Annotated in this window: 51 protein-coding genes (1 of these 51 cut by a window edge); 25 read left to right on the top strand and 26 right to left on the bottom strand. The window is 64.1% G+C overall.

The window, feature by feature from the left end; all coding sequences use genetic code 11:
- The 10 genes from J4D28_RS01970 to J4D28_RS01925 all read left to right on the top strand — a co-directional run.
- Window positions 1-221, top strand: the 3' end of a protein-coding gene (locus tag J4D28_RS01970) for an IucA/IucC family siderophore biosynthesis protein (RefSeq protein ID WP_103330703.1). It extends 1,678 nt beyond the left edge of the window; the window shows 221 of its 1,899 coding nt (coding positions 1,679-1,899); its start codon lies beyond the left edge, outside the window; its stop codon occupies window positions 219-221.
- Window positions 214-1,104 carry an ABC transporter substrate-binding protein gene (locus J4D28_RS01965; RefSeq protein WP_038632592.1) on the top strand — a complete coding sequence of 297 codons (891 nt, stop codon included), beginning with the start codon at window positions 214-216 and terminating at the stop codon, window positions 1,102-1,104. Before J4D28_RS01970 ends, J4D28_RS01965 begins: the two co-directional genes overlap by 8 nt.
- A complete protein-coding gene (locus tag J4D28_RS01960) occupies window positions 1,101-2,090 on the top strand; it encodes an iron ABC transporter permease (protein ID WP_103330704.1) in 990 nt (329 codons plus the stop codon). The genes J4D28_RS01965 and J4D28_RS01960 overlap by 4 nt, the downstream gene beginning before the upstream one ends.
- The gene (locus J4D28_RS01955; protein WP_053269117.1) at window positions 2,083-3,114 is read left to right on the top strand and encodes an iron chelate uptake ABC transporter family permease subunit; all 1,032 of its coding nucleotides are present in this window, start codon (window positions 2,083-2,085) and stop codon (window positions 3,112-3,114) included. Before J4D28_RS01960 ends, J4D28_RS01955 begins: the two co-directional genes overlap by 8 nt.
- Before the next feature lie 10 nt (window positions 3,115-3,124).
- Window positions 3,125-3,916: an ABC transporter ATP-binding protein gene (locus J4D28_RS01950; protein ID WP_009043984.1), complete on the top strand. Its 792-nt coding sequence runs from the start codon at window positions 3,125-3,127 to the stop codon at window positions 3,914-3,916.
- Entirely contained in the window at window positions 3,913-4,692 is a 780-nt protein-coding gene (locus J4D28_RS01945; protein ID WP_103330705.1) for an IucA/IucC family C-terminal-domain containing protein, read from the top strand. Before J4D28_RS01950 ends, J4D28_RS01945 begins: the two co-directional genes overlap by 4 nt.
- Entirely contained in the window at window positions 4,689-5,303 is a 615-nt protein-coding gene (locus J4D28_RS01940) for an RraA family protein (RefSeq protein WP_038632584.1), read from the top strand. Before J4D28_RS01945 ends, J4D28_RS01940 begins: the two co-directional genes overlap by 4 nt.
- 391 nt (window positions 5,304-5,694) lie before the next feature.
- Window positions 5,695-8,256 carry a nitrite reductase large subunit NirB gene (nirB, locus tag J4D28_RS01935; RefSeq protein WP_103330706.1) on the top strand — a complete coding sequence of 854 codons (2,562 nt, stop codon included), beginning with the start codon at window positions 5,695-5,697 and terminating at the stop codon, window positions 8,254-8,256.
- A complete protein-coding gene (gene nirD, locus J4D28_RS01930) occupies window positions 8,256-8,645 on the top strand; it encodes a nitrite reductase small subunit NirD (protein ID WP_103330707.1) in 390 nt (129 codons plus the stop codon). The genes nirB and nirD overlap by 1 nt, the downstream gene beginning before the upstream one ends.
- Window positions 8,646-8,737: 92 nt before the next feature.
- Window positions 8,738-9,178, top strand: a complete 441-nt coding sequence (locus J4D28_RS01925; protein ID WP_103330708.1) for a CBS domain-containing protein — start codon at window positions 8,738-8,740, stop codon at window positions 9,176-9,178.
- Between the two features lie 75 nt (window positions 9,179-9,253).
- On the opposite strand, the gene J4D28_RS01920 is transcribed toward J4D28_RS01925, so the two are convergent.
- From J4D28_RS01920 to J4D28_RS01900, 5 genes are all read right to left on the bottom strand, one after another.
- Window positions 9,254-9,676, bottom strand: coding sequence for an NUDIX domain-containing protein (locus J4D28_RS01920; RefSeq protein WP_028684050.1), 423 nt, complete (start codon window positions 9,674-9,676; stop codon window positions 9,254-9,256).
- A 103-nt stretch (window positions 9,677-9,779) separates the two neighbouring features.
- A complete protein-coding gene (locus J4D28_RS01915) occupies window positions 9,780-10,253 on the bottom strand; it encodes a DUF6392 family protein (RefSeq protein WP_028684049.1) in 474 nt (157 codons plus the stop codon).
- Window positions 10,254-10,281: 28 nt separating this feature from the next.
- Entirely contained in the window at window positions 10,282-10,743 is a 462-nt protein-coding gene (locus tag J4D28_RS01910; protein WP_051423573.1) for a DUF6392 family protein, read from the bottom strand.
- 39 nt (window positions 10,744-10,782) lie between these two features.
- Window positions 10,783-11,244 (bottom strand): DUF6392 family protein, encoded by a 462-nt coding sequence (locus tag J4D28_RS01905; protein WP_236643548.1) that lies wholly within the window; start codon window positions 11,242-11,244, stop codon window positions 10,783-10,785.
- A 13-nt stretch (window positions 11,245-11,257) separates the two neighbouring features.
- On the bottom strand, window positions 11,258-12,691 hold the full coding sequence (locus J4D28_RS01900; RefSeq protein ID WP_236643547.1) for an S-type pyocin domain-containing protein: 1,434 nt from the start codon (window positions 12,689-12,691) through the stop codon (window positions 11,258-11,260).
- A gap of 230 nt (window positions 12,692-12,921) precedes the next feature.
- Between J4D28_RS01900 and J4D28_RS01895 the strand changes: the two genes are divergently transcribed.
- The gene (locus J4D28_RS01895) at window positions 12,922-13,152 is read left to right on the top strand and encodes a hypothetical protein (protein ID WP_016705200.1); all 231 of its coding nucleotides are present in this window, start codon (window positions 12,922-12,924) and stop codon (window positions 13,150-13,152) included.
- Between the two features lie 5 nt (window positions 13,153-13,157).
- Complete coding sequence (locus tag J4D28_RS01890; protein WP_028684045.1) at window positions 13,158-13,928, top strand: phytanoyl-CoA dioxygenase family protein; 771 nt, start codon at window positions 13,158-13,160, stop codon at window positions 13,926-13,928.
- Window positions 13,929-13,940: 12 nt separating this feature from the next.
- On the opposite strand, the gene J4D28_RS01885 is transcribed toward J4D28_RS01890, so the two are convergent.
- Entirely contained in the window at window positions 13,941-14,843 is a 903-nt protein-coding gene (locus tag J4D28_RS01885; protein WP_028684044.1) for a LysR substrate-binding domain-containing protein, read from the bottom strand.
- A gap of 160 nt (window positions 14,844-15,003) precedes the next feature.
- Between J4D28_RS01885 and J4D28_RS01880 the strand changes: the two genes are divergently transcribed.
- A complete protein-coding gene (locus J4D28_RS01880) occupies window positions 15,004-18,072 on the top strand; it encodes an FAD-binding and (Fe-S)-binding domain-containing protein (RefSeq protein WP_028684043.1) in 3,069 nt (1,022 codons plus the stop codon).
- A 186-nt stretch (window positions 18,073-18,258) separates the two neighbouring features.
- On the opposite strand, the gene J4D28_RS01875 is transcribed toward J4D28_RS01880, so the two are convergent.
- From J4D28_RS01875 to J4D28_RS01855, 5 genes are all read right to left on the bottom strand, one after another.
- The gene (locus J4D28_RS01875; RefSeq protein WP_028684042.1) at window positions 18,259-18,483 is read right to left on the bottom strand and encodes a hypothetical protein; all 225 of its coding nucleotides are present in this window, start codon (window positions 18,481-18,483) and stop codon (window positions 18,259-18,261) included.
- A gap of 196 nt (window positions 18,484-18,679) precedes the next feature.
- A complete protein-coding gene (locus tag J4D28_RS01870; protein WP_103330709.1) occupies window positions 18,680-20,215 on the bottom strand; it encodes an FAD-dependent oxidoreductase in 1,536 nt (511 codons plus the stop codon).
- Between the two features lie 236 nt (window positions 20,216-20,451).
- Window positions 20,452-20,910: a metallophosphoesterase family protein gene (locus J4D28_RS01865; protein WP_016705206.1), complete on the bottom strand. Its 459-nt coding sequence runs from the start codon at window positions 20,908-20,910 to the stop codon at window positions 20,452-20,454.
- A gap of 152 nt (window positions 20,911-21,062) precedes the next feature.
- Window positions 21,063-21,245: a hypothetical protein gene (locus tag J4D28_RS01860; RefSeq protein WP_028684040.1), complete on the bottom strand. Its 183-nt coding sequence runs from the start codon at window positions 21,243-21,245 to the stop codon at window positions 21,063-21,065.
- 160 nt (window positions 21,246-21,405) lie between these two features.
- A complete protein-coding gene (locus J4D28_RS01855) occupies window positions 21,406-22,755 on the bottom strand; it encodes a sodium:proton antiporter (protein WP_053269106.1) in 1,350 nt (449 codons plus the stop codon).
- Between the two features lie 311 nt (window positions 22,756-23,066).
- Here J4D28_RS01855 and J4D28_RS01850 point away from each other — a divergent pair, with 311 nt between their 5' ends.
- Window positions 23,067-23,297 carry a hypothetical protein gene (locus tag J4D28_RS01850; RefSeq protein WP_103330710.1) on the top strand — a complete coding sequence of 77 codons (231 nt, stop codon included), beginning with the start codon at window positions 23,067-23,069 and terminating at the stop codon, window positions 23,295-23,297.
- Window positions 23,298-23,348: 51 nt separating this feature from the next.
- Here J4D28_RS01850 and J4D28_RS01845 read toward each other — a convergent pair whose 3' ends face one another.
- The gene (locus J4D28_RS01845) at window positions 23,349-23,906 is read right to left on the bottom strand and encodes an ATP-dependent Clp protease proteolytic subunit (RefSeq protein WP_028684037.1); all 558 of its coding nucleotides are present in this window, start codon (window positions 23,904-23,906) and stop codon (window positions 23,349-23,351) included.
- Window positions 23,907-24,102: 196 nt separating this feature from the next.
- On the opposite strand from J4D28_RS01845, the gene J4D28_RS01840 reads away from it, so the two are divergent.
- Entirely contained in the window at window positions 24,103-24,312 is a 210-nt protein-coding gene (locus J4D28_RS01840; protein WP_009049112.1) for a hypothetical protein, read from the top strand.
- 152 nt (window positions 24,313-24,464) lie between these two features.
- Here the strand turns inward: J4D28_RS01840 and J4D28_RS01835 are convergent, their stop codons facing one another.
- Window positions 24,465-25,856 carry an aldehyde dehydrogenase family protein gene (locus J4D28_RS01835; protein ID WP_103330711.1) on the bottom strand — a complete coding sequence of 464 codons (1,392 nt, stop codon included), beginning with the start codon at window positions 25,854-25,856 and terminating at the stop codon, window positions 24,465-24,467.
- Between the two features lie 101 nt (window positions 25,857-25,957).
- Here J4D28_RS01835 and J4D28_RS01830 point away from each other — a divergent pair, with 101 nt between their 5' ends.
- Entirely contained in the window at window positions 25,958-26,821 is an 864-nt protein-coding gene (locus J4D28_RS01830; protein ID WP_009049110.1) for a putrescine utilization regulator PtrR, read from the top strand.
- A gap of 43 nt (window positions 26,822-26,864) precedes the next feature.
- Here J4D28_RS01830 and J4D28_RS01825 read toward each other — a convergent pair whose 3' ends face one another.
- Window positions 26,865-28,388 carry a sensor domain-containing diguanylate cyclase gene (locus J4D28_RS01825; protein ID WP_103330712.1) on the bottom strand — a complete coding sequence of 508 codons (1,524 nt, stop codon included), beginning with the start codon at window positions 28,386-28,388 and terminating at the stop codon, window positions 26,865-26,867.
- A 111-nt stretch (window positions 28,389-28,499) separates the two neighbouring features.
- Entirely contained in the window at window positions 28,500-30,914 is a 2,415-nt protein-coding gene (locus J4D28_RS01820; protein ID WP_103330713.1) for a DUF3772 domain-containing protein, read from the bottom strand.
- A 494-nt stretch (window positions 30,915-31,408) separates the two neighbouring features.
- Between J4D28_RS01820 and J4D28_RS01815 the strand changes: the two genes are divergently transcribed.
- The 5 genes from J4D28_RS01815 to J4D28_RS01795 all read left to right on the top strand — a co-directional run bounded on the left by J4D28_RS01815 (window position 31,409) and on the right by J4D28_RS01795 (window position 38,176).
- Complete coding sequence (locus J4D28_RS01815; RefSeq protein ID WP_103330714.1) at window positions 31,409-33,484, top strand: type VI secretion system tip protein VgrG; 2,076 nt, start codon at window positions 31,409-31,411, stop codon at window positions 33,482-33,484.
- A complete protein-coding gene (locus J4D28_RS01810) occupies window positions 33,481-34,332 on the top strand; it encodes a DUF4123 domain-containing protein (protein WP_103330715.1) in 852 nt (283 codons plus the stop codon). Before J4D28_RS01815 ends, J4D28_RS01810 begins: the two co-directional genes overlap by 4 nt.
- Window positions 34,332-35,108, top strand: coding sequence for a hypothetical protein (locus tag J4D28_RS01805; protein ID WP_103330716.1), 777 nt, complete (start codon window positions 34,332-34,334; stop codon window positions 35,106-35,108). Before J4D28_RS01810 ends, J4D28_RS01805 begins: the two co-directional genes overlap by 1 nt.
- A 92-nt stretch (window positions 35,109-35,200) precedes the next feature.
- Window positions 35,201-35,977 (top strand): hypothetical protein, encoded by a 777-nt coding sequence (locus tag J4D28_RS01800; RefSeq protein WP_103330717.1) that lies wholly within the window; start codon window positions 35,201-35,203, stop codon window positions 35,975-35,977.
- Between the two features lie 12 nt (window positions 35,978-35,989).
- Window positions 35,990-38,176, top strand: a complete 2,187-nt coding sequence (locus tag J4D28_RS01795) for a lipase family protein (protein ID WP_103330718.1) — start codon at window positions 35,990-35,992, stop codon at window positions 38,174-38,176.
- Between the two features lie 170 nt (window positions 38,177-38,346).
- Here the strand turns inward: J4D28_RS01795 and J4D28_RS01790 are convergent, their stop codons facing one another.
- Window positions 38,347-39,366, bottom strand: a complete 1,020-nt coding sequence (locus J4D28_RS01790; RefSeq protein ID WP_009049107.1) for an AraC family transcriptional regulator — start codon at window positions 39,364-39,366, stop codon at window positions 38,347-38,349.
- Window positions 39,367-39,444: 78 nt separating this feature from the next.
- On the opposite strand from J4D28_RS01790, the gene J4D28_RS01785 reads away from it, so the two are divergent.
- Window positions 39,445-40,311, top strand: a complete 867-nt coding sequence (locus J4D28_RS01785; RefSeq protein WP_103330719.1) for a phytanoyl-CoA dioxygenase family protein — start codon at window positions 39,445-39,447, stop codon at window positions 40,309-40,311.
- Window positions 40,312-40,401: 90 nt separating this feature from the next.
- Here the strand turns inward: J4D28_RS01785 and J4D28_RS01780 are convergent, their stop codons facing one another.
- Entirely contained in the window at window positions 40,402-40,902 is a 501-nt protein-coding gene (locus tag J4D28_RS01780; RefSeq protein ID WP_103330720.1) for an erythromycin esterase family protein, read from the bottom strand.
- A gap of 139 nt (window positions 40,903-41,041) precedes the next feature.
- Window positions 41,042-41,455 carry a CBS domain-containing protein gene (locus J4D28_RS01775; protein WP_009049104.1) on the bottom strand — a complete coding sequence of 138 codons (414 nt, stop codon included), beginning with the start codon at window positions 41,453-41,455 and terminating at the stop codon, window positions 41,042-41,044.
- Window positions 41,456-41,830: 375 nt separating this feature from the next.
- On the opposite strand from J4D28_RS01775, the gene J4D28_RS01770 reads away from it, so the two are divergent.
- The gene (locus tag J4D28_RS01770) at window positions 41,831-42,580 is read left to right on the top strand and encodes an SDR family NAD(P)-dependent oxidoreductase (RefSeq protein WP_016705224.1); all 750 of its coding nucleotides are present in this window, start codon (window positions 41,831-41,833) and stop codon (window positions 42,578-42,580) included.
- A gap of 44 nt (window positions 42,581-42,624) precedes the next feature.
- Here the strand turns inward: J4D28_RS01770 and J4D28_RS01765 are convergent, their stop codons facing one another.
- Window positions 42,625-43,566: an AraC family transcriptional regulator gene (locus tag J4D28_RS01765; protein WP_041983722.1), complete on the bottom strand. Its 942-nt coding sequence runs from the start codon at window positions 43,564-43,566 to the stop codon at window positions 42,625-42,627.
- 110 nt (window positions 43,567-43,676) lie between these two features.
- The gene (locus tag J4D28_RS01760; RefSeq protein WP_103330721.1) at window positions 43,677-44,570 is read right to left on the bottom strand and encodes a LysR family transcriptional regulator; all 894 of its coding nucleotides are present in this window, start codon (window positions 44,568-44,570) and stop codon (window positions 43,677-43,679) included.
- Window positions 44,571-44,720: 150 nt separating this feature from the next.
- Between J4D28_RS01760 and J4D28_RS01755 the strand changes: the two genes are divergently transcribed.
- Both J4D28_RS01755 and J4D28_RS01750 read left to right on the top strand, forming a co-directional pair.
- The gene (locus J4D28_RS01755) at window positions 44,721-45,494 is read left to right on the top strand and encodes an SDR family NAD(P)-dependent oxidoreductase (protein WP_009049100.1); all 774 of its coding nucleotides are present in this window, start codon (window positions 44,721-44,723) and stop codon (window positions 45,492-45,494) included.
- 45 nt (window positions 45,495-45,539) lie between these two features.
- On the top strand, window positions 45,540-46,847 hold the full coding sequence (locus J4D28_RS01750) for an MFS transporter (RefSeq protein ID WP_103330722.1): 1,308 nt from the start codon (window positions 45,540-45,542) through the stop codon (window positions 46,845-46,847).
- A gap of 53 nt (window positions 46,848-46,900) precedes the next feature.
- Here J4D28_RS01750 and J4D28_RS01745 read toward each other — a convergent pair whose 3' ends face one another.
- The 6 genes from J4D28_RS01745 to J4D28_RS01720 form a co-directional block, all read right to left on the bottom strand.
- On the bottom strand, window positions 46,901-48,049 hold the full coding sequence (locus J4D28_RS01745; protein WP_258537340.1) for an MFS transporter: 1,149 nt from the start codon (window positions 48,047-48,049) through the stop codon (window positions 46,901-46,903).
- Window positions 48,050-48,294: 245 nt separating this feature from the next.
- Window positions 48,295-49,008, bottom strand: a complete 714-nt coding sequence (locus J4D28_RS01740; RefSeq protein ID WP_103330724.1) for an SGNH/GDSL hydrolase family protein — start codon at window positions 49,006-49,008, stop codon at window positions 48,295-48,297.
- Window positions 49,009-49,108: 100 nt separating this feature from the next.
- Window positions 49,109-51,601, bottom strand: coding sequence for a TonB-dependent siderophore receptor (locus J4D28_RS01735; RefSeq protein ID WP_103330725.1), 2,493 nt, complete (start codon window positions 51,599-51,601; stop codon window positions 49,109-49,111).
- Between the two features lie 34 nt (window positions 51,602-51,635).
- Window positions 51,636-52,139 carry a RidA family protein gene (locus tag J4D28_RS01730; RefSeq protein WP_023965312.1) on the bottom strand — a complete coding sequence of 168 codons (504 nt, stop codon included), beginning with the start codon at window positions 52,137-52,139 and terminating at the stop codon, window positions 51,636-51,638.
- A gap of 37 nt (window positions 52,140-52,176) precedes the next feature.
- Window positions 52,177-53,751 carry an FAD-dependent oxidoreductase gene (locus J4D28_RS01725; RefSeq protein WP_103330726.1) on the bottom strand — a complete coding sequence of 525 codons (1,575 nt, stop codon included), beginning with the start codon at window positions 53,749-53,751 and terminating at the stop codon, window positions 52,177-52,179.
- A 33-nt stretch (window positions 53,752-53,784) separates the two neighbouring features.
- A complete protein-coding gene (locus tag J4D28_RS01720; protein ID WP_103330727.1) occupies window positions 53,785-55,932 on the bottom strand; it encodes a TonB-dependent receptor in 2,148 nt (715 codons plus the stop codon).
- Between the last annotated feature and the right edge of the window lie 166 nt (window positions 55,933-56,098).

Genomic DNA, 56,098 nt, shown 5'->3' with positions numbered 1-56,098 from the left:
TGTGGAGCACCTTGCGCCAGGTACTGGACGGGCTGCTGCAGAGCATCGACTTCGACGACGAGGCGCGGGCGATGATCAGGCACCAGCTGTTCGAAGCGCCGCGCTGGCCGCAGAAGCTGCTGCTGACGCCGATGATCGAACGCGCCGGCGGCCCGGGCAGCATGCCGTTCGGCAAGGGCGAAGTGGTCAACCCGTTCCAGCGGCTGGCCGCCGATGCCTGATCCGCTGCTCCATCCTTGCAGGCGCACGCTGTTGCGCCTGTCCCTGGGGCTGCTGGCATTGCCCCGGATCGCCCGCGCCGAGCCGTTGCGCCTGGTCACCCTGTTCCAGGGCGCCACCGACAGCGCCGTGGCGTTGGGCGTGACGCCTTGCGGCGTGGTGGAGTCGTCGAGCGAGAAACCGACCTTCCGCTACCTGCGCCCGGCGCTGGCGAATGTTCCTCATGTCGGCCTGGAAACCCAGCCCAGCCTGGAGGACATCGTGCTGCTGGAGCCGGACGTGATCGTCGCCTCGCGCTTTCGCCACCAGCGCATCGCGCCGCTGCTGGAACGCATGGGCACGGTGCTGATGCTCGAGGAAGTCTTCGAGTTCAAGCGCACCCTGGCGCTGATGGGCGCGGCCCTGAACCGCCAGCAACAGGCCAGCAGCCTGCTGGGGCAATGGCAGCAGCGGGTGGCGCGCTTGCGCGAGCAGTTGCAGGCAAATTTCGCCGGGCGCTGGCCGCCCACGGTGTCGGTGCTGGATGTGCGCGAAGACCATATCCGCAGCTACCTGCCGAGCAGTTTCGCCGGCTCGGTGCTCACTGAGCTGGGCTTCGCCTGGAACCCGGTCGCCCGCGAGTCCCGCGGCACCTATATCAAACTCACCAGCAAAGAGAACTTGCCCGTGGTCGATGCCGACCTGTTTTTTGTATTCCAGCGAGACAGCCAGGCGGTGCAACACAACTATGAACGGCTGGTGCATTACCCGTTCTGGCAACAGCTGCGCGCCGTGCAACAGCAGCAGGTGTGGCGGGTGGATGGTATCGCCTGGAGTTTCTCCGGGGGGATCCTCGGCGCCAACCTGATGCTCGACGACATTGCCCGCCTGGTGGCGTCTTCATGAGCCGTGGCCTGAAACTCGGCCTGGCGTGTGCCGTCCTGCTGCTGTGCGCAGGCCTGAGCCTGGCGGCCGGGGCGACCTGGATCGAGCCGTCGCAACTGCTCAAGGGCCTGCTGCAACCGGACAGCCTGAGCGCCGGCCAGCAGTTGATCTTCAGCAGTCGCTTGGCGCGCACCCTGATGGCCGTCGCCGTGGGCGCGAGCCTGGCGGTGGCGGGGGCGCTGATGCAGGCGCTGACCCGCAACCCGCTGGCATCGCCGGGGCTGTTCGGGGTGAACGCCGGGGCGACCTTTGCGATCATCCTCTGCTCGTCGCTGTTTGCCTTGTCGTCCATGAGCCAGTGGTTGTGGTGCGCCTTTATCGGCGCCGCGCTGGCCGGCAGCCTGGTGTGGCTGATCGGCAATCGCGGGCAGGGCAGCCTCAATCCGCTGCGCATTGTCCTGGCCGGGGCAGCGATCACCGCGTTGTTTTCCGCCTTCAGCCAGGCGTTGCTGGTGGTCAACGAGGAGGGGCTGGACACCGTGCTGTTCTGGCTCGCCGGGTCGTTGTCCGAGCGCGACCTGGCGCTGGCCGCGCCGCTGCTGCTGGGCGTGTTGCTGGCCTTGTTGGGGGCGTTGCTGCTGGCCGGGCAGGTCAATGTGCTCAACGCCGGCGAAGCCATCGCCATCGGCCTCGGGCAGCGCACCGGGTTGATCCGCTGGCTGATGAGCGTGCTGATCATCGGCCTGGCGGGCAGTGCGGTGGCGCTGGCGGGCAGCATCGGTTTCATCGGCCTGCTGGTGCCGCACATGGTGCGCAAGGGCCTGTCCATCGACCACCGCTGGTTGCTGCCGGGGTGCGCGGTGCTGGGAGCGATCCTCCTGCTGCTGGCCGACACCCTGGGGCGCCTGGTGATCCTGCCGCAGGAGGTGCCGGTGGGGGTGATGACCGCGTTGTTCGGCGCACCGTTCTTTATTTTCCTGGCGCGCCGTGGAGGTCGTTATGAGTAAGACCCTGACCCTGCGCACCGCCGGTTTCTCGCGGCGCATCGACCTGGCGACCCTGTGGCGGCTGTCGCTGGCGCTGCTGGCGACGGCGCTGGTGATGCTCGGCGCCTTGTCCCTGGGCAAACTCAAGCTGTCGCCGCTGACCGTGCTGGAGCTGCTGTGGCACGGCGGCGATGAGCGCCTGCTGTTTATCGTCGAGCAACTGCGCCTGCCGCGCCTGCTGCTGGCGGCCCTGGTCGGCGCGGCGCTGGCGGTGTCCGGCCTGATTTTGCAGAGCATCATCCGCAACCCGCTGGCGTCCCCCGATCTGTTGGGCATCACCAGCGGCGCCAGTGCCGCGGCGGTGCTGTACCTGTCGTTCTTTTCCCTGCTGCTGGGCCCGCAGTTCTTGCCATTGGCGGCGATGCTCGGCGCCGGGCTGGCGGCCCTGGCCATTTACCTGCTGGCCTGGAAGCAGGGCACCTCGCCGCTGCGCCTGGTGCTGATCGGCGTCGGCGTGTCGGCGCTGCTGGCGGCGGTGACCACCTTTGTCCTGGTGTTCAGCCCGCTGACCACCACCTTGTCGGCCTATGTCTGGCTGACCGGCAGCGTCTACGGCGCCAGCTGGCCGGAGCCGCGGGCCCTGGGCGGCTGGCTGCTGGCGATCCTGCCGTTGCTGGTGTGGCTGGCGCGCCAGGTGCGGGTGCAACAACTGGACGACGCCTTGGCCCAGGGCATCGGCGTGCGGGTACAGTGGCTGCGCGCCGGCCTGCTGCTGGTGAGCGTGGCCCTGGCCGGGGCGGCGGTGGCCTGGGGCGGGGCGATTGCCTTTGTCGGGCTGATTGCGCCGCATATCGCCAAGCGCCTGGTGGCCCCGGGTTTCGCCGGGCAAGCGGTGATGGCGGCGCTGGTCGGCGCCAACCTGGTGATGCTCGCCGACCTGATCGGGCGCACCCTGTTCCTGCCCCTGGACCTGCCGGCGGGGATCTTCGTCGCGGTGCTGGGCACGCCGTTCTTTCTTTATCTTTTGATCAACCAGCGGCACTAAGGAATTCCCGATGTCCTCGATGGCAACCCAGCAACTGACCCTGGGCTATCAGCGCCAGGTGATTATCGACGGGCTGGACCTGCAACTGCCGGCGGGCCAGGTGTCGGTGCTGATCGGCAGCAACGGCTGCGGCAAGAGCACCCTGCTCAAATCCCTGGCGCGGCTGCTCAAGCCGCAGCAGGGCTCGGTGATCCTCAATGGCGAGGATATCCAGCGCAAATCCACCGCGGCGGTGGCGCGGGAGCTGGCGATCCTGCCGCAGATGCCCAGCGCCCCCGAAGGCATCACCGTGCGCCAGCTGGTGGCCCTGGGGCGTTATCCCTACCAGAACTGGATGCAGCAATGGTCGGCCCAGGATGAAGCCATGGTCGAGCGCGCCCTGTTGCAGACCGGCGTGCAGGCCCTGGCGGAGCGGCCGGTGGACGCCTTGTCCGGCGGCCAGCGCCAGCGGGTGTGGATCGCCATGACCCTGGCCCAGGACACCGAGATCGTGCTGCTCGACGAGCCCACCACCTTTCTCGACCTGGCGCACCAGATCGAGGTGCTGGACCTGCTGCGCGAGCTCAATCGCCAGGAGAACAAGACCATCGTCATGGTCCTGCATGACCTCAACCTGGCCTGCCGCTACGCCGACCATATGGTGGCGGTGCACCAGCGCACCGCGTTCGCCCAGGGCCGGCCGGCAGAGATCCTGACCGAGGAACTGGTCAAGCAGGTGTTCGACCTCAATTGCCGGATCATCCCCGATCCGTTTTTCGGCACGCCGCTGTGCATTCCCTTTGGCCGGGAACTGCCGCAATGAGCCTGCAAGCCGCCTTCAACGCGCAAGACTGGAGCGTGCTATCCGGGCCGCTGCGCCTGAAACCCATGGCGCAATGTGACCGGCAGCGCTCCCTGAGCGCCCGGGCCTTGCTTGACGATGAAACCTGTATCGCGCTGTTCGACCAGCTGGGGCCGGTGATCGGTTCGCCGACCCGGGCGATCACCGCTTCGTTGCTGGCCAAGCGTTTTTCCTTCCTCGCCACCGGCGCCTGCCTGTACGCCATGTCGGTGTGCGACCAGGGCCTGCTGCTGTCCCTGGACGATTGCGTGATCGAGTACGGCCACGACGACGGGCTCTGGACTTCGTCGATGCCGCTGCCGGACCGGGCTCCCCAGGTTTATGCCGCGGGCGAACGCGAAGCCTGGCGCGCGTCCATTGTCGAGTCGTTGTTCGCCGGAGTGCTGGCGCCGCTGTGGCAGACCTTCAACCGGGTCAGCGGCATTTCCCGGCGCATCCTCTGGGAAAACACCGCGGTGCGGGTCTATTCGCTGTACGAAAAACGCATGAGCAAGGTCGAGGACCCGCTGATCCGCCTGCGTCATGAGGCGGACTTCGACTGGCTGCTGCACGAGGCCGCACCGCCGCTGTTCGGCCTGGACTACAACCCACTGCGGCACTTCCGCCGCCCGCCGACGCAGTTGGAGGAGGGCAAGAGCATCCGCTTTCGCCGCACCTGCTGCTTCTATTACGAGGCCACTGAGCCCGCCGAATACTGCTCCACCTGCCCGCTGCTGCGCCCGAGGAAATGCCGATGATCGCTCCGCGCCAACCACCCGCCAGCGCTGCCTTGCTCGAGCATTACCGCGGCATCGCGCCTTCGACCCTTGGCCACTTTGGCGACGAGGGTTACCTGCGCGGTATCCGCCCGCTGTTCGACGGCCTGCGCATGCTCGGCAATGTGGTCACGGTCAAGGTCTTCGCCCCGGATGGCGCCATCCTGCGCGACGCGCTGCTGCTCAGCGAGCCGGGGGATGTGCTGGTGATCCAGTGCGTGGGCGACCAGGAGTGCGCCTGCTGGGGCGAACTGCGGACCCTGGCTGGATTGATCAAGGGCCTTTCCGGGGTGGTAGTGGAGGGCGCGGTCACCGATGTTGCCGCCTTGCGCGAGCATCGCCTGCCGGTGTTCAGCCGTGGCGTCAGCGCCTACACCACCCGGGGGATCGGCCAGCAAGGGGAGGTCAACCTGCCCATCGAGGTGGCCGGGGTGCGGGTCAACCCGGGGGATATCGCCATCGGCGACGACGACGGGGTGTTTATCCTCGACGGGCAACGGGCCGAGGCGCTGTTGCCGCAGTTGTTGGCCAAGGAGGCGCTGGACCGCGAGCGGCGCGCGGCGTTCTTGCAGCGTCTGGCTTCTATTGGCTGAGTTGGGGCGCGGCGGTGGATTTGCACTTTTATAAGGCGTCGCCGACCCGACCTTGCACCAGGCTAAGGCGATTCCTGGCCCAGGGCAGGCTATCCGGGAGCCTTGCAGAATGGCCGCGCAAGCCCGCCAGCATGGCGTTTCAAGGCGTGCGGCGCAGCCTGGCACAAAGGCTGCAAGACAGCCGATAACGCCCCACCGCGCATGTCGCGGGCGGGCCGCCCCATCGGTCAACGCGGATCGATCGGCCAACAGGCCATGGGCACTCGGTGAATCAGGCACAGCAGCCCGATCGCACACCGCAAATAACAGGCAAAGGCGCCTGAAACCGTGAGGTTTCAGGCGCTTTTTTTTGCTTTAAAAAACCGTGATTGGCTTGGGTCGGGTGCTATTTATGAATGCCATTGTTGCCCCTTTGAACACACACAAAACCCTGATCGTGATCGGCAACGGCATGGTCGGGCATCATTGCGTCGAACAGCTGGTGGCGCGCGGCGCCCTCGAGCAGTACCGCCTGCATGTCTTCAGCGAAGAGCCGATGCGCGCCTACGACCGGGTGCACCTGTCCGAGTATTTCACCGGTCGCGACGCCGAATCCCTGGCCCTGGGCGACGCTGCGCTGTACCAGACCCCGGGCCTGACCCTGCACCTGGGGGTGGCGGTGCTGCGCATCGACCGCGCCAATCGCCAGGTACTCACCGCCGCCGGCCCGGTGCACTACGACAAGCTGGTGCTGGCTACCGGTTCCTATCCTTTCGTGCCGCCGATCGAGGGCGCCGAGGGCGACTCGCGCCTGGTCTATCGCACTCTGGAAGACCTCGACGGCATCCGCGCCGCGGCTGCCAATGCCCGGCGCGGCGTGGTGGTGGGCGGCGGGCTGCTCGGCCTGGAGGCGGCCAACGCCTTGAAGAGCCTGGGCCTGGAAGCCCATGTGGTGGAGTTCGCGCCGCGGCTGATGCCGGTGCAGCTGGACGAGCAGGGCGGCCGTGCGTTGAAGGCGCGGATCGAAGCCCTGGGCGTCGGCGTGCATCTGGGCAAGGGCACCCAGTCGATCAGCGCCGGCGAGCAGTACCGCTACCGGATGAACTTCGCTGGCGACGACTTCCTCGAAACCGACCTGATCGTGTTCTCCGCGGGCATTCGCGCCCAGGACGCCCTGGCCCGCGATTGCGCCCTGGAGATCGGCCCGCGCGGCGGCGTGGTGGTGGATAACCAGTGCCTGAGCGGCGACCCGCATATCTACGCGATCGGCGAGTGCGCCAGCTGGAACGGCAGCATCTTCGGCCTGGTGGCCCCGGGTTACCAGATGGCCCGCAGCGTCGCCGCCCAACTGTGCGGCGAGCCTGGCGAGCCTTTCATGGGCGCGGACATGTCGACCAAGCTCAAGCTGCTGGGGGTCGATGTCGGTTCCATCGGCGACGCCCAGGGCCTGACCCCGGGCGCGCGCAGCTACCAGTTCATCGACGAAGCCGCGGCCAGCTACCGGCGCCTGGTGGTGGATGCCAGCGGCAAGCAGGTGCTCGGCGCGGTGCTGGTGGGCGACAACAGCTACTACGACACCTTGCTGCAATACATGCAGAACGGCATCGCCTTGCCCGCCGAACCGGCCGGCCTGATCCTGCCGTCCAGCGCCGGCGCGCCGACCCTCGGCCCGGGCGCCTTGCCCGAGTCGGCCACGGTCTGCTCCTGCCATAACGTGACCAAGGGCGCGATCTGCTCGGCCATCGACGGTGGCTGTTCCGAGCTCGGCCAGCTCAAGGCGCAGACCAAGGCCTGCACCGGTTGCGGCGGTTGCGCCGGCCTGCTCAAGCAGGTGTTCGAGCACGAGCTGATCGCCCGTGGCGTCAGCGTCGACAAGAGCCTGTGCGAACACTTCGCCTACACCCGCCAGGAGCTGTACGCGCTGGTGCGGGTCGAGGGCATCCTCAGTTTCGACGAGATGCTCGCCAAGCACGGCCGTGGCCACGTCGGTTGCGATATCTGCAAGCCGGCGGTGGGCTCGATCCTCGCCTCGTGCTGGAACCAGCCGATCATGGACCGCTCCCTGGTGCCGCTGCAGGACACCAACGACACCTTCATGGCCAACATGCAGAAGAACGGCACCTACTCGGTGGTGCCGCGGATCGCCGGGGGTGAAATCACCGCCGACAAGCTGATCGTGATCGGCCAGGTGGCGAAGAAATATGACCTCTACACCAAGATCACCGGCGGCCAGCGCATCGACCTGTTCGGCGCCCAGCTGCACCAGTTGCCGGATATCTGGGCCGAGCTGATCGCCGCCGGTTTCGAGACCGGGCATGCCTACGGCAAGTCGACCCGCACCGTGAAGTCCTGCGTGGGCAGTACCTGGTGCCGCTACGGTGTGCAGGACAGCGTGCGCATGGCCCTGGAGATCGAGGACCGCTACAAGGGCCTGCGTTCGCCGCACAAGCTGAAGTTCGCGGTGTCCGGCTGCACCCGCGAATGCGCCGAGGCGCAGAGCAAGGACGTCGGCGTGATCGCCACCGAGAAGGGCTGGAACCTGTACGTCTGCGGCAACGGCGGCATGCGTCCGCGCCATGCCGAGCTGTTCGCCACCGATCTCGACGACCAGACCCTGATTCGCTACATCGACCGCTTCCTGATGTTCTACATCCGCACCGCCGACCGCCTGCAACGCACCTCGGTGTGGCGCGAGAGCCTGGAGGGCGGCCTGGATTACCTCAAGGCGGTGGTGATCGACGACAGCCTGGGGCTGGGCGCCGAGCTGGAGGCGCAGATGCAACTGGTGGTGGACCGCTACGAATGCGAATGGGCCAACGCCCTCAAGGACCCGGAAAAGCTCAAGCGCTTCCGCACCTTCGTCAACGACCAGCGCCCCGACCCGGACATTCACTTTGTCCAGGAGCGCGGCCAGCGCCGGCCGATCATGGCCGCCGAACTCAACCTGATCCCTGTCACCGAGGAGGTGCTCTGATGAGCCTGTCGCCAAGCCTGCAACCTATCGAAAGCGGATTCGCCGAGCAGCCCAACGTGCAGTGGCAGGCGGTGTGCAGCCGTCAGGACCTGGTCAGCCACAGCGGCGTGGTGGTCTGGCACGACGGCGCCCAGGTGGCGCTGATCTACCTGCCGGACGCCGCGCAGCAGACCCTCTACGCCATCGACAACCATGACCCGCAGTCCGGTGCCAACGTGATCGGCCGCGGCCTGGTGGGCTGCATCAAGGATGAGCTGGTGATTGCTTCGCCCTTGTACAAACAGCACTTCCGCCTGGCCGACGGCACCTGCCTGGAATACCCGGAGCAGCGCCTGCGGACATGGCCGGCGCGACTGCGCGGCGACGTAGTGGAAATCGGCGTGCGCTAAGCCGCACGCCTTAGCCAATCCAGATCCATGCCTGACTCCGCGCCACCCGGCGCGGGGCCGGACCCCCTGTTGCCCAAGTATCGGAGACGCCCATGAAAACCGCTGCTCAGTTGCTCAAGTTGAAGGCCGTGGAAAACCGCCAGGTGCACAGCATCGGCCCAGACCAGATGGTGCTCGAAGCACTGCAAATGATGGCGCAGAAAAACGTCGGCGCGCTGCCGGTGATAGAAGGCGGCCAGGTGGTCGGTGTCATCAGCGAACGCGACTACGCACGCAAGGTGGTGCTGCAAGGCCGCTCATCGGTAGGCACCCCGGTCCGCGCCATCATGAGCGCCCCGGTGGTTACCGCCGACAGCCAGCACAGCATCGAACGCTGCATGGCCGTGATGACCGACAGCCACCTGCGCCACCTGCCGGTGCTGGAAGGCGAGCAACTGATCGGCTTGCTGTCGATTGGCGATCTGGTGAAGGAAGCGATTGTCGAGCAGGCGGATCTGATTCGGCAGTTGGAGCACTATATTCGCGGGGATTGAGGGGAGGGGGCGAGTGAGTGAGATTGCCGGGTTGTTGCCGCATAAATGGGCGCGCCGTAAAGAGGCAATTGGCTGTCAATTCTCCATGGGGGCTTTTGCGAGACTACGTCTTATAAACCCCAAAGCATCTTTGTAGATTTGATGCCAGGCTTCAGAGGGCTCACTCATTAATGGATGCCAGAAAAACCTGAACTCATGCCCGCCGTCATCCTCAGTGTGATGAACCCAGGTATCAGGGAGGTCCTGCGCGACATGACACTCATGGAATGCCCACATCTGTCCGGTTATAGGCGAGTGCCACGCCCCCAAATCTCGTACCACCTTGCCTTGAATCCCGGCTTCTTCGAACAGCTCTCGGGCAGCGGCCGTCTCGGTCGACTCTCCGGGTTCCACGCTACCCTTGACCAGTTGCACACCTGCCAACGGATGCTCAAACGCCAGAATTTCTAGGGTTTCACTGCTCCGTAGCACCACCGGACAGGCTTTATCTACTGTCATGCCATCTTCCTATTGGTTTGTAATTTCGCATCCTGATCAACTGGAAAACCTTCCCGAAGGCGATGCGGCGTTCATACCAAATACCAGCATTGCCCCAGCAGAACTAAGAGCGTGATCTTTCGTTCAGTTCGAACACTACATCTTCAACCTCCATTTCGGCGTTGTATTTGAAAACCACCTGGGTCTCTTTAGGCATGCTCGAAATACGATAGGTATCAGACCCACCTGTCATACCTATAATGGGCATTTTGAAGGGGGCTCGTGATGCAAAAGGCTCTCCGAAACGGGATCGTACCCACTGTTGGCTCATTCGAGTTTCAAGTTTGTAGGGCAGTCCTCCCGCGTAGGTGGATGCTCCCTCGAAGCTTTCGAGCAAGCTGATAAAGAAAATTTCAAACCGTAAATTACTGGCCCAGAACCCCATTTCAAGACCCGATTCAGGGGCCATCGATAAGGTATCGCTATCCTCGAAAATACCTGTTGGCGGACCTCCAGGAAGATACATCCCGGAGGCAATCATTTCGGGGTAGGTGCGGCCAAGGTTCTTAACCAGCTTATCGATCATGACGGCGTTCATTTCCTCGTTCACGGTACCTCCTGCAAAACTACGCATGTGATCTCTCGTTCAGCCTGAAAACGATGCCTTCCACTTCCATTTCAACGGTGTACTTGAACAACACATGGATGCTCTTGGACATGCCTGGTAAACGATAGCTATCCCAGCCGCCTGTCATGCCGGAGATAGGCACTCTATAAGGCGCTCCTGACTCCAGCGGCTCGCCATATTGAGATTTAATCCATGCCTGATTCATCTTCGTTTTGAGCTGGTAGGGAAGACTCCCTCGGTATATGGGCTCTCCTTCAAAACCCTCAAGAAAGGTAATGAACAGGTTTTCAAAACGTTGAGTGCTGGCCCAGAAACCCAATTCGATCCCTGGCTCCGGCGACACTGTCACCCTGTCGCTGTCATCAAAGATGCCCTTTGGTGGTCCTCCTGGGAGATACATTCCTGAGGCAATCATTTCGGGGCAAGTACGTCCAAGATTTTTAACCAGTTCATCAATCATGGCGGCGTTCATATCTATAGCCGTGCTGTTCGAGTAGAACTAAGCGCGTGATTTTTCGTTCAACTCGAACACCACCATCTCCACGTCCATCTCAACGTTGTACTTGAACGCTACTTGAGTACTTTTCGGAACGCCGGGGAGGCGATAAACATCCCAGCCACCTGTCATGCCTAGTACCGGGATTCTATAAGGTGCGCCTGATTCCAATGGCGAACCAAACCGGGATCTAACCCAAGCTTGGCTCATCCTCGGCATGAGTTGGTAGGGCAGGCTTCCTTTGTAGATTGACTCCTCGGGGAAGCTCTTCTGCAGGGAGATATACAAAGCCTCAAAGCGCTGAGTGCTGGCCCAGAACTCAAGCTCAATACCTGCCTCAGGCCACATGGCCATGGTATCGACATCCTCGAACATACCTTTTGGAGGTTCGCCGAGAAGATACATCCCGGAGGCAATCATTTGGGGATAGGTGCGGCCAAGGCTTTTAACCAGGTCATCAATCATTGCGGCGTTCATTTCAATACCAGCCTTGTTCCTGATGGAGGTTATGCAGGTCGGTTCGCGCCTTTTCGATCTGCTCGTCGGTGAGGCCTTCTTCTAGCAAGAAGGGCTTGAGGGTATCTAGATTAGTGTCCACCGCCTCACGCAGGTCGGCGGCATCCTTGGACTGCTGGAGCTTTGTGTTTCTGCCGCCATATGTCTCGCTGTACTTTTGGTGCACTTTGCGTGGAATTGCAATGCTTGGAGCCTTTCGCAGGGCGGCGTTTAGCTGTCCCTCGGTTATACGAGGATTATTTGCTTTCAAGAAAACTCTCAACGCCGCTTGCGACGGTATGTGATCAATATCCAACCCATCCTTCGCACTTCTACTGCTCAGATCATTCGCCGGTCCAACCTCCAACGGGTTGACCATGGGCTTGGCGAAGACCAGGTACAACGAGCGAATGCCGCTGTCTGCCGGGAAGGTGATGATGCAGTCTTCGACCTTGAACTCGTCGAGGGGCGCGCCCTGGAGTTGGCTGTCGCCGCCTTCGGCGATGGGGTGGACCATGAGGCGGGCCAGTTCGTCGGTCACGCCCGGGTAGGCTGTCGGGGCGGTGATGATCGGGCCGTTGTGCGGTGTCCAGGTGATGGTGAGCGTGCCGAGGTGGGCCTGCATGGCGTTTTTGTCGGCGTTCCAGTGGGCCTTGATCACCGGGACGCTGTCCTGGCCCGATTGGGCGCTGGTGTGGATGCCGTGGATTTGCAGCGTACCCCGGCTGTCGCGGCGGAACTGGAAGCGCACCCGGGTGGTGGCGGCGCGCAGCTCGCGCAGTTGTTCTTCGCTGTAGAAGGCATCGTCGCCGAGCCGGGTCGGGGTCATGGCCAGGAGCAGTACCTGGCCCGCCGGGCCGCCGACGGTCCTGGCCGCGGTGCCGGCCATCTGCAGTGACCAGGCGAAACTCCTGAAGAGCAGCTCGCCGGCGACCCTGCCGAGCCCGACCTCGGTCGCCGAGGATGCCATGAGCATGGTCTTGCCGAAATTGCCCGCGGGCTCGCTGGCGGTGCCGGCTTGGGTGGTGCCCCAAGGGACGCTGCTGATGGACTTGGCGAAGACCAGGTCGGTGCGGGGAGTCGGATCGGGCCACGGGTCCGGCCGAAGGTAGACCGGGTCCGGTTCCGGGGCGGGGCAGAGCAGGCTGCCGCTGGTTGTCGCGGCGGAACTGTCGGTGACCAGCACCCAGTCGCCGTTTCTGACGGCGGCAAGAATGTCCCGGTCGCTGTTGATCGTGTAGTGCTCGCGCAACAGCTCGTCCAATCCTTCGATGCTCGACCTGTTGCGTTGCAGCGCCATGCGCACCCGGGTTTCGGCGTCATGGCCACTTTGCGCATGCCGTGCCTCGGGGGCGGAGCTTTTCAGTAAACGCATGTCGGTAAACGCATCGGCGGCTTCGCTGTCTGGATCAGCCATCCATGCTAGGGGGCCGCCCCGGCGCGACGCTTTAGGCCCTTTCTGAAACGCTTGAAAGAAAACTCGCTTGTGGGCCGCGGATAAAACCGGCCGTCCGGAATTGGCGATAAAGCCTGCCGTTCGTCACGGCGCGCCGAGCTGAATTCGACTTTTGCCGAGAATGGATTAATAGCTGTTGTGAGGGCCTTGCCAGGCCCGGCTGGGTTGCCATCCGCCGGAGGTTGCGCCAGATGAACGACTACTTTCTCGACGAAACCCTCGAGGAGCGCCGCCAGCGCCGGGTGGCGCAGGCGCTGAGCTTGAACCCCGACGAAGTGGCGCGCTGGGTCGTGGCCATGGAGGAGGACGGCAGTGGCATGGGGTATGTGATCGAGTTTTCCGCCGCGACGCCGGTCGGGGTGCTGGCCAGGGTGCCGGGGCTGGGCAGCGATCGGCTGATCAATATCGGCCCCATCGACTAGCCGCCATGACCCACGTCCAGCCCCCGCCAGCACTGACCGCCGAGCGTCTGCGGGCATTGCACAGCGAGGGGTTCGTGCTGCTGCCCGGCGTGCTCGACGGGTTGCAGATCCAGCAGCTGCGCTACGCCATCGACGGCCTCAAGCCCCAGCATTGGGACTACAGCGGCTTGCTCGAACACTACAAATGCGTGTTCAACCGCGATCCGCTGTGGCTGCCGTTTCTCGATCTGCCGGGGGTGATCGAGCTGGCCGAGGCGGCGTTGGGCGACGATTGCCATGTCATCGGCCAGACCGCCTGGCGCTGTCATCCGGGCTTTCAAGGGATGGGGCTGCACCTGGATTACCTGGCAATGCAGCTACCGCGCAGCCTGCTCAGCGATCCGGCATTCGAGCTGCCGATGCAGATCTGTACCTGCCACCTGTACCTTGACGATATCGACCAGGACCTGTGCCCGACCCGCGTGGTGCCGGGCAGTCATCGCGCCGGGCGGCCGCCACGGGCCGGCGAGGAACATTGGCATGGCCGAACGGCCCAGGCCGTGCTGTGCCAGGCCGGCGACGCGCTGATGTTTCGCAGCGAGCTGTGGCATGCCGGCAGCGAGAACAGCAGCGCCGAACGCATCCGTTACCTGCTGCAGGTGCACTATGGCCGGCGCATGGTGGCGCAGAAGTTTTCGCCCTATCTGCACTGGTGTTTCAACCCCGAGGTGCTGGCGGCGGCCTCGGCGCGCCAGCGGCGCCTGCTCGGCGAGCATGAGGAGGCCGAGTACGACTGAGCGAGGCGACTGTCAGCTGTCGGGAAAGGGGATCGACAGCAGCCAGCGGCTGAACGCCTGCAACGATGGCAGGTGCTGATAGCGGCTGGGGTAGGCCAGGTAATAGCTGCGACCGCTGTCCACCGGCTCGAACAGCGCCACCAGCTCGCCGCTCTGGATCTCGTCCTGCACCAGGATGCGCGGCACCAGGCCGATGCCGATGCCGGCGACCACCGCCTGGATCAGGTGCGCGGTCAGCTCGAACCCCGGGCCCATGCGCATCGCCCGCGGATGCAGGCCGTTCTGCTCGAACCACTCGGGCCAGGCGTCGGGACGCGACACCACGTTCAGCAGCAACTGGTGCGCCACGTCGCCGACGGACATCGAGGCGTGCTCGGGCAGGGCCTTGGGGCTGGCCACCACCGTGAGTTTTTCCGACAGCAGCCGATGGGCCTCGTAGCCGGGCCAGTGGCCGGTGCCGGCGCAGATGATCGCGTGCATGTCGGCGGTGTCTTTCGACAGGTCGCTGGTGACGATCCGCGAATGGATATGCACCAGGGTGCCCGGATGGCTGGCGTAAAAGTCATGCATGCGCGGCAGCAGCCATTTCGAGCCGAAGGTCGGCAGCACCGCCAGGTGCAGCGGGCCGCCGCCAGCCTTGTGGGCGATGGTCTGCAAGGTGGCGTTGCGGATCCGCGCCAGGGCCGCTGCCAGTTCGTGGTGATACAGGGCGCCGGCGGCGGTCAGCTCGATATGCCGGCCGTCACGGCTGAACAGCGGCACTTCCAGCAGCGACTCCAGGGCCTGGACCTGGCGGCTGACGGCGCTCTGGGTCAGCGCCAGTTCTTCGGCGGCCTTGGTGAAGCTGCCATGCCGCGCCGCGGCCTCGAAGGCCACCAGCACCGACATCGACGGAGTGAGACGTCTGGGGTTCATTCATAAAACTCATGAAAAAAGCACATGAAATACATTTGCTCGCGGGGCAAGGCTTCAGGAAAATAGGCGTTTTCGGCTGGCCGCCGCCCCTCGGGCTGCGTGCAAGCATACGTGTTTTGCATGCACCGCTGCGCCTTTTCTCTGCCTGGAAGCCTTTTTGATGATTGCTCTGCTTGCCCCCGAACGCGACCCGTTGGCCCACTACCAGGCTTTCCTCGACGCCCTGGCCGCCGACGGTTTTCGTGGCGAGATCGCCCGTGACCTGGGCCTGCGCACGGTGCTGGCCACCGACAACTCGATCTACCAGCGGCTGCCGCAAGCCGCGGTCTTTCCCCGGGATGTCGCGGATGTCGAGCGGCTGGCCCGGCTGGCGGCGAGCCCGGAACACCGCGCGGTGGTGCTGACCCCTCGTGGCGGCGGCACCGGCACCAACGGCCAGTCGCTGACCGACGGCATCGTGGTCGACCTGTCGCGGCACATGAACCAGATCCTCGAGATCAACGTCGAGGAGCGCTGGGTGCGGGTGCAGAGCGGGGTGGTCAAGGACCAGCTGAACGCCGCCCTCAAGCCCCATGGCCTGTTCTTCGCCCCGGAGCTGTCGACCTCCAACCGCGCCACCGTCGGCGGCATGATCAACACCGACGCCAGCGGGCAGGGCAGCTGCACCTATGGCAAGACCCGCGACCACGTACTGGCGCTGAGCACCGTGCTACTGGGCGGCAGCCGCCTGGACAGCGCGCCCATCGACAACCGGCAATTGACCGACGAGGCGGCGCGGACCGACCGCATCGGCGAGGTCTACCGCTGCGCCCAGGACATCGCCGACCACCAGGCCGAGCTGATCGAGGCGATCTTTCCCAAGCTCAATCGCTGCCTGACCGGTTATGACCTGGCGCACCTGCGCGAGAGTCCGGAGCACTTCAACCTCAACAGCGTGCTCTGCGGTTCCGAAGGCTCCCTGGGCTTTATCGTCGAGGCGCGGCTGAATGTGCTGCCGATTCCCCGGCACTCGATCCTGGTCAACGTGCGCTACGCCGGCTTCATGGATGCGCTGCGCGACGCCAAGGCCTTGATGGCGCTGAAACCGCTGTCGATCGAGACGGTGGACTCCAAGGTGTTGATGCTGGCCATGCAGGACATTGTCTGGCACGGCGTGGCGCGGTATTTCCCCGAGCAGGCGGACACCCCGACCCTGGGCATCAACCTGATCGAGTTCAGCGGCGACGACCAGGAAGAGCTGGAGCAGCGGGTCGACGCCTTTGTCCGGCACCTGCAGCAGGACAGCTCGGTGGTGCGCCTCGGCCATACCCTGGCCATCGGCGCCCAGGCGGTGAACCAGGTGTACGCCATGCGCAAGCGCGCGGTCGGCCTGTTGGGTAACGTCCAGGGCGAAGCGCGGCCGCAGCCCTTTGTCGAAGACACCGCGGTGCCGCCGGAGAACCTGGCGGACTACATCCTCGAATTCCGCGCGCTGCTCGATGATTATGGCCTGCAATACGGCATGTTCGGCCATGTCGACGCTGGCGTGCTGCACGTGCGGCCGATCCTCGACATGAAGGACCCGGAACAGGCGGCGTTGATCCGGCCGATCTCCGATGCGGTGGCGGCGCTGACCCACAAGCACGGTGGCCTGCTGTGGGGCGAGCACGGCAAGGGCCTGCGCTCGCAGTACGTGCCGGACTATTTCGGCGAGCTCTATCCGTCGCTGCAGGCGCTGAAGGCCGCGTTCGACCCGTTCAACCAGCTCAACCCCGGCAAGATCGCCACCCCGGCCTCGGTGCCGGAGGCGCGCCTGACCCGGGTCGACGAAGTGGTACTGCGCGGCGAACTTGATCGCACCATCGACGAGCGCGTCTGGCAGAGCTACGACAGCGCCCTGCATTGCAACGGCAACGGCGCCTGCTACAACTTCGACCCGGACGACGCCATGTGCCCGTCGTGGAAGGCCACTCGCAACCGCATTCATTCGCCCAAGGGCCGCGCCTCGCTGATCCGCGAGTGGCTGCGGCTGCAGGGCGAGCAGGGGGTGGATGTGCTGAACGGCGGTGGCGCGCGGCTTTCCAACCTGGCCCGGCGCATCTACAACAGCGCGGCACGGCTGGGCGGGCGCGAGGACTTCTCCCATGAGGTGTACGACGCCATGGCCGGTTGCCTGGCGTGCAAGTCCTGCGCGGGGCAGTGCCCGGTCAAGGTCAATGTGCCGGAGTTCCGCTCGCGCTTCCTCGAGCTGTACCACGGCCGTTACCTGCGCCCGCTGAAGGATTACCTGATCGGCTCCCTGGAGTTCAGCGTGCCTTATCTGGCGCGCCTGCCACGGCTGTACAACGCGCTGATCGGCGCGGCGCCGGTCAGCCGTGCCCTCAAGCACCTGGCGGGCATGGTCGACAGCCCGTTGCTCAGCACCCTGGATTTCCAGGCGGTGTGCCGCCGGCGCAATGTGCGCATGGCCAACGCCGCAGAACTGGCGACGCTGTCCGAAGAGCAGCGCCAGCGCAGCGTGATCCTGGTGCAGGACGCCTTTACCCGGTTCTTCGAGACGCCGCTGGCGGCCGAGTGGCTGGAGCTGATCGAGCGCCTGGGCGTGCAGATCTACCTCGCGCCTTTCGCTGCCAATGGCAAGCCCTTGCAGGTCCAGGGTTTCCTCGGCGCCTTTGCCCGGGCCGCGCGCTACAACGCGCAGTCGCTGCTGAAACTGCAGGCCAGCGGCGTGCCCCTGGTCGGCCTCGACCCGGCGATGACCCTGGTCTACCGCCAGGAATACCGCAAGACCCTGGGTGCGGCTCAGGCGCCCGAGGTGCTGTTGCCGCAGGAATGGCTGGCCCGGGTGCTGCCTGCAGTACCTGGTGAGGCATCGGCTGAAGCGAGCCCGAACACCGAGGCCGAGCCCTATCAGTTCCTTGCGCACTGCACCGAGAAGACCAACGAGCCGGGCAGCATCGGCCTGTGGCAACAGGTGTTCGCGCGCATGGGGTTGAAGTTGCAGGTGCTGGCCAGCGGTTGCTGCGGCATGTCCGGGACCTACGGCCACGAGACCCGCAACCTGGCGACTTCGCAGGTGATCTACCAGCAGTCCTGGCAGCCGCTGGTGGCGCGCCACGGCCAGGGCGGGCGGCTGCTGGCCGACGGTTATTCCTGCCGCAGCCAGGTCAAGCGCCAGGAAGGGCAGGGCCTGCAGCACCCACTCCAGGTCCTGCTGGAACAACTGCGCAAGCGTCCGCTCGAGGCCTGATCAGCTCCACCGTGGCGCGGTTTGCGAGCGCTACGTCGGAATGCCGCCCAGCGCGATCGCAGCCTGCGGCAGCGGCTACAGCAACCGCGTTGTCTGTGTAGCCGCTGCCGAGCCTGCGAGGCTGCGATCGGTTGCGCAGCAACCGCAAACCCTGAATCCCGGATCTCCCTGCCGGCGCCGGTGGCTTCAGTCGCCGCTGTCCATCAACTGCTTGATGCGCAGCCAGTCGTTGCGCGCTTCCAGGTATTTTTCGTTCGCCAACTGCTTGGCTTGGCTGAACAGGGCCAGGCGGTCGTCGTCGACATGATCGGTGTTAAGCAGCTCATAGGCCTGGACATCCAGGCGGTCGGCTTCGGCAAACAGCCGGGCGTTATTCGCCAGCTCCCGGTTGAATCGTTCTGTCCTGCTCATGGATGCATCGTCCTCCTTAATCCTGCATAGGGCCGGCCACGGCAAAGCACCCGAGCACATGGATATTCATCGCTGTTGCTGTCCTGGCCCTGGGTGCCTCGGCCGCTGGCCGAGACATCGAGACCTTGCCTGGATTTGGAAAGTCGCCTTTTACCCAGGGTTCCATGGGGCTGCCAAGCGGTTGTCGCCAGCCACTTCATTCCGGGGTGCCATGGATCAGCTCCAGGGCCTCGCTGCGCGACAGCGGCCGTTGCATGCGCTGCGACAGCAGCGCCATGGCCCGCGGGTACTCGCAGGCGACCACCGACTCCACCTGTTCGTTGAAGCACAGCAGGGCGATGAAGCGGTACTGCTCCGGCTCGCCCTCGAAGACGATCTGGTTCCAGCGGCGGGCGTGGCCGAGCACCTCGAAGGTCTGGTCGTAGAAGTAGGTCCAGAAGAACGGCACCACGCTGAAACTCAGCTGTTCGCCGAGCATGTTGCACGCCGCGAGCTGGCCCTGTTGCTGGGCCACGCGCCAGTGTTCGATGCGCTGCGTGCGGCCGTCGCAGGGGAAGCTCACGATGTCGCCGGCGGCCCACAGGCCATCGGCCACCGCCAGGCCAGCATCGGCCTTGAGCGAGCCGTCCTCGGCGCGTTCGAGGCCGGCGACGAAGGTCGTGGCAGGGCTGACGCCGGTGCCGAACAGCACCAGGTCGATGGCAATGCGCTGGTCGTTGTCGAGGACCACCTGTTGCACCTGGCCTTCGCCGACCAGGGCCCGGGCTTCGCAAGCGGCGTAGTAGATCACCCCGTGCTGTTCATGCAGGGCCCGTATGGCGCTGCCGATGCGTTCTCCCAGCTGGCGCTGCAGCGGTACCTGGTGGCGGCCGATCAGGTGCACCATCAGCCCGCGTTTGCGCAGCGCCGAGGCGGCTTCCAGGCCGATGAAGCCGTCGCCGATGATCGCCACGCGCTTACCGGGCCGGGCCTGTTCCAAGAGGCGCGCGGCGTCCTCGCGCGAGCGCAGCATGAACACCCCTGGCAGGTCTGCCCCTTCGATGGCCGGCAGGCGCGGTTCGGCGCCAGTGGCCAGGAGCGCCGCGTCGTAGTCCAGGCGCAGGCCGTCGGCCAACAGGATCTGCCGCCGCCCTGGGTCGAGGCGCAGGACCTCGGCCTTGAGCACCCGTATATCGGCCTTGCGATAGAACTCCGGCTCGAGCAGGGCGGGAACCTCTTCCGGCGGCATCTCGCCGGCCAGCACGTATTTGCTCAGGGCCGTGCGGTCATAGGCGGGCCGCGCTTCCTTGTCGATCCAGGTCAGGTTCCTGCCGAAGCCCTTGGCCCGCAGGGTCGCCACCGCGGCGGCCCCGGCGGCGCCAGCGCCGATCACCAGCAGCCGGCGCGAGTCGGCCTGCCGTGGCGGGGCGGACTCGGTCATGGGCTGGTCGGCAACCCAGACCCGGTTGTCATGGCGGATGTCGACTTTGTAGCGCTTGAGGCTCGCCAGGGGCGGCGGCTCGCAGACTTGCCCGCTGGCGCAGGCAAAGGCGCCCTTGTGCCAGGGGCAGACCAGTTGCCCCTGATACACCACGCCCTGTTCCAGCGGCGCCCCGGCATGGGGGCAGTCGGCCTGGTAGGCCTGGACCTGATCGCCGGTGCGAATCAGCAGCACGGCCTCGGCGCCGACCTGGACCCGGGTGCCGCGGTCTTCGGGCAGCTGGTCGAGGCGAGCCACGACATAAAAGGTCATCGCTTTTCTCCTGCGCATTGCGCGCCCTTGGCCATCCTTGCGCGTCACCTTCTCGGGTGCGCGGGGCCGGGTACGGAATCTTCTGCTCGAGGGCGCAACGCGGCCCGGCCTAGTGGCTTCGCACGGCTTTCGTCATGAACGCCGCCAATCGCTGGATTAAGTGTGGACCCTGCAAAGCCCGGCCGATGGGCATGCTCCGATAGCCGGTCATGCTCGGGCCGGCAGGCGCCGGGGTGCTAGACCGTCAGTTCGATCAGGTGGCCTTCGACCCGACCGGCCTCGATGGTCAGATACCCCAGGCTGACCGGCAGCTTGAAGCGCCTCGGCCCGGCGCTGCCCGGGTTGATGTACAGCACTTCGTCCTGCCAGAACAGCCGCGGCTGATGGGAGTGGCCGCTGACCACCACCCGCACGCCCGGCGGCAGGGGCTTCGGCACGTCGGCCAGGACATGGCAGAGCAGCAGCTCGACGCCATCGAGCTGCACGGTGAGGTGATGGGGCAGGGCGTGGGCCCAGGCATGGGGTTGGTCGACATTGCCGAACACCGCGGTCACCGGCGCCAGGTGTCCGAGGGTGGCGAGTATCTGCGGGTCGCCGATATCGCCGGCGTGCAGGATATGCGCGCAGCCCTGCAGCGCCGTCAGCGCGCCGGGACGGAGCAAACCGTGGGTGTCGGAGATCAGGCCTATTTTCATCCGCTGTTGTTCATCCAAGGCTTTTTAACGGGGTTCTGCCGTGGCAAGCATAGCGTGTCGCGCGTGACGATCAGCGGGCCGGACAGGCCGGTGAGAGGGATTGTTCGTGCAAAAGCCGGAGCGTGTCAGGGACAACGCTCCGGCCATGGGCATCAGGCTTTGCGGGTGCCGCCGCCGGAGCCTTGGGCGCCACCTTTCTTGCCGGCGTCAGGGGCTTTTTGCCGATCGGCGGGGACGTTGCCGCCCGAGCCCTGGCCACCGGATTTCTTGCCGGCGGGGGAGGGTTTTTGAGTGTCCTTGTTGCCCATGAGTGGGTTTTTTCCGCTGGTAGCCATTTTTTCAATCCTCGGTAGTGAGCGATTTGACACCTCGCAAGATTGGGAAACGAAGCGCAAACGAAAGTTTGAAAAAGTTTCCTGCGGGACGACGAATGGATAGGTCGCGAGGGGACGCATTCATTCCTGCCCCGGCCAGCGCATTCATGCCCATGGCCCGTCAGCTTCGCCGGCGTTTTTTATGGTGCTCGTAGCGGGCGAGCATCGGTTGGGTGCTGAGGCCGTGGGCCAGGATGCTCAGGGCCACCACCGACAGGGTGAGGTTGGCGCTGGCATCGGCCAGCGCCGGGTCGAGGTCGTGGTTGAGGGCATAGAACAGGTAATAGAGGCTACCGATGCCGCGGATGCCGAACCAGCCCAGCAGCAGGCGCTGGCGACCGTCGAGCAGGCGGCCCCAGGGGATCAGCAATACGCTCAGCGGGCGGATCAGCAGGAACAGCAGGGCGCCGACGGTCAGCGCATGCCAGTCCCAATGGGCGATCAGCACCACGCCGAGCAGGGTCACCAGGAACACTTCCATGGCCCGTTCCACCAGGCCGCCGAAGGCCAGCATGTCGCCGAGCATGATGCCCGCCGCGACCTGGCTTTCCTGCAGGGCCTCGACGTCGCCATGCACCGCCTGCGCCGGATCGACATGCTGGTGGCCGACCACCGGCTGTACCAGGTGTTCGGCCGGCGCCCGGGCATGGTCGCTGGAATGCACCTCGGCCTGGCGCAAACCCAGGGCGGCGGCGAACACCGCGAGAAAGCCGTAGCCCTGGATCAGTTCCGCCACCACGTAGGCCAGGGCGATCAGGGCGAAGGTCAGGTAGTCATTCGGCGAGACCGTGCTGTCGGCGTACTTGATCCGCTGGTGCAGGGTCAGGTGGCCGAGGCCGCGGCCCATCCAGTAGCCGCTGAGCAGCCCCGCGGGCACCGCCCAGAGCAGGCTGACCACCACCCAGTCGCCGAGCCAGGCGCCGGGGTCGTCGCCCTGGCGGGTCAGCAGCAGGCCGAGGATCACGAAGGGAAACGCCACGCCGTCGTTCAGCCCGGCCTCGCCGGACAGGCCGAAGCGCACCCGGTCGTAGTCCTTGGCGTCGCTGACCTGGACCAGGGTCGCCAGCACCGGGTCGGTCGGGGCGAGGATCGCGCCGATCAGCAGCGACGGCCCCCAGGGCATGTGCAACCCGTAGTGCAGCAGCAGGCCGACCCCGGCGATCGACAGCAGCATCACCGGCCCGGCCAGGCCGAAAGCGATGCGCCAGCTGCGGCTGCTGAGCGGCAACCTGAGCTTGAGGCCGCTGACGAACAGCGAGAACAGCACCGCCACTTCGGTCAGGTGTTCCATCCAGCCCGCGGCCTGGTGGATGTCCAGTTGCAGCAGGCCGAGGCCGGCGGGACCGATGGCGATCCCCAGCGCCAGGCAGACCACCGAGGTGGTCACGGGCATCCAGCGCAGGTAGGAGGAGGTCAGCGCGAGGATCAGCAGCACCGCGCCCAGGACCGCGACCCAGGCAATGAAAGTCATGCTCGCCTCGGGGCGCGCGCAGCGAGGCTGCCTCGAGCGTGGGCAGGCCCGGCCAGTGGCGCGGCGATCATGAACGGGCTCGGGACGACAGGCATGGACAGATCCTCATGAGCGCGGACGTACAAGGCAGGAACGCTCGCCAGCTCGCAGCAGCGGGCCTTCAAACTGAAGACGCCCGCCAGGCCCGGACGTTCCGTCGGGGAGCCGTACGGCAGGTGCCGTGGCCATTCGTCCATTGCTTCGCACCCGCGGCCCGCGGCGCTATCGAACAAGGACAGGGCAATATCGCCCGGAGCGATACGGAGGTGCTTATGACTCGCCAGCCCGTTGATTCGCGCGACGATCCGCAGAACGATCGCACGCGCGCGCCCGAACCGCTGGAACCGCAGGACGCCCACGGGTTGCCCGGCTACCCCGGGCGGGCCGCGGCCGCGGATGAGAAAAAGCCCGCCAAGGGCCCGGCCAATCGCCCCGAGCCCGAACCGGGCGCCACCGAACCGGGCAACGAAACCCCGGAACAGGGCAACGAAAAGACCGCTTGAGGCCGTGGTTCGCGCCGTGACGGCGCGGCCTTGGCGCCCGGGGCAACCGGGTCAGCCGCCCGAGACTTTCCAGTGCTTGACGTCGTCGGCGAACACCACCTGGCGCACCTCGTGGGCGATGCCGTAGGCCAGCGACTCATGGGCGGCAATGACCTTTTCCTCGGCCGACAGGCATTTGAAGATGTCCAGCTGGGTCGCCGCGTCGGCGGTTTCCAGCTCGTAGATTTTCACGTAGCGCGCCAGGTCGTTGTCCAGGCTGGAGAGGTATTCGCGCAGGCGCTGGTGATCCACCGAACTCTGGCTGAAGTACCAGTTCATCGGGTGGATCAGAAAGCGCGAATGCGGCGTGGTGATGCGTCGGTTGGCGGCGAGAAACATGATGATGCCCATCGACTCGATGTTGCCCGCGTTGATCGCGCACAGCGGCACCGGCAGCGATTTGAGAAAGGTGTAGAGGGTGAAGCCGAAGTTGGTGCTGCCGCCGGTGGTGGACAGATTCAGCAGCAGCGAGGTGGCGCCTTGCTCGATGGCTTCCAGGCAACTGTCGCGAAAGCGTTCGGTGGTGCCTTGGTCGATCTGGCAGTGAAAATGCACGATGTGCTCGGTCATCGGACGGCCTCCCAGTCTTGGCCACGGTGCGTGACCTGGCTCTACGATTGAGCCCGGGCGGCGGCGAAAGTTTCGCCGAGCGCATGCCTGGCCAGGAGGCCGGGCGACCGCTCATCCATTGCCTCGCACCCGATGGTCCGGTCCAGTGCCTAACGGAGTAAGGCCCGGATTCACCGGGCCTGCCGTGAGGTGCACCATGAACCCGTCGATGCATGACCCCAGCGAGCCCCGTACGCCTGAACCCGACCCACTGCAACCCGCCCGCCGGCACGACCCGGTGATCGACCCCAACGTCAACGGCGGTGCCGAACGCGATAAGCGGCGTGACGATGACAGGGAGCGGCCGATGGACCCCGACCTGCCGGCACCGAACGAGCCGACGCCACTGTCCGATGACCGCCGCTGAGACGTTGCGCAGACCGAGGCAGAACAGGAGATCGACTGTAGGAGCGAGCTTGCTCGCGATGGTCGTGAACGATTCCGCGTGTTGCCTGGATAAACGCGGCGTTCTTACGTCCATCGCGAGCAAGCTCGCTCCTACAGTGGGAAGGGGGAGGATCAGTTGCGATCCAGCCACACCGTCTGCGCGTTGCAGAATTCGCGGACGCCGAAGTGCGACAGCTCGCGGCCGAAACCACTCTTCTTCACGCCGCCGAAGGTCACCCGTGGATCGCTGGCGCAATAGCCGTTGATGAACACGCCGCCGGTTTCCAGCTCGGCGGTCAGGCGCTCGGCCAGGGCCAGGTCCTGGGTATAGATGGTCGAGGCCAGGCCGAACTCGCTGTCGTTGGCCAGTTCCAGGGCGTGTTGCGCATCCCGCGCCGTAATGATCGAGGCCACCGGGCCGAACAGCTCCTGCGTGAACGAGGTCATCCGGTCGGTGACGCCGGCCAGCACCGTAGGCTGATAGAAGTTGCCCGGGCCCTCGGCCTTGGCGCCGCCCAGCAGCAGGGTCGCGCCTTCGCTCAAGGTGGCCTGCACCTGCTCGTCCAGCTCGTCGCGCAGGTCGAAACGCGCCATCGGGCCGATATAGGTGTCATTGGCCAGCGGATCGCCCACCTGCAACTGGCGAGTGGCGGCGACGAACTTCTCGGTAAAGGCTTCGACCACCCCTTGCTCGACGATCAGGCGCTTGGCGGCGGCGCAGACCTGCCCGGTGTTCTGGTAGCGGCCAATGACCGCGGCTTGCACGGCGGCATCCAGGTCGGCGTCGTTGAGCACGATAAAGGGGTCGGAACCGCCCAGCTCGAGCACGCACTTCTTCAGGGCCGCGCCGGCCTGGGCGCCGATGGCGATGCCGGCGCGCACGCTGCCGGTAAGGGTCACGGCGGCGATCCGTGGGTCGGCGATGGTCCGGGAGACGCCGTCCGGGGTGACGTTGATCACCTCGAACACGCCTTGCGGGAAACCGGCGCGCTGGAAGGCTTCCAGCAGCAGGTAGGCGCTGCCCATGACGTTCGGCGCATGCTTGAGCACATAGGTGTTGCCGGCGATCAGCGCCGGCACCGCGCCGCGCAGCACCTGCCAGATCGGGAAGTTCCACGGCATCACCGCGAGGATCGGGCCCAGCGGCCGGTATTCGATGCGCGCCTTGCCGCTCGGCACCGGGGCCGGCTCGGGGGCGAGCATCGCCGGACCTTCGGCGGCGTACCACTCGCAGAGCTGCGCGCACTTCTCGATCTCGCCGCGGGCCTGGGCAATCGGCTTGCCCATTTCCAGGGTGATGCTGCGGGCCAGGTTCTCGCCGTTGTCGCGCAGGGCCTTGGCCAGGGCGAGCAGCAGGGTCGAGCGCTGTTCCAGGCTGCTGCGGCGCCATTGGGCGGCGGCAGTGGCGGCGCGGGCGAGGGCGGCGTCCAGCGCCTCGGCGGATTCATAGCGGTAATGAGCGATCTGCTCGCCCGTGGCGGGGTTGATCGAAAGGGCGTGGGTCTGGCTGGAAACCGTGGTCATGGCAGCGTCCTGTGGGCTGAGGAATGGCTGCAGGTTAGGCTGGTACAGGGCTTATGAAAACTGAATAATAAAGAGCATATCTTTCACGCTTGGAGAATGAAATGGATCTGGTGCAGCTGGAAATCTTCAAGGCGGTGGCCGAGCAAGGCAGCATCAGTGCGGCGGCGCAACTCATCCACCGGGTGCCTTCCAACCTGACCACGCGGATCAAGCAGCTGGAGCAGGACCTGGGCGTGGAGCTGTTTATCCGCGAGAAAAGCCGCCTGCGCCTGTCGCCGGCCGGCTGGAGTTTCCTCGACTACGCCCGGCGGATTCTCGACCTGGTGCAGGAAGCGCGGCTGACGGTGGCCGGGGAAGAACCCCAGGGACCGTTTTCCCTGGGCTCCCTGGAGAGCACGGCGGCGGTGCGGATTCCGGCATTGCTGGCGGCCTACAACCAGAAGCACGTCAAGGTCGAGCTGGACCTGTCCACCGGCCCCTCCGGGACCATGATCGATGGCGTGCTGTCCGGGCGCCTGACGGCGGCCTTCGTCGATGGCCCGGTGCTGCACCCGAGCCTGGAAGGGGTGCCGGTGTTCGACGAGGAAATGGTCATCATCGCGCCGCTGGGGCATGCGCCCATCACCCGCGGGCGCGACGTCAACGGCGAGAGCATCTACGCCTTTCGCGCCAATTGCTCGTACCGCCATCACTTCGAGCGCTGGTTCAGCGAGGATGCCGCGGTACCCGGCAAGATCCACGAGATGGAGTCCTACCACGGCATGCTGGCCTGCGTCAGTGCCGGCGCCGGCCTGGCGCTGATGCCGCGCAGCATGCTCGAAAGCATGCCGGGCTGCGGCACGGTGAGCATCTGGCAGCTGGCGCAGCCGTTCCGTTTCCTGCAGACCTGGCTGATCTGGCGCCGCGGCACGGTCTCGCGCAGCCTGACCCACTTCGTGCGTTTGCTGGAGGAGAGGCAGCTGTAAGCTACAAGCTACAAGCGGCTTGCAGCTTAGAGCTTGCAGCTGCTTAAGAAGTCGGCACGGTCTGGTTGCGTCCTGCGCGCTTGGCCATGTACAGCGCCGAGTCGGCCTGCATCAACAGGCTCTTGAAGTCGGAGGAGGCGGGCACGCAGGTGTAGACGCCGAGGCTGATGGTGACGACGCCGCCAGGGTTGTCGACATGTTCGATCGCCAGTTCCTGCACCGCCAGGCGGATGCTCTCGGCCAGTACGTAGGCACCGCCAGGTTCGGTGTCCGGCAGCAGGATCGCGAACTCTTCGCCGCCGTAGCGCACCGCCAGGTCCGAGGGCCGGCGCACGTGTTGGCTGATGGCCCGGCTGACGGCGCAGATGCAATGGTCGCCCGCCACATGGCCATAGCGGTCGTTGAAGCTCTTGAAATGGTCGATGTCGAGCATGATCAGGCTGATCGACGAGCGCTGCCGGGCCGCCCGCCGCCACTCCAGTTCCAGGTTGCGCTCCAGGTGGCGGCGGTTGGCCAGGCTGGTCAGGCCGTCCTGCAACACCAGGGTCTCCAGCACCGAGCGGGCTTTTTTCAAGTGCTTTTCCACCAACAGGCCCTTGCGCACCTGCTTGAACAGCAGGATGCCGATCAGCAGGTTGATCGCCAGCACCACGGCGATCATGGCGGTCAGCTTGTAGGTGTCGGCGCGCCAGCTGCTGAGAATGGACTCCTGGGAATTGGCCGCCGCCACCACCAGCGGGTACTTGTACAGCACCCGGTAGCCGAACAGGCGGTCGACGCCGTCGATGATCGACTTGACCATCACCGTGTCGGCGGGGGCACGGGGTATATGCACGGAGAAGATTTCGCCCCGGGCCAGGGACGCACCGATGAGCTTCTCGTCGAACGGCCGCCTGGCGATGATCGTGCCCTGGGGCAGGGCGAGAAAGATCGCGCCCTTGTCGTCGATGTTGAAACGATCGAAGAAGGTGTCGAAGTAGTCCATCTTGATGGTCGCCAGCACCACGCCCTTGAAGTTGCCCTGGGCGTCGTTGACCCGGCGCGAGAACGGGATCACCCAGTCGCCCGTGGTCTTGCTGCGCACGGCCGCTCCGACCCTGGGGGACAGGGTTACATTCTCGCGGTGGAACTTGAAGTAGTCGCGGTCCGAGTTGTTCGCCTTTGGCGGCCTGTAGTCGAACGAGGTGAGCACCCAGTTGCCTTCCCGGTCATAGAAGAACAGGCCGTGCAACTGCTCGGTGGTGAACACGCGCTTTTTCATCAGCTTCTGGGTTTTTTCCAGGGCCTGGGGCGACAGGTCGTCGATGCGCTCGATCAGCTCTTCGAGGATCAGGTTGGCTTCATCGAAGGTATCGGTCGCCTGTTGGGCCATGGACAAGGCCAGGTTGCCGGAGACCAGCCGGGCTTGCGCCAGTTCATGGGCCTTGCTGTTGATGACCTGGATGCCATAGATGCCGAGGATCGAAACCGCGACCACCATCAGGAAGGCGATGGTGACCGCCAGTATGGGAAGTCGTTTCGACTCCAGGGCAATGTCCTCGGTGCTGCTGTCGGGGTGTGCGTCCACGATGTTCCTTGTCTTGCCTGGAATGAAACAGGGCTGTCGTCAGGATCCTCGATGACAGCGGCCGTTCGGGTTGAAAAAAGTCGCCAGAATCCAGTCACGATAGCCCAGGACTCAAGGGTTCGCGGCCGGTGGTTCGCCCGCCGCCTTGTCCTGGCTGTCGCTGATCAGCATCAGGTTCTGTGGCGACGACAGGGCGATGCCCACTTCGCGCAAGCGCCCGAGGATGGTGAACAGCAGGTCGCTGCGGGCGCCGGACACCGAGCGCGGGCTGCCGACGTAGCCGCTGACGCTGATGATCAGGCCGTTGCTGGTCAGGTCCTTGAACGACACCGAGGTCGCCGGCGCCTTGAGGATCGCCTCGTGTTCGGCATAGGCCTGCAACAACAGCTCGCGCACCTGCAGCACATCGGTTTCCAGGGGCAGGGTCAGGGTGATGCCGACCACGCCCAGGGCGTTGTCCATGGTCACGTTGCGCACGTTCTGCGAGATGAACTGTGAGTTCGGCACGATCACCGTGGAGCGGTCGGACATCTGGATCTCGGTGGCGCGCACGTTGATCCGCCGGATATCGCCCTCGACACCCGCCAGGCTGACCCAGTCGCCGACCTTGACCGGCCGCTCGGTGAGCAGGATCAACCCGGAAATGAAGTTCTGCACGATGGCCTGCAGGCCGAAACCGATACCCACCGACAGGGCGCTGACCACCCAGGTCAGGTTGGTCAGGTTGATCCGCAGGGTCGACATCACCACGATCGCCAGCAGGACAAAACCGATGTAGCCGACCAGGGTCACCAGCGAGGCGCGCATGCCGGCGTCCATGTTGGTTTCCGGCAGCAGCCGTTCGCTCAGCCAGCGCTTGAGCACCCGCACGGCGAACATGCCGCCAATCAGGAACGCCGCCGCCAGCAGCAGGTCCTGGGGCACGATGTTGAGGTTGCCCAGGGACTTGCCGCTGACATCCAGCTGGGTGAAGCCTTCCAGCAGTTCTCCCGGGCTCGACCCGGACGGCATGAAGGCCAGCAGCGCCGCGGTGAACAGCAGCAGGGTCCGGCCGATGCCGGCCAGCACGGTGGTGGCCTGGGCCTGGTGGCGCGGCGACAGGCCCAGGGCCGCCGCCAGCGCCAGGCCGCCGGGCTGCTTGGGCGACAGCAGGGTTTCGCAGAGGTCGCCAAAGCAGGCGATCAGCAGGTAGGCGCTGGTGGTCACCACGCTGATCCACAGCAGCTTGACGGTGAGGAAGTACGCCAGGCTCAGGTAGCCGCTGAGCAGCGACAGCAGGATCACCGCCACCCACACCGCCACCACGAAGGGCAGCAGCCCGGCGATGCCGTCGGGGCGCTCCAGCTCGAAGCGCCGGCGGGTGCGGCGATGGCGCAGCAGGGCGAAGAAAAAGATCAGCGCGGTAACCAGCGCCGTCAGGCCGTTGACCGCCACGGTCAGGGCCAGGCTGCTGGCGATCACGCTGTTGATCCGTTCCTCGCCGGCGGTGAGCAGCAGGGCCAGCGCCAGGATCAGCGGGAACGGCCCCAGGGCTGTGGCGATCTGGTCGGGAATCGGCGGCAGGCGCCAGGACGGGCGCGACAGCATCAACATGGCCCGGCCAAGGCCGACGATAAAGGAGCAGAAAATCAGCAGGGTCAGCCACTGGCCGATCAGGTTGAGCACATCGGCGCTTAGCGTCGCGCTGTTGACCAGGCCCCAGCGCAACAGCGAGGCGGCGGCGTTGATGGTGACGATGGTCGCCAGCCCGATGGTCAGCGCCAGGGCGCTGCGGCGCAGGCGGCCTTCGGGCAGCCAGCGGATCATTGACCAGATCGCCAGGCGTTCCAGCAGGCGCCGGCCGACCACCCAGATCAGCGCCGCGATGACCAGCGTGGTGAGGAACAGCCCGCGATTGCCGGGGGCCAGCGCGGTCTCGAATGCGGTCCAGACTTCATCGGAAAGACGGTTCAGGCGCCCGAGGTCATCCTCGGTCGGGCGGATCAGCGTGGACCAGAAGGCCGGGCTGAGCGGGCTCGCCGAGCGGGTGCTGATCTGCGAATTGAACAGGCTGCGTCGCAGGTTGATGATCTGCGCGGCAAGGTCGCGGCCGGACTGGCTGAGCAGATTGGCCTGGCGTTCTTCGTCGAGCAGGGTGTCTTTCTGCGCGCTCAGCACCTGGCGCTGGCTGGTCAGGCTGGGCGCTTCGTCGGGCAGCGGCGGACCCAGGACCTTGAGCTGGTCGTCCAGGCGCTCGATATCGGTGGCGCGCAGGGCGATCAGGCTGTCGGCCTGCTTCTGCACCTGCAGCGCGGCCTGGCGCAGGTCCGACAGCAGGTCGTCGTTGCCGCTCGCCGACACGCTCTGGCGGATCAGTTCGAGCCGGTCGTTGAGCTGCTCGAGATCTGCGCCCTCGGCCAGCAACGGCAGCTGGTTGCGGGCGACACTCTGCGGCCCGGGCGCCGGGGCCGCGAAGGCCGGCAGCGCAATACACAGCAACAGGGCCAACAGCCCCATCCCCCAGCGGTTCTGTCTCACTCGCCGCATCTGTCATGTCCTCTTTTGCTGTTCACCAGCCCTGACGAGCATAGACCGCGCCATCCCGGCATAAATTCCCCGGTGGGCGGCCTGCTGCCCTGGCGATCAGGGTGGCGCAGCATGCCGGTTTACGCGGCGTTGGAGAACGGGGTGGCGGTGAAAAAAGCAGTGAGAGGTGCCTGAACGTGGCGGATCGGACCAGTGCAGCCAGAACCCGTGGCATTCCAAGTGTTGTTGGCTGCCCAGGCCGAGAAAGAACTTAACGTCGTAAATCGCCCCAGCTAAACGGCACCTCCGCTTGAAACGCTCCATAACCGGATCGACCTGGCGATGCCTTATCCAACTCATTCTGAATAGCGACAATTCAACCGGTATTTTGGGAAAGCTCCCAACTATTTTCTTTTCCTCGCTTGTTAGCGTGAAGGCGTTTTTGCTTCCTGCATACCCACAGAAGCCTTTGCCCTCTGTGGGGCCACGCAACATGATTGGAAAAGGGACATTGGATGTTCAATGCAAGTCCACAGACGCATCTCAGCCTGACCGTCAATGACTTCAAGCACGACCTTCAGGTCCTTTCGTTCACTGGCCAGGAGTCCATCAGCGCCCCCTTTTCCTTTGATCTGGAGCTGGTCAGCGAACGGCCCGATCTGGACATCGAAAGCCTCTTGCACAAGCAAGCCTTTCTGGCTTTCAACGACCAGGGCGCTGGTATTCATGGACAGGTCTACCGCATCTCGCAAGGTGACTCAGGTAAGCGATTGACCCGCTACAGCCTTACCCTGGTCCCGCAGTTAGCCTATCTGGCGCACCGTACCAACCAACGAATATTCCAGCAGCAAACCGTCCCGCAGATCATCGCGCAGATTCTTGAAGAACACGGTATCCAAAGCGACGCTTACCAGTTTCAGTTGGGGTCGATCTATCCAGCCCGTGACTACTGCGTCCAGTACAACGAATCAGACCTCTACTTCATTCAGCGCCTGTGCTGGGAAGAAGGCATCCATTATCACTTTCAACATTCAAAACAAGGCCACGCACTGCTATTCGGTGACGACCAGACAATATTCCCCAAGCTGGGCAGGCCGACAGCCTATGTGCAGGACAGTGGCCTGGTTGCCGACGAACCCGTGATCAAAGGTTTTAACCTGCGTTTTGCGACCCGCACCAGTCGAACCACGCAACGCGATTACGACTTCGAGAAAGCCCGCATGACGCTGCAGGCCGACTATCGCCCAGCGCTCGAAAACGGACAGCCTGATCTGGAGGACTATCAATACCCCGGTGGTTTCCTTCAGCGCGAACGGGGCAAACTGTCGAGCCGACGGGCCCTGGAAGCCCATCGTGCAGACTACCGTCAGGCCGAAGGCAGAAGCGATCAACCCACGCTGGTCAGCGGTCACTTTCTGGAGCTGTCCGAGCACCCACGCCAGGAATGGAATGACCTCTGGCTGCTGACCTCGGTTCGCCATGAAGGCTTGCAACCTCAGGTGCTGGAGGAAAGCCTCCCCAGTGACACCAGCGAGCGCAAGGACGATTTCCATCAGGGCTACCGCAACACCTTTACCGCAACGCCGTGGGATGTGTTCTATCGCCCGCAACAGGCCTACGAGAAGCCCCGGATACTCGGCAGTCAGACCGCTTTGGTCACCGGCCCCAGAGGCGAGGAAATCCACTGTGATCAGTATGGGCGGGTCAAGGTCCAGTTCCATTGGGACCGCGAAGGTCAGACCGATGATAAAAGCAGTTGCTGGCTACGTGTCGCCTCCAGTTGGGCAGGAACCAGCCACGGCGCAGTGACCATTCCTCGGGTCGGCATGGAGGTCCTGGTTTCATTCCTGGAGGGCAACCCCGATTCCCCCCTGATCAGTGGCTGTCTCAGCAACAGCGCTAACCCTGTCCCTTACGAGCTGCCCGCCCACAAGACCCGCAGCGTCTTTCGCAGCCGCAGTTCACCCGACAGCACAGGCTTCAATGAATTGCATCTGGAAGACCGTAGCGGCCAGGAGCTGATCTACCTGCGGGCTCAGCGCGACATGGAGCAGAAGGTCGAAAATGACAGCCGCCTGGAAGTCGGTAACGAACGTAAGGAAACCATCAAGGGCAACAGCATTGTCGTGCTGGAAGCTGAAGACCACCGCACCGTCACCGCTGACCGCAAAGTCCAGCTCAAGGCCAACGACTACTTGTTGGTCGGTAGCAGCAGTCATACCTGCGTAGGCCAAACGCTGGTCGCCGAAGCGGGGCAGGAGGTCCACCTTAAAGCCGGAGCCAACCTGATTCTGGATGCGGGCGCCAGCATTACCTTGAAGGCCGGTGGCCAACACATCGTGATTGGCCCTGGTGGGATCTTCAGCAGTACTGATATTCAAATCGGTGGCGCACCAGTCGGAGGGACTGCGGCCAATCCCATATTGCCAGGGGCACTGACAGCCCTGATGGCCCCTCCAGCACTCCCCCCGATGATTGCCCCGTCCCAGAATGCCCTGATGGCCGTCTCCAGGGTGAAAAGCCCTGACTTCTGTCCGATCTGCGAGGCCTGCAAAAATGGTCTCTGCCTGACTGAGGGAGCCACGGCATGACCCGCACGACGCCTCAGCAATGGATGATTGAACAACGCCGCCTTGGGCGCGCCCTGTGCCTGATCCTGGATTCTGACGGGGAACTCGACACTCGCCAGCTTCTGTTAGGCAGTCTGGATACTGATCAGTATTGCAGTGTGTACAGCGAAACGCCTGTCTCTGATCTGGCGGATGCAGGGCCTTTTATGTTCCTCATCAGCCCTGAAGATGGACGCTTGAACGAGTTGCTCAAGGCGCCTGAAAGAAACTGGGGTTGGCTGGCCAGTGTTGCGCCTGAAGCAGGACTAAACGAACTGGTCAGACATTGGCGCGAACGGCTGATTGTCGGAATACGACCCCATCAAGCTCTCTACCGCTTTCACGACAACCGTGTGCTAAGCCGCGCACTTGGACACTTGACCGCTGAGGTCCTTCCTGAATACCTCGGGCCCATAATTAGCGCCTGCTACTGGCAGGGAGAACACTGGCAAGCCCTTGGCAATCCAGCCCCAGGCAACCATCCAGTCCCCAGGAACCCTGCATGGTGCAACGTGCCCGCTGAGGTCGATCAATCGGCACACCTACGCGAGGTCAATGCCCGCCGCTATCTACTGGCAGAGCATATGGAAGCCTACGCCCGCATTGCCGAGCAACAAGATCCCGGCTTATGGCTCAGTGCTCAGTTGGCCTTGGCGGACACCTGGAGCTGGCAATCGCCTGAGCAACTGGAGTTCTTGCTGGTCCAGAGTTTAAAGGAAACAGACGGTACACTTGCCGCGCGCTGGCAGGCGCACCCCGATGAAACTCCGGCAGCCCATTTCCAGCGGGTTTATCAGGCAACGCAATTTTGGCAAGGAGACGCCTCGTAATGACACGAATATTTAAAAGCCTGCTTTTGGGTTCCTGTATGGCCCTGGTAGCAGGGTGCGCTATTGGTCAATCGGAAAGTTTTACCTTTACGGCTGATCTGCCTCCCAACTTCGCTTACGAGGCTGTGGCTCAATATGCCCCCGCCAAGGGAGAAACCTGTACGGTTAAAAAACCGGATGTTGGCTACAACCAAAGATGGCATTTAGATTACAAGGAAAGATACAAGCCTGACTCTGAGATCCCCATCTATCGAACTGTTGAAGGTTGTCGGCTGGCTATCTATCGCGTCGAGTTAGATATTTACGCCACTTATGGAGAAGATCGTGGAGACTTCGGCAGCGACACGGCAGTAATTGTTGTTCGCGAGCAACTTGAAGAACACCAAAAAAGAGCTTTTGATGCTACTGGAGAAAGCGCCATAAATGGCCAGTGTCAATGGTCGTTCCGTACATCAGGGAAGACTCGCGTCCTTAGAAAACTCCTCGAATGCAAAAAAGTTGACGCTCAGGGCATGGCGACGAAAGGGCGTCCCGTTGGGGCTTACACCCTGGATCAACTACCGGGTAAAACCGTGAAACTGAAGATCAAGCTGGCTGATGAGGAAAGGCCTGCTATCGGTGATACCTGGGTCAAAGTTCCCAACGGCTGGAAACGTTGCATGGGCAAAAGCTTTGAAGACCAATATGCATTCTGTTTCGGAAACTATAAAGACTTCAGTACATTCCGCATGCCCGATGGCAAACAATGCTCCATTTACCCTGGCTGCACAGAATAAGGAAATCACTCAATGGCCACATTGGGTGAAGAATTAAAGCACCTCCAGCGGGTTTATCAGGCAACGCATTTTTGGCAAGGAGACGCCTCGTAATGACACGAACATCTAAAGGCCTGCTTTTGGGTTCCTGTGTGGCCCTGGTAGCAGGGTGTGCGATTGGTCAATCGGAAAGCTTTACCTTTACGGCTGATCTGCCGCCCAACTTCGCTTACGAGGCTGTGGCTCAATATGCCCCCGCCAAGGGAGAAAACTGTACGGTTAAAAAAACGGATGTTGGCTACAACCAAAGATGGCATTTAGATTACAAGGAAAGATACAAGCCAAACTCTGAGATCCCCATCTATCGAACTGTTGAAGGTTGTCGGCTGGCTATCTATCGCGTCGAGTTAGATATTTACGCCACTTATGGAGAAGATCGTGGAGACTTCGGCAGCGACACGGCAGTAATTGTTGTTCGCGAGCAACTTGAAGAACACCAAAAAAGAGCTTTTGATGCTGCTGGAGAAAGCGCCATAAATGGTCAATGTCAATGGCTGTTCCGTACTATTGGGCCTGATCGTTACATAACAAAACTTCTCAATTGCAAGAAGGTTGATGCTCAGGGCATGGTGACGAAAGGGCGTCCCGTTGGGGCTTACACCTTGGATCAACTGCCGGGTAAAACCGTGAAACTGAAGATCAAGCTGGCTGATGAGGAAAGACCAGCTATAGGCGATACGTGGGTCAAGGTCCCTGGTGGCTGGAAGCGTTGCATGGGCAAAAGCTTTGAAGACCAATATGCATTCTGCTTCGGAAACTATAAAGACTTCAGTACATTTCTCATGCCTGATGGCAAGCAATGCTCCATTTACCCTGGTTGTACAGAATAAGGAAATCACTCAATGACCACGTTGGATGAAGAGCTGAAACACCCGTTAAATAGCCGGATGTTTACCTGCCCTGTTCAAGGTAAATGGACCAGCTTTCAGTTAGTGGATGAGTTTGGTGAGGGGCAACCATACGCTGGACTGTCCTATAAAGTCATCGATACGGAAGGCTACACATACACAGGAAAGCTCGACGGCACGGGCACAGGAAAAGTAGACAATCACTTTGCAGGTCCAATAGCCCTAATTATCGAAGAACAGTATCAAGGGAGCAATGAGTTTTATGCTTATCTAAAGCAAAGACCCAACTACCCACTCCCAATAACTGAACTTCAAGTTCGTGCTGAGCAAACCCGTTACGCTCATAAAGATGGTTCTCGAACCCAAAGCAATCCGGCACAAGCCTGTGCAGATTCTTTCTTCCAAGTCGAAGTGCGTCATTTCGTCGAACATGTTGCTCACTTACCACCTGAGGTCGATTGTCATTACCCACTCCGTCCGGGATGGGCCAAGTTGATGCGTGAGCATGGTGAACGCGGTGTCTGTCTGCTGCCCAACAAACACAACGTACTGGAAGTTCGCCCTTTACGGGCCTTGCGCCCAATGCTCTCCACCGATTCTCAGTTCTGTGCATTGAATCTGTATCAACTCGCCATCATGGCCACCTTGAGCTACAACCCGTTTGGTCAGGAACCGGATAAGACTCCGATCAAGGAGAAGACAGTCCGTTTCCCGCAGAAACCGAGCATGGGTAACTGGTTTGGCGACGCCCTGGCCAAGTTCGATGAAATCTGGAAAGTGGACCCTGGGCAAGCCAGGGCGTACTACCCGCTTTACGAAGACATGCCGTACTCCAAACGCCTGGAGATCGCGCCGTTTGATCCTGACCTGTATCCATCGAACAGCCCGGATTTAGAAGAGGAACAAGAACATCCGGCCAAAATTCATTTTCTTGATGATCGTAACCAAATTGATAACACCGACACCCAAGCGTTTATCACGCATAACGATGAGTTGGTCCTGATTGCAGTACGCGGCACCAATGAAAAATTAGCGGATGGCCTTCGGGATGCCGACGCGCTCCAGGTCCCCTTTGTGGAAGGTGTAGGCAAGGTTCACCGAGGATTCTATGAGGCTGCTCAGAAGGTCTATGACCTCACCGCCAACTATCTCGACAAGTTCTACACCGGACAGAAACTGATCATTTGCGGCCATAGCCTGGGCGGAGCAATCACCTTGCTGCTCTCGGAAATGCTGCGTCGTCAGAAAAAATATCGTGCTGAAATCGTGCTGTACACCTACGGCTCCCCAAGAGCCGCCGACGCGACCTTCGTAAAAGGTGCTGCTGACTTGGTGCATTACCGCATGGTCAACCATAACGACCCAGTGCCAAGCGTGCCGGGGACCTGGATGAACACCAAGGCATCTGTCTATGGCACAGGTGCAGCCTTAACCTTCGTCAACGTCCCCTTGGGTCTCTCGGTGTTCGTCGCAGGTATTACTAACCTGAGCGGAGAACCCTATGAGCATCACGGGACGTTGTACCACTTCTTCACAGTAGACCTTGGTGGCAAGGAGAAATCCGCCATCCTCTGGGAGCCAGGTTGCGACACCATTACCCAGCATGCGGCCTGCACCCTGGCCATTCAACAGAACAAGGGGGTGCCTGAAAGACCGGGGTTGATTTCGCAGATTCTTGACGGGGGTAATCATTCAATGGTCGGCGGCTATATCCCTGGTTGCTGGGCGACATTGCGACGCTGGCAGGAGGCCCTGGAGCTCAAGAGTTCGCGAGTGACTGATGGAGAAGTCGAACGGGTCAAGGGGGACCTGACAAAAATCACTGACCAACTGCGCCTCAAGCGCCGCATGCTTAACGGTAACCCTGGTCCCTATGGCCGAGCCCATGAACTGGTCATCGAGGCGCTCAATCGCGAGGTCGATAAGGTGCAAATGACCCTTGATCGTCTGGAGACCCTACGCCGAGTGACGATTGACGAGAAGTATGTTTACGGCTCGGTCGCAACACAGCCTGACCTGCTGACCGAGAGCCTGCCGCGCTGGCAGGCTCACCCGGAAAACAGAGTGGCCGAACAACTGGCCATGGCTCCCACTGCGAATACAGATGATGGTCTGTTGGCTTCAATCTACGGACACACCATTGGTGCGCCACATACGCTTGATATCGACTCGATAATCTAAATAGCAGAGAGGCAGCCGGCAACGCCACTGAATGGTTGCCTGCAAGGATATCCGGCGCGAACCTCTACGGTTTGAAGAGCCCTTCAAGAACCTTCGCCACGGTCTCAACGGGCACTCCAGCGTCGTAGATGTCAAACGTAATCGTCCCCGAAGGGTGCCCCTGAGCCTGCTCAGCGCCGACCCCCGCGATAAGCCCCCGGCGGCAGTCCGGTCCATTGTTTGAACGCGCGCTGGAAGGCGCTGGGTTCCGAGTAGCCGAGGCGTTCCGCCAGCTCGGCGACACTCACCGAACCGCGGGCGAGCAGGGTGCAGGCCAGGTCGCGGCGCAATTCGTCGCGCACGCCGAGGAAGGTCACGCCCAGGGCGGCCAGGCGGCGGGCCAGGGTCTGGCGGGAAATGCCCAGGGCCTTGGCCGCCTGGATTTCCGACAGCCCGGCAAAGGGTTCGGCGGCGCACAGCAAGGCACGCAGGTGGGCTTCGAAAGTGGCCAGCGGGCCGGGGGCGATCACCGCCGGCAGCAGTTGGCGAGCGAAGCGCGCAACTTCCGCCGGCCGGCGCATCAGCGGTGCTTGCAGGTTCACGGCGGGCAGCTCCAGCCATGCGCCCGCGCCAAAGGCGGGTTGGCGCCCGAACAGAAAACGGGTTTGCGCGGTGAAGCCGGTGAGCTGTCGGGGCAGGACGATCCGCCGCAGCGGCAGGGTTTCGCCGGCGAGCCAGCTCCCGGTATGCCAGAGCGACAACAGCAGCATATGCGGCCACAGCACCGAATCGGTCTGGGCCCCGGGCCGGGGCGTCAGCCGCAGGCGGGCGATCTTGCCTTCGGTTTCCAGGCGCCAGGGCGCGGAACCATCGAACAGTTTGTAGAAGCGCGCGGCTTCGTCGAAGGCATCGGCCAGGGTCGGCAGGTGCACCAGCAGGCGCAGCAATTGCTCGAAGCTGCCCAGGGGCACCGGGCGGGTGAAAAAACCGAAGGCTTCGTCGGCGCCGAGGCCAACGCTCAGGCGGCTCAAGGCGCGGTAGTTGAGTGGCGCGACACGATAGCCGTCGCGCAGGGCTTCTATCGGCAAGTCGCAGCGCTCCAGCAGCGCCGCGCGTGCGCTGGCATCGAGGTGCAGCTGCCCCAGCATCTCGCGCACAAAACGCGCGGGAATGGTCGGGGCGACGATCCAGTGCGGGTAGGGGCGGGTCATGTCAGTTGAGACAAAGCGTCATTGGCGGCCACTCCGGCGTCCTGCAGATTGATGCGACTCACTCCCAGGAGCCAATCGATGACAACCACAACCTTGCCCGAGCGGCACGACTACATGAGCAGCGGATGCGCCAGGACCTATCGATCGACCGCCGGTACCCAGCCCGCCGTGCCCGCCGCGCAGCTCGATGAACTGATGGGCCAGCTGCAGCGCGACGGTTTCGTGGTGCTCGAACGGCTGTTCGATGACCAGCAGGTTAGCCGCATGCGCGAGGACCTGCTCGGCCGTTTTTCCCATACCGGGCGCAACTCGTTCGAGGGCGCGCGTACCCAGCGGTTGTATGCGGTGATTGCGAAAACCCGGGTCTGCGATGCGCTGGTGGAGCATCCGCTGATCCTCGGCCTGCTGGACCGGCTCCTCGCGCCCAACTACCTGCTGTCGCAGCTGCAGGCGATCAATATCCTGCCGGGCGAGTGTGCCCAGCACCTGCATTACGACGATGCCTTTTACCCCATGGCGCGCCCACGGCCGCCCTATGGCGCGGCGACGATCATGGCCCTCGACGACTTCACCGGCGACAACGGCGCCACCGTGGTGATTCCCGGCAGCCATCTCTGGGACGGGCGCCTGCCCACCGCCGCCGAACAGGCCGTCGTGCTGCCGGTGGTCATGCCCAAGGGCTCGGTGGTGTTGTTCCTCGGCACCCTCTGGCATGGCGGCGGCGCCAACACCACCGACGCGCCACGCCTGGCGCTGACGGCGCAGTACTGCGAACCCTGGGCGCGCCAGCAGGAGAACTTCATCCTGTCGACCCCGCGCCACGTCGCCCGGCAGTGCAGTGAACATATCCAGCGCATGCTGGGTTACTCGATCCACGCGCCGTTCATGGGCATGGTCAATGGCATGCACCCCAAGCGCATGCTCGAAGAGCCCCAGGAGCGCTGAGCACAAACCAGGCGGGCGGCGAGGGGGCGGCACTTATGGCGGGCGCGGCGGCCCCTCCACGATCAGTGGACCTCGCCGCTGCTGACGAGCTCAGTTGCGGTCCGCGACCTTCCTTTCTATCTCGGCGATTTTCCTGGCGATGTCCTCGGCTTCCTGCTCGTTGCCTTTCGCAGGGTCTGGCGTGTCGTCATCGAGGTCTTGGCGCTGTTCGTCCTCGTCGCGAGGATCTGCTGGCTCGGGGTGTTCTTCGCAGGAGGCCTCATGGCCGCGCTCGACGGAATGCCCATACAGGGTCGGGTCGTCCTGCCAGGGCGTCAGGCAGCCATGACGCCGGCGTGCTTCACGCGCCAGCTGCGGGGCGGTGCTATCGAGGTAGGCCAGTACTTCGCCGATGGAATTGCGCAAGCTATAGACATCGAGCCCGCGAAACTCGATGCGCTGGTCCGCGGGCAGGGTCCGGTTGTAGCGGTGCAGCCAACGGGTGAAGTCGCACACCTCGACGTTGCGCCACATCCAGCTCGGAAAGCGGCTGAATGCCTGGCTGCCACGACGGTGTGCACGATCAGGCTGGCGCAGGCTCATCCAGGCCATAAGAGGTTTGAACGCGGATTTTTCCGGTCTGTACCGCGCAGAGGACGAATACGCGGGAAAACCCGGGGCCGACGGCTGCCAGCCCACCGGGTAAATACTGGCCGTGGCCGCTCGGCCACAGCCGTCTGGGGCCAGGATATCAATGGGCCTTGGCCACGCCCTGGAGCACGGTGCTGTTGGCATCGCGATCGTGGGCCTTGACGATATTGCCCAGGGACACCACGCCCACCAGGCGTTTCTGCCGATTGACCACCGGCAGGCGCCGCAGCTGGATATCGGCCATGTTGCGGGCCACTTCGTCGACCTCCTGGTCGTCGAAGCAATAGCGGATGTCGCTGCTCATCACGCTGCTGATCGGCATATCGCAGCTTTGGCCCTTGGCCACGGCACGAATGACGATGTCACGGTCGGTGATCATGCCGACCAGCCGGTCCTCGTTGTTCACCAGGATGGCGCCGCTGTCGATGCTGGCCATCATGTTGGCGACTTCCCGCAGCGTCTGCTCGGGACGTGCGGTCTGTACGTTACGGGTCATGACTTCAGAGATCTTCATCAGGGTTCTCCTCGAAGGGCCGGGCCTTGCGGCCAGGCATGAAAGGCAAGGGCAGACGCCCTTGCGCGCAGGGTCCGGCAATGCTGTCGCTCGAATGTCGCTCGCAATGGCAGCAAGCATTAATTGGGAGTGTTGATTTTTTTAAAAAGTTGAAATTTGTTCGACGGCGCACGACGAGTGGCTAGCCGCTTATGAGCGGGCCATCGAAGAAGCGGTGGGGCAAAGGGTCGCCACACCTCTGGACGATGGCGAAGCTATTTTGGAGGACCAACTATTACCCGTCCGGGGCGTGGCTCATAAGCTGGGTTCGTTGATCAGAGGCCGATTGTTCAAGGCCTGGTCAGCGTTTCTGAACCTGGAAGAGAAGCCTACGAAATGAAAAGACTGCACAAGAAAATCGCCCTGGTCACCGGTTCGTCCAAGGGCATCGGCGCGGCCATTGCCAAGCAACTGGCCAAGGACGGCGCCACGGTGATCGTCAACTACAGCCGTGGTCGCGAGGAGGCCGACCGGGTGGTCGAAGAGATCCTGCAGGCGGGCGGTCGCGCCCATGCCGTCCAGGCGGATGTTGGCAATGCCCTGGAAGTGAAGGCGCTGTTCAAGGCCATCGTCCATGAGCACGGCCATCTCGATATCCTGGTGAACAACGCCGGCGTCTACTCCACCGCGGCCCTGGCCGAGATCGAAGAACAGGAGTTCCACCGCCAGTTCAACCTCAATGTCCTGGGCCTGATCCAGTGCACCCGCGAAGCGGTCGGCGTGTTCAACCCCGAGGGCGGCAGCATCGTCAATATCAGCTCCAGCGTCACCTCGTTCACCCCGGCCAACTCGACGGTCTACACCGCCTCCAAAGGCGCGGTGGACGCTATCACCCGGACCCTGGCCAACGAACTGGGGCCAAAGAACATCCGCGTCAACTCGGTCAACCCGGGGCTGGTGGTCACTGAGGGCGTGCATGCCAGCGGCTTCTTCGAAGACGCCTTCCGGCAGAAGATCGAAGCCATCACGCCCCTGGGACGTATCGGCAAACCCGAGGACATCGCCCCCGCGGTGGCGTTCCTCGCGTCCAGCGACGCCGGGTGGATCACCGGCGAGATCCTGGTGATCGGCGGCGGTCTGCACTAAACCTTGAAGGCAGCCTTGAAGGCGGCCTTGAAGGCGGCCTCGACCTAAGCCTCGACGGCGGCCGCCTGCTCGCGCTGGTACTGGCGTGGCGAGTGCGACATGACTCGCTTGAAGGCGGTGCTGAAGGCGCTCTCCGATTCATAGCCCAGGGAAAAGGCGATGGACGCCACCGAGTCGCCGGAGTTTCTCAGGCGATCGCCGGCCAGCAGCATGCGCCAGTGGGTCAGGTATTCCATTGGCGCGGCGCCGACTATCTGCTTGAAGCGCAGGGCGAAGGCCGAGCGCGACATGGCCGCCAGCCGCGCCAGTTCCTCGACTGTCCAGCGTCGCGCCGGGTTGGCGTGCAGGGCGCTCAGGGCGACGCTGAGGTTGCGGTCCGCCAGGCCGAAGAACCAGCCCATGCCCTCGCTGGCCAGGCTGCTAGGTTCCAGGGCCGCCAGGTGAGCCCGCAGCACCTCGACCAGCATGATGTGCGCCAGGTGCTCGTTCATCAGCGAGCGGCCGGGGCGCTGTTGTTGCAGCTCGGCGGTAAAGCGTTCCAGCGCCCAGCGCAGGATCGACGCCTGGGGCGAGTTGCCCTGCACATGCACCAGCGAGGGCAGGGCGCTGAGCAGGAACTGGGTGGGGACGCCGCTGAAATCGAAGCGCCCGCCGACCAGTTGCACATCGTCGCCGCCGTAATCGAGGGTGATTTCGTCCGGGGCCGGGGTTTGAAACAACCCTTCGGAATCCATGGCCGGCAGCCCCAGGTCGCTGGACAAGGTAAAGGGCACACCGCGGGTCATCAGGAAGCAGTCGCCTTGCTGGAGGCGTTGCGGCGTCGGCTCGCCACTGACCTTCACCCAGCAACTGCCCTTGACCACGGCCGTGAACTTGATGCCGGCCCGGCTGGGAAAGTCGAAGGCCCAGTCGCCACCCAGCTTCAAGGCCGCCGAATGGTAGTTACGGATTCTCAGCAGCGAAAGGACACCGGAAAGCGGATCCATGGGGGCACCTTTTCTGGACGATTGGCAAAATCAAACCGACTTTAGCATGCCGATAGTCCTGGAATGGGGCTGCCAGGAGGAAATCCTCGGTCCTGGGTTGTCGCTGATTATCATTGCCCGTGGCCCTCAAGGAACACGTCGCTGATCACCCCGAACACGGTGCTCTTCAGGGCATTGTCCAGTTCCACCCAGGCCAGGCCGGTGGTCGCCTGGTAGTCCCCGAGTTCCAGGGGGCGGGCGACCACGTTGGCGGGTAACGCGCGCCCGGCGTGGGCGGGCAGCAAGCCAATGCCGAGCCCGGCGGACACCAGGGCGAGCATGGTGGTGAACTCGCCCAGTTCCGCGGCGACTTCCAGTTGCGCGCCCTGGCGGTTCAGCTCTTGCATCAGTTGATCGTGAAAGCCCGGGGCGTAGCGCCTGGCCAGGATCAACACCGGCAGTCGCGCCAGCGCCGCCGGTTGCAGGGTTGCGCTCCAGGCCAACGGATGATCGTCGGGGAGCGCAACCATGAAACTCTCCCGCAGCACCTCCCGGGTCTGGATGCCGGGAATGATCGCCGGCAGGCGCATCAGGCCGAAATCCAGCTGGCCGTTTTTCAGCGCCGCGGCCTGGTCCGGCCCCGGCATGTCCTTGAGTTCCAGCTCGATGCGTGGGAAACGCTCATGCAGGGCGCGGATCAGAGCCGGCAGGAACTCCGGCAGTACCGAAGACACGAAGCCCAGGCGCACCCGGCCGATCTCCCCACGTCCCGAAGCCCTGGCCACGTCCATCGCATGGGCCGCCTGGTGCAGGGTCGCGCGGGCCTCGGGCAGGAAGATCGCTCCGACCTCGGTCAGCGCCACGGCGTGGCGGTTGCGCTCGAACAGGCGCACGCCCAATTCCTCCTCCAGTAGCTTGATCTGCATGCTCAAGGCCGGCTGGACGATAGCCAGCCGTTGCGCCGCGCGGCCGAAATGCAGTTCCTGGGCCAGGGTTACGAACGAGCGCAGGTGTTTGATTTCCATCGACCGACTCCAGGGTTGAAAACGCTTCGAGATGGTAATCACGAAGATTGATTACCAGATCAGCAATGACGATTGGACAGTGCCCGCCAGCTGCGCTGAAGTGCCCGCAAGGCCCATTCCAAAAACAGCGGCCGTCTCGCGGAGGAAAGCATGTCATTCAATCCCGGTAGTTTCCAGCTGGATGGGAGAAGGGCCCTGATCACCGGTTCAGGCAAGGGCATTGGCCTGGAACTGGCTCGGGGCCTGGGCGCCGCCGGCGCCAAGGTGGTGATCAACGATCGTAATAGGGACAAGGCACAGGCCGTTGCCCGGCAGTTGCGCGACGAGGGCATCGGCGCGGAGATCGCGGTGTTCGACGTCACCGATCGCGCCGGGCTGTTCGAGGCCATCGACACCTTCGAGACGCGGGTCGGCGCTATCGACATCCTGGTGAACAACGCCGGCATCCAGCGCCGCGCACCGCTGGAGGATTTCGCCGCCGACGACTGGCATGCCTTGATGCGGGTCAACCTGGACGGGGTGTTCCATGTGTCCCAGGCCGTGGCGCGGCACATGATCGGCCGGCGCCGCGGCAAGATCATCAACATCTGCTCGGTGCAGAGCCAGCTGGCCCGGCCGAGCATCGCCCCCTACGCGGCGTCCAAGGGCGCGGTGAAGATGCTTACCCAAGGCATGTGCGCCGAATGGGCGCGCCATGGCATCCAGGCCAACGGCCTGGCCCCGGGCTATTTCGCGACCGAAATGAACCGGGCGCTGATCGACGATCAGGCGTTTTCCCAATGGCTGTGCAAACGCACGCCGGCGGGGCGCTGGGGGCGGGTCGAGGAGCTGTGCGGCAGCGCGGTGTTCCTCGCCTCGGCGGCCTCGGACTTCATCAATGGCCAGACAATCTTTGTCGACGGAGGACTGACCAGCGTCGTTTGAGCCCAGTACCCGGACCTGAAAAACAACAACAAACAGGAGACACCCATGAGCCCTCTCGAAGAACCGGCACTGTCGCCGCATACCCGCGACCCGGCGCGACATCCGTCAACGACCGCCACGGCCTTCGCGCCCAAGCGCTGGCTGTACCTGATCCCGCTGATCTTCGTCACCTACAGCCTGGCGTATCTGGACCGGGCCAACTATGGCTTCGCCAGCGCGGCGGGCATCGAGCAGGACCTGGGCATCAGCAAGAGCACCTCATCACTGATCGGCGCCTTGTTCTTCCTTGGCTACTTTTTCTTCCAGGTGCCCGGCGCCATCTACGCGCAACGCTACAGCGTGCGCAAACTGGTGTTCTGCAGCCTGATCCTGTGGGGCTTGTGTGCGATGGCCACCGGCCTGGTGACCAATATCCCGATGCTGATGGTGATCAGGGTGTCGCTGGGCATAGTCGAGGCTGCGGTGATGCCGGCGATGCTGATCTTCATCAGCAACTGGTTCACCCGCCAGGAGCGCTCGCGGGCCAATACCTTCCTGGTGCTGGGCAATCCGATCACGGTGCTGTGGATGTCGGTGGTCTCGGGCTACCTGATTCAGGCCTGGGGCTGGCGCGAGATGTTTGTCATCGAAGGCGCGCCGGCGGTGCTGTGGGCGTTTGTCTGGTGGCGCCTGGCACGGGACAAGCCCGAGCAGGTCGACTGGCTGAGCCGGCAGGAAAAAAACCGCTTGGCCGCCACCCTTGCCGAGGAACAGCAGGGCCTCAAGGCGGTGCGCAACTATCGCCAGGCCTTCACCAGCCCGGTGGTGATCCAGCTCTGTGCCGTGCATGCCTTATGGAGCATCGGCGTCTACGGTTTCATCATGTGGCTGCCGACCATCATCAAGCAGGCGGCTGCCACGGATATCGTCACGGTCGGCTGGCTGAGCGCGGTGCCTTATGTGGCTGCCGTCGCCGCCATGCTCGTGGTGTCCTGGGCATCGGACCGCTCCGGGCGGCGCCAATCGCTGGTCTGGCCGCTGCTCGGGTTGGGCGCGCTGGCGTTCTTCTGCTCGTACTTGCTGGGGCCTTCGCACTTCTGGCTGTCGTTCGCCTTGCTGACCGTCGCCGGCGCCGCGCTCTACGCGCCCTATGGACCGTTTTTCGCGCTGATCCCGGAAGTGCTTCCGGCCAATGTGTTCGGCGGGGCGATTGGCCTGATCAACGCCTGCGGCGCGCTGGGCGCCTTCGTCGGTTCGTGGATCGTCGGCTACCTGATCGGTCTCACCGGCAATCCCGGGGCGGCCTATGTGTTCATGACCCTCGGTGTGCTGTCTTCGGCGCTGCTGATGGCGGTAGTGAAGGTCAGGCGTTGAAGGCTCGCGGTATGCGGGCGCGGGCCGCTGCTGGCCAGCGCGTCCGGGACGACTCAGCGAGCCGCAAAACGCGTGCGGCGAGCCAAGGCGAACAAGCCCAGGCCAATGACCAGGAACAGCCCCAGCGCGACGTTGCTGGCAGTGACGATGCCGCAGGCGTCCACCAACAGCCCCAAGGGCACCGGGGTGGCGTTGAACAGGTAGACGGTGGCGTAAAAATAGGCAATCAATTTGCCGTGGCTGTGCCGGGGCGCCAGCTGATTGACCAGGCGGGCATTGCCGACGAACAGCGCGCCATAGGCATAACCGCCGATCGCCAACCCCGGCAGGGCGAGGTACAGGGCCTGGCTGTAGCAGGCCAGGAGCAGGATCAGCAGCGTCAGGCATTGGCACAGCCAACCGCTGAGCAGCGCCTGGCGGGCGTCCAGGCGCTGGCAGTAGAGCTGGCTCAGGCCGGCGATCAGCAGGTAGGCGCAGATCACATAACCAAAGACCCCGCGGTCCTCCAGGCCAAACACCTGCTGCGCCACCTGCGGGCCGATCACGAACACACAGGCGGCGAACGACCAGCTGAAGAACACACTCCAGGCGCAGAGGTGAAAGGGCAGGCCGATGCCACGCAAGGCTTGCCTGAGGCTGGCCGGGCGGGTGTTTTCCGGAGTGGGCGCCGCCGCATCGCTGGCCGCCCGGGATGGCCAGAGGATCAGGGTCGCGACCGCCGACGCCAGGCCGAGCGCGGCGATCAGCCAGAAGGGCGATGCCAGGGGACGCAGTTCCAGCTGCAACGCCGCGCCGCTGACCAGCGGCCCCAGGGCCAGGCCCGAAACCATCGCCAGGGTCGCCACCAGGGCCGGCAACTTGTCGTTGTGCCCCGGGTTGAAACGCACCAGCGCCACATTCACCGCCGCGGTCATCACCCCCGAGCCGAGGCCGGCCAGCAATCGCGCCGCGCACAGCGGGCCCAGGGACGTGCCGTGGGCAAAAGCCGCGGCACCAACCAGCACCAGCAGGCTGGCGGGGACGAACAGGCGACGCAGGTCGCTGACGTTGCCGGCGATCCGCGCCATGGCCACCAGGGCGATCAGCACACCGATGCCATAGGCGCCGAAAATCAGCGTCAGGTCCAGCGCGCTCAGGTCGAACTGCTCTTTGTAGAAGGGGTAGAGCGGGGTCGGAGCACTGCTGTTCATCAGGGGCACCATCAAGGACAGCGCCAGGCAAAACAAAAAGCAGCTCGAACGCCGTCCACCGACAAGCGTGGATGCGGGCATAAGGTATCGGGTCCGTTGGGTATCGAGGGAGCGTCAGGGCGCCGGTTCAGGGCTGACAGGCAGCTGCGAATCGGCCAGCCAATGATATCGAACAGGCTGGCCGGCACCATGCGCGAAACCCCGGGGTTTATTGGCCGGCGTCCAGGGCTGGGGCTGGTGTGAGGACAGGGAGTGGCTTAACGACCGCAACGCTGGCGAATCACCTGCGCCGCTTCATCCGCGAGGATCCGGTAGAGCACCGGGGAGGGGTGGAAGCCGTCGCCGGCCATCAGGTTGGCGGCCGGCTGGAAGCGGGTCGCCAGCAATGTGCAGTGCTCCAGGCCGGCCAGCAGTTCGGCCAGCAGGCTGTTGAAGCGCCGGGCCCTGAGGCCCAGGTACCAGCGCAGCGGCTGGGGCAGGGCGGGGAACAGGTGCATCGGCGGCACGGGCAGGAAGACGATGTGCCGGGCCTCGAAGCGCTCGCTCAGGAGCTCGATCAGGCGCGAGATCCGCGCCTGCCATTCGGCTGCGGCGATGGTGCTGGTGACATCGTTGACGCCGATGGACACCAGCGCCACATCGAAGGGCTCCACCGGGCCGCCGTCCAACAGCTGGAACAATTGCTGCGAATCCAGCCCGGACTGTGCCCGCAGCTGCCATGACAGCTGGAAGTCGCCGGCCAGCCCGGCCACCAGCCGGCCGGCAATCGCCTCGTCCTGGGTGCCGGCGCCGACACCCGCCGCCGCGGAGTCGCCGAGGATCAACAGGCGCAGGGCCGGCCCGTTGGCGGCGGCATGCCCGCCTTGGCGCGGGCCCTCGGCCTCTGGCAATCTGGGGGTGACCCAGCGGGTGTAAAGGCCCTGGGCGAGTAACAGCGGCCCCAGGGCCACCTTGGCGAACACGTCAGTCATGGGCAGCTACGCTCGCGGTAAAAAGGGCGACGCCTGGGGCAGGAGCCCGGCGTCGCATCGAAGCCCGGCACCCGCGGCATTACCTCTGCCGCGGGGCACCTCAGAAGGCATATTGCACCCGAGTGTAGTAGTAACCGCCGGTGAAGCCGAAGGGCGAATAACTGCCCCAGTTATCGCCGAACGACGAGTTGCTCACCCCGATATGGTCGGGGTACTTGTCGAACAGGTTCTGCGCGCCCACCGCCACGGTCAGTTGCTTGTCGAAGGCATAGGCCACGTCCAGGTCGGTGATCCACTTGGCCGAGTATTCGCGGTCCAGGTCCGGGTTGCTCGAGCTGTTGACCTCGGTGTAAGTGCCGTAGCGGGTCAGCCGCAGGTTGACGTCGAAGTCGCGGATCGCCCAATCGGCGGAGAAGATCATCTTGCTGCTGGGCGAGGTCTTGGTGAGCAGCGCCCGCGACTGCCGTCCCAGCAGCTGGAAGTTGCTGCCCAGGGCGCTCAGTTGCGCGGGGGTGTCGCTGACGCTGAGGATTTGCGTGTGGTTGTAGTTCAGCGCCGCGGTCCATTTCACCGAGCCGTAGTGGGCCAGGTTCTGCCGGTAATTGCCCACCACATCGACCCCGGAAGTGCGGGTATTGGCGCCGTTGGTGAAGTACTGCGCGCCGGCGGTGGCGGGTACGCCGATGCTGTCGAGCAGGGCGGCGACGCCGGGGCCCTGGAAGCGTTCGCTGAGCACCAGGCGGTCGCGCAGGTTGATCACGTAGCCGTCCACGGTCAGGCTCAGGTCGTCGCTGGGGGTCAGGGCAAACCCCAGGCTGAAGTTGGTCGAGCGCTCCGGCTTCAGGGACTGCGCGCCCAGCGCCTGGGCGCCGGCCGAATCCACCGGCAGGATCACGTAGTTGTAGGACTGGTAGACGCCATTGATGGTGTCGAAGCCGGTCGAACGCGCGGTGAAGATCTGGTTGGCCAGGGACGGCGCGCGAAAACCGTTGCTGATAGTGCCGCGCAGCGCAAACACCGGGTTGAACTCATAGCGGGTGCTGAGCTTGCCGCTGCGGGTGGCGCCCACGCCTTCGTTGTAGTGCTCGTAGCGCGCGGCGACGCCGACATACCACTGCTCCACGGGGTAGAAACCCAGGTCGATGTAGCTGGCGACGCTGTTGCGGCTGATTTTCTGCTCATCCTCGGGGCTGATGCCATTGGTCACCTGGGCACCCGGATCGGGGCGTTGCCCGGCGCGCGGGTGGCCGGCGGGAAACACATAGCCGCCATCGAGATAGGAGGCTTCGGAGCCGGCGCGGGTCTCGTAGCTTTCGCGCCGGTGCTCGAAGCCGAAGGCCAGGTCCAGCGGCTTGGCCAGGCCGATCTCGTAGCTGCGCTTCAGGTCCAGGTTGCTGGTCAGCTGGTCGGCGATATAGATGCCGGAGGTGAACTTGTTCGGGGTGTTTTCCCCCAGCGACGGGTTCTGGTTGTCGTAGGTGCGCTGCTTGGCGTAGTTGCGCCCGTAGGTGCTGCTCAGGTCCCAGGCCCAGCCGCCGAAGTCCTCGCCCTTGGCGCCGAACGCCGACTGGAAGTCGGTTTCGTTGACCAGCCAGTACGGGCTGTAGCCGTTGGGATAACCATTGGGGCCGGTGGTGATGGTGTTGCGGCCGTTGGGCAGGCGGAAGTTCTGGCCGTCGTTGTTCTCCCGGGTGGCCAGGGTCGAGAACGAATACAGGGTCACGGTGTCGTTCAGCGGCAGGTCGAGGTTGTAGCCGACATCGGCCAGCTGGCTGCGGGGCAGGCCGTAGCCCTTGTAGGTGTGGTGGCTGGCGTCGGCCTCGCGTGGGTCGGGCGAGCCGTCGGCCAGCGGGTAGTAATGGCTGCTGTAGCCGTTGCTGCCGGCCTTGTTGTCGCGCTCCTGGTAACGGGTGTCGAGGGAGACATTCAGCACCCCGGCCTCGCCGAGCTGGAAGCCGTAGTTGAGCGCCTCCTGGGCGGTGCCGCGCTTGCCGTCGTAGCCCTGGCCGAGGGTGGTGTCGGAACTGCCGCCGGTGGTCTGCTTGAGGATGATATTGATCACCCCGGATATCGCGTCCGAGCCGTACTGCGCCGCCGCGCCGTCGCGCAGCACCTCGATATGGTCGATGGACGCCACCGGGATCAGGTCGAGGTCGCTGGGCGCCGCGCCGCTGTTGATGCCGTTGATGTTCAAAGTGGCGCTGGTGTGCCGGCGCTTGCCGTTGACCAGCACCAGCACATGGGAGGCGGTAAGCCCGCGCAGGGTGGCCGAACGCACCACGCCGCTGGCGTCCCAGCCGGCGCGGTCGGGCAGGTTGAAGGACGGGATGAACTTGCTCAGCGCCTCCAGCAGGCTGGGTTTGCCCACCGCCCGCAGTTGTTCGCCGGTGACCACGTCGATCGGCGTCGGGCTGGTGGTCACGGTGCGTTCGGTGGCGCCACGGTTGCCCGTGACCACCACCGTGTCGAGGGTCGGCGAGGCGCTTTCGGCGGCCCCCAGGTTGGATGAAGCCAGGCCGCAGGCAATCGACAGCGGCAGCAACAACGGGCGATAGACCGTTGCAGTACGTCGGGCAGTTGAGCGCTTGAGCATGAGAGGGGGCTCCTGAATATCGGCTAGGTCCGGGTCACTTCTTGCGCGCGGCGACGGCTTCGATTTCCACCAGGCCGCCCGGCAGTGGCAGGGCGACCACCTGCACCGCGGTGCGCGCCGGCTTGTGCGGCTGCTCGGCGCTGCCGAAGAACGGCGTATAGCCTTGCTGCAACCCGGCGAAATCCAGCTTGCCGCCCTTGGCCGGGTCGCCCACCAGGAACACCCGCAGCTGGATCACGTCCCCCAGGTCGAGGCCCTGGCTGCGCAGCACGCCCTTGAGCTTGTTGAGGATCGAGGTGGTCTGGGTCGCGGTGTCGCCGTAGGCGGCAAAGGAATCCTTCGGCGCTTGCGGGTCGTGCAGGTCGGCGAGCAGGCCGCTGACGAACAGCAGCTCGGTCTGCGCCGGCACCGCCACCGCCAGGGAAATCGGGAAGTTGGAGTTGGGCAGGGCGATGCGCTTGATCTCATCGGCGTGGCTGAGGCTGGTGAAGGCGGTGGCGGTCATGAGCAGTCCTGCGAGCAGCGTGGTGGTTTTCATCGGTCGGTCCTTCTGTCTTGGGGAAAATGGGGGGGAATCAGGCAGCCACACCCGGTTGCTGGCGTTCGGCATGGCGGCCGATCAGGCTGACGATGCGCCGCGCCGAATCGGCGGCGCTGTTCTGCCAGATGCCGACGCCGCCATGGGCCAGGGCATCGCTGGCCAGGTAGGTGCGGCCCTGGGGCTGGTTGAGGATGTGGTAGGCCTGCTCGCCGACCTCGTCGTTGACGATCCACGGGCCTTTGCTGAAGGGCACCTTGGACCAGTTGATGGCCACCGGTTTTTGCAGCTTGGCGCTGTGCCCGGGGTGCAGCAGTTCGACGGCCTGGCGCGAGGAGGCGAACTGCTCGGCCAGGGATTTGCGGCTGAAGGCCTGGGCCGCTTCGCTGGTGTTGTAGGCGGCGACGAGGATGCCCTGGGCGCTGTTCAGCCGGTCGCTGGGGTACCACAGGCCTTTGACTTCATGGTCCAGGTAGGACAGCCCGCCGAAGATGTTGAAGTCGGTTTCCCAGAAGCGCGGCGATTGCCAGGCCACCTTGTTCGCCTGGTCGCTCTGGGCGCTGAGGATCGCCTGCTTGAACGGCGTGCTGAAGTTGTTCGGCAGCTTGGCCAGCAGCGGCAGGGGCACGGTGACGATGGCGTAGTCGGCGCTCAGGGTCTGGCTCTTGCCGGTCTGGCGGTCCTTGTAGGTGATGCGGCTGCCTTGCTCGGAAGTCTGGATGTCGCTGACCTCGGCGTGAAAGCGCACCGCGTCCTTGAGCTGGTCGTAGAACGCCAGGGGGATGCGGTCCATGCCGCCCACCGGCTGGAACATGGTCGAGGAAAACTCGGGGATTTCATCGAACACCAGTGCGCCCCACAGCTTGGGATTGAGCAGGGTCTGCAACTGCAGCGGCGCGCGGGTGATGCCGGTCTGGTCGCCGGCGCCGGGCAGGCGGGTGTAGCCCGAGCGCACCGAGCCCTGGTATTTGAAGTCGGCGTTGAGGTCGCCATAGACCTTGAGGAAGTTCAGCAGCGCCTGGCGGTCGTCGGCGCTGAGGTCCTGGTCCAGGGCCTTGCGGCTGACGCTGCGCGCCAGCAGCTCGGACAGCTGGCCACGGCTGTCGTTGACCGCCTGGCGCAGCTGGAACGCCGGCTGCCGGGCGTCCGGCAAGGCCAGGGCGTTGCGGCTGCTGTTGACCAGCACTTGCAGCTCGACGCCCAGCTCGCGGCAGTAGCCGAGGAGGGTCTGGTGATGGCTGGGAATGCGCGCCGGGCCGGCGTTGAAGAATTGGCCCTCATCGAAGTCCACGGTCTGGCTGACGCCGTCGTCGAACTCCACCTTGCTGCCGCGGCGCAGGGTCCAGTTGCGTCCGCCGACCCGCTCGCGGGCCTCGAGGATGGTCACGCTGAAACCGGCCTTGCGCAGTTCATAGGCGCTGACCAGCCCGGAAATGCCGGCGCCGACCACCACCACATGCTTGCCTTTGCCGCTGCTGCCCAGTTGCAGCGGGTCGAAAGCCGCCGCCACGGCCTTGGGCGTGAGCCCCAGGGCGTCGAGGGCGCCGACGGCGGCGGAATAACCACCGACGGCAGCGATACGGGAAATCAGTTGCCTGCGGGTAAAAGCCATAAGGTACTCCTTGGCGTGTTTGCCGATGAGGGGTCAGAGGTCGTAGCGCACGGACAGCAAGAGGGTTCGCGGGTCGTTGACGGCGTAGTAGCGGGCACCACTGGACGGCACGTAGCCGACCGACTGCGGGTAGGCGCGATCGAGCAGGTTTTTCACCGCCAGGGTGGTGGTCCAGTGGCCGTCGCCGGAGATGTAGCGGGTGTTGGCGTTCCAGAAGGTCTGTTGGGGGATTTCCTGGATGTCGTCGTTCAGCGCGTTGGCGTAGGACCTGGTCTGGAACTGCGCATCGGTGCCGGCCAGCCAGGTGCCGGGCAGGCCGGCGGGAATGCTGTAGTTGAGGCCGACGCTGGTGTTCCAGCGCGGCGAGAACACCAGCTGCTTGCCGTTGGCATCGACCCCGGCGCCGCTGGCGTTCTCGAAGTCGTCGTACTGGCTTTGCAGGTAGCCGAGGTTGAAGGTCAGCTGCAAGTCGTTGGTCAGGGCGCTGAGGGTTTCCAGCTCGACCCCGTAGGTGTGGGCCTGGCCGACGTTGGTGCGCAGGCTGACGCCCAGCGCCGGGTCGTAGGCATTGGTCTGCAGGTCCTTGTAGTCGTTGTAGAACAGCGCCAGGTTGGCCCGCAGGCGACGGTCGAAGAAGTCGCCCTTGAAGCCGGTTTCCCAGGTGGTCACGTCTTCCGGGGAAAACGCCTGCTCGGCGGCGGCGCGGGTCGGCGCGCGGTTGTCGTAGCCACCGGCCTTGAAGCCCTTGGCCACGTAGGCGTACTGGTTCAGGTGCGGGGTCCAGGCGTATTCGAAGCCGAGTTTCGGGCTGGTGGACTGCCAGGACTTGCTCGAATCGGCGCTGAAATTAGTGCCGGTGATCCGTCGCTTGCTGTCGATGGCGTAGTTGTCGTACTCGAAATTCTTGTGCTCGCGGGTAAAGCGCAGCCCGGCGATCAGCGACAGCTGCGGAGTGATCCTGTAGCTGCCCTGGCCATACAGCGCGTAGCTCTCGGTGTGGGTGGTGCTGTACTGGCCCTGGCCGATCACCCGGTTGCGCGCCACCGAGTAGGTGAGGTTGTCGCGCTCGGCGTCGAACTGCTCGCGGTACAGGTACAGGCCGGTGCTGAAGCTGAAGTCGTCGTAGTCGCCGTTGAGCTGGAATTCCTGGGTGGCGTAGTCCTGCTTGTAGAGGATCAGGTTGTTCTGGATCAGCGCCGCCTGGCCCGAGTTGTCGTAGTCCACCGGCTGGTGGAAGGCCGAGTAGGCGGTCACCGACTTGAGGTTCAGGTGCTCGTCGATCGCGTAGATCGCCCGCAGCACCGAGCTGCCCTGGTCGAGGCGGTTTTTCGGATCGAGGCTGCTGTAGCTCTTGAACTTGTCGAAGCGGCCGTTGGCATCGAAGGGCGTGTAGCTGGTGGTGTCGCCGCGGTCGAAGGTGCCGGCCAGGGTCAGTTGCACATCCCAGGGCGAATCGTCCGGCTTGTAGCGCAGCTTGCCGCGGTACGACTGGATATCGACGTTGTTCACGTCCTTGCCGCGGGTGGGGTTGGAGACGGTGCCGTCGCGGCTCAGGCGGATCGCCGAAAAGCTGCCGAACAGGGCGTTGTCCACCAGCGGCCCGCTGATCAACAGGCGGCCGTTCCGGGCGTTGTAGTTGCCGGCGCCGAGTTCGAGGAAACCCCGGGTTTCCTGGGTCGGGTCGCGGGTGATCACGCGGATCGCCCCGGCGCTGCTGTTACGTCCGTACAGGGTGCCCTGGGGGCCGCGCAGCACCTCGACGCGCTCGACGTCGTTGAAATCGAGCATCGAGGAAATCGCCCGCGGGATGTACAGGTCGTCGGCGTAGACCGCCACGGCCGCTTCCTGGATCGGATCGGTCTCGCCGATGCCACGGATGCCGTAGGTCTGCGCGCTGTAGGAGATCGACTGGCGGCTGAGGCTGAGGTTCGGCACCTGCCCGGAGAGATCGCGAATGCTCTTGATTTGCTTGTCTTCCAGGGCTTTTTCATCGAACGCGGAGATCGCCAGCGGGGCCTTTTGCAGGTCCTCGGCATGGTGCTCGGCGGTGACGGTGACCACTGGCAGGGCGGCCTTGTCGGCGCCCTCTGCGGCGTGGGCCGACAACCCGGCCAGGTTCAGCGAGACGCCCGCGCTGAGCGATACGGCCAGCGTCAGGCGGTGTGCGGTGAAGTGCTGCATGGTGAACCCCAGGTGTGTAGGTTGGCGTTGTTTTTTTTCGGGCAAGGCTGCGCCGGGGCCATGCTGGGAAAGCCATGGCGGCGGGGGGCTTGGGCCGGTTTTTCAGGTTCGGGTGGCGCAATTGACCGTGGAGTGGTGTCGGCCGGAAAACGCAATTCCATGGGCC

It is taken from the genome of Pseudomonas sp. GW531-T4 (assembly GCF_017349615.1).
GTDB classification, from domain to species: Bacteria; Pseudomonadota; Gammaproteobacteria; order Pseudomonadales; family Pseudomonadaceae; genus Aquipseudomonas; species Aquipseudomonas chlororaphis_I.
This window is presented reverse-complemented; position numbering and strand designations above follow the sequence as displayed.

Bases quoted from the DNA above. Each gene is read 5' to 3' on its own strand.
- J4D28_RS01745 (WP_258537340.1), bottom strand. From the start codon at position 48,049: ATGGTGCCCCTGATGAACAGCAGTGCTCCGACCCCGCTCTACCCCTTC.
- J4D28_RS01830 (WP_009049110.1), top strand. From the start codon at position 25,958: ATGGATCTGGTGCAGCTGGAAATCTTCAAGGCGGTGGCCGAGCAAGGC.
- J4D28_RS01945 (WP_103330705.1), top strand. From the start codon at position 3,913: ATGAGCCTGCAAGCCGCCTTCAACGCGCAAGACTGGAGCGTGCTATCC.
- J4D28_RS01780 (WP_103330720.1), bottom strand. From the start codon at position 40,902: ATGGCCTGGATGAGCCTGCGCCAGCCTGATCGTGCACACCGTCGTGGC.
- J4D28_RS01790 (WP_009049107.1), bottom strand. From the start codon at position 39,366: ATGACCCGCCCCTACCCGCACTGGATCGTCGCCCCGACCATTCCCGCG.
- J4D28_RS01760 (WP_103330721.1), bottom strand. From the start codon at position 44,570: ATGGAAATCAAACACCTGCGCTCGTTCGTAACCCTGGCCCAGGAACTG.
- J4D28_RS01770 (WP_016705224.1), top strand. From the start codon at position 41,831: ATGAAAAGACTGCACAAGAAAATCGCCCTGGTCACCGGTTCGTCCAAG.
- nirD (WP_103330707.1), top strand. From the start codon at position 8,256: ATGAGCCTGTCGCCAAGCCTGCAACCTATCGAAAGCGGATTCGCCGAG.
- J4D28_RS01805 (WP_103330716.1), top strand. From the start codon at position 34,332: ATGACACGAATATTTAAAAGCCTGCTTTTGGGTTCCTGTATGGCCCTG.
- J4D28_RS01775 (WP_009049104.1), bottom strand. From the start codon at position 41,455: ATGAAGATCTCTGAAGTCATGACCCGTAACGTACAGACCGCACGTCCC.
- J4D28_RS01800 (WP_103330717.1), top strand. From the start codon at position 35,201: ATGACACGAACATCTAAAGGCCTGCTTTTGGGTTCCTGTGTGGCCCTG.
- J4D28_RS01815 (WP_103330714.1), top strand. From the start codon at position 31,409: ATGTTCAATGCAAGTCCACAGACGCATCTCAGCCTGACCGTCAATGAC.
- J4D28_RS01890 (WP_028684045.1), top strand. From the start codon at position 13,158: ATGACCCACGTCCAGCCCCCGCCAGCACTGACCGCCGAGCGTCTGCGG.
- J4D28_RS01870 (WP_103330709.1), bottom strand. From the start codon at position 20,215: ATGACCTTTTATGTCGTGGCTCGCCTCGACCAGCTGCCCGAAGACCGC.
- J4D28_RS01915 (WP_028684049.1), bottom strand. From the start codon at position 10,253: ATGAACGCCGTCATGATCGATAAGCTGGTTAAGAACCTTGGCCGCACC.
- J4D28_RS01950 (WP_009043984.1), top strand. From the start codon at position 3,125: ATGTCCTCGATGGCAACCCAGCAACTGACCCTGGGCTATCAGCGCCAG.
- J4D28_RS01955 (WP_053269117.1), top strand. From the start codon at position 2,083: ATGAGTAAGACCCTGACCCTGCGCACCGCCGGTTTCTCGCGGCGCATC.
- J4D28_RS01725 (WP_103330726.1), bottom strand. From the start codon at position 53,751: ATGGCTTTTACCCGCAGGCAACTGATTTCCCGTATCGCTGCCGTCGGT.
- J4D28_RS01755 (WP_009049100.1), top strand. From the start codon at position 44,721: ATGTCATTCAATCCCGGTAGTTTCCAGCTGGATGGGAGAAGGGCCCTG.
- J4D28_RS01960 (WP_103330704.1), top strand. From the start codon at position 1,101: ATGAGCCGTGGCCTGAAACTCGGCCTGGCGTGTGCCGTCCTGCTGCTG.
- J4D28_RS01910 (WP_051423573.1), bottom strand. From the start codon at position 10,743: ATGATTGATGAACTGGTTAAAAATCTTGGACGTACTTGCCCCGAAATG.
- J4D28_RS01820 (WP_103330713.1), bottom strand. From the start codon at position 30,914: ATGCGGCGAGTGAGACAGAACCGCTGGGGGATGGGGCTGTTGGCCCTG.
- J4D28_RS01835 (WP_103330711.1), bottom strand. From the start codon at position 25,856: ATGACCACGGTTTCCAGCCAGACCCACGCCCTTTCGATCAACCCCGCC.
- J4D28_RS01720 (WP_103330727.1), bottom strand. From the start codon at position 55,932: ATGCAGCACTTCACCGCACACCGCCTGACGCTGGCCGTATCGCTCAGC.
- J4D28_RS01765 (WP_041983722.1), bottom strand. From the start codon at position 43,566: ATGGATCCGCTTTCCGGTGTCCTTTCGCTGCTGAGAATCCGTAACTAC.
- J4D28_RS01865 (WP_016705206.1), bottom strand. From the start codon at position 20,910: ATGAAAATAGGCCTGATCTCCGACACCCACGGTTTGCTCCGTCCCGGC.
- J4D28_RS01855 (WP_053269106.1), bottom strand. From the start codon at position 22,755: ATGACTTTCATTGCCTGGGTCGCGGTCCTGGGCGCGGTGCTGCTGATC.
- J4D28_RS01885 (WP_028684044.1), bottom strand. From the start codon at position 14,843: ATGAACCCCAGACGTCTCACTCCGTCGATGTCGGTGCTGGTGGCCTTC.
- J4D28_RS01900 (WP_236643547.1), bottom strand. From the start codon at position 12,691: ATGGCTGATCCAGACAGCGAAGCCGCCGATGCGTTTACCGACATGCGT.
- J4D28_RS01860 (WP_028684040.1), bottom strand. From the start codon at position 21,245: ATGGCTACCAGCGGAAAAAACCCACTCATGGGCAACAAGGACACTCAA.
- J4D28_RS01850 (WP_103330710.1), top strand. From the start codon at position 23,067: ATGACTCGCCAGCCCGTTGATTCGCGCGACGATCCGCAGAACGATCGC.
- J4D28_RS01940 (WP_038632584.1), top strand. From the start codon at position 4,689: ATGATCGCTCCGCGCCAACCACCCGCCAGCGCTGCCTTGCTCGAGCAT.
- J4D28_RS01905 (WP_236643548.1), bottom strand. From the start codon at position 11,244: ATGATTGATGACCTGGTTAAAAGCCTTGGCCGCACCTATCCCCAAATG.
- nirB (WP_103330706.1), top strand. From the start codon at position 5,695: ATGAATGCCATTGTTGCCCCTTTGAACACACACAAAACCCTGATCGTG.
- J4D28_RS01785 (WP_103330719.1), top strand. From the start codon at position 39,445: ATGACAACCACAACCTTGCCCGAGCGGCACGACTACATGAGCAGCGGA.
- J4D28_RS01730 (WP_023965312.1), bottom strand. From the start codon at position 52,139: ATGAAAACCACCACGCTGCTCGCAGGACTGCTCATGACCGCCACCGCC.
- J4D28_RS01845 (WP_028684037.1), bottom strand. From the start codon at position 23,906: ATGACCGAGCACATCGTGCATTTTCACTGCCAGATCGACCAAGGCACC.
- J4D28_RS01750 (WP_103330722.1), top strand. From the start codon at position 45,540: ATGAGCCCTCTCGAAGAACCGGCACTGTCGCCGCATACCCGCGACCCG.
- J4D28_RS01795 (WP_103330718.1), top strand. From the start codon at position 35,990: ATGACCACGTTGGATGAAGAGCTGAAACACCCGTTAAATAGCCGGATG.
- J4D28_RS01810 (WP_103330715.1), top strand. From the start codon at position 33,481: ATGACCCGCACGACGCCTCAGCAATGGATGATTGAACAACGCCGCCTT.
- J4D28_RS01895 (WP_016705200.1), top strand. From the start codon at position 12,922: ATGAACGACTACTTTCTCGACGAAACCCTCGAGGAGCGCCGCCAGCGC.
- J4D28_RS01965 (WP_038632592.1), top strand. From the start codon at position 214: ATGCCTGATCCGCTGCTCCATCCTTGCAGGCGCACGCTGTTGCGCCTG.
- J4D28_RS01880 (WP_028684043.1), top strand. From the start codon at position 15,004: ATGATTGCTCTGCTTGCCCCCGAACGCGACCCGTTGGCCCACTACCAG.
- J4D28_RS01740 (WP_103330724.1), bottom strand. From the start codon at position 49,008: ATGACTGACGTGTTCGCCAAGGTGGCCCTGGGGCCGCTGTTACTCGCC.
- J4D28_RS01875 (WP_028684042.1), bottom strand. From the start codon at position 18,483: ATGAGCAGGACAGAACGATTCAACCGGGAGCTGGCGAATAACGCCCGG.
- J4D28_RS01840 (WP_009049112.1), top strand. From the start codon at position 24,103: ATGAACCCGTCGATGCATGACCCCAGCGAGCCCCGTACGCCTGAACCC.
- J4D28_RS01920 (WP_028684050.1), bottom strand. From the start codon at position 9,676: ATGACAGTAGATAAAGCCTGTCCGGTGGTGCTACGGAGCAGTGAAACC.
- J4D28_RS01735 (WP_103330725.1), bottom strand. From the start codon at position 51,601: ATGCTCAAGCGCTCAACTGCCCGACGTACTGCAACGGTCTATCGCCCG.
- J4D28_RS01925 (WP_103330708.1), top strand. From the start codon at position 8,738: ATGAAAACCGCTGCTCAGTTGCTCAAGTTGAAGGCCGTGGAAAACCGC.